Origin of the sequence: Nocardioides daphniae, from assembly GCF_004777465.1 — a bacterium.
GTDB classification, from domain to species: domain Bacteria; phylum Actinomycetota; class Actinomycetes; order Propionibacteriales; family Nocardioidaceae; genus Nocardioides; species Nocardioides daphniae.
The window spans coordinates 220,408-276,694 of the sequence record NZ_CP038462.1; the positions used below are offsets into that span (position 1 = coordinate 220,408).

General features: G+C 71.9%; 52 protein-coding genes and 2 pseudogenes (2 of these 54 running past the window's edge). 33 read left to right on the top strand and 21 right to left on the bottom strand.

Annotation, left to right across the window (positions count from 1 at the left end):
* Positions 1-474 carry the 5' portion of a hypothetical protein gene (locus tag E2C04_RS01145; RefSeq protein WP_135831201.1) on the bottom strand. 195 nt of this gene lie to the left of the window's left edge, so only the first 474 of its 669 coding nucleotides appear in the window; its start codon is at positions 472-474; its stop codon lies off the left edge, out of view.
* A gap of 17 nt (positions 475-491) precedes the next feature.
* Positions 492-896, bottom strand: a complete 405-nt coding sequence (locus E2C04_RS01150) for a hypothetical protein (protein WP_135831202.1) — start codon at positions 894-896, stop codon at positions 492-494.
* A 282-nt stretch (positions 897-1,178) separates the two neighbouring features.
* On the opposite strand from E2C04_RS01150, the gene E2C04_RS01155 reads away from it, so the two are divergent.
* Together E2C04_RS01155 and E2C04_RS18995 are read left to right on the top strand one after the other, a co-directional pair.
* Positions 1,179-1,466, top strand: coding sequence for a hypothetical protein (locus tag E2C04_RS01155; RefSeq protein ID WP_135831203.1), 288 nt, complete (start codon positions 1,179-1,181; stop codon positions 1,464-1,466).
* 716 nt (positions 1,467-2,182) lie between these two features.
* Positions 2,183-2,632, top strand: coding sequence for a sulfatase-like hydrolase/transferase (locus E2C04_RS18995; RefSeq protein WP_229721365.1), 450 nt, complete (start codon positions 2,183-2,185; stop codon positions 2,630-2,632).
* Between the two features lie 90 nt (positions 2,633-2,722).
* On the opposite strand, the gene E2C04_RS01165 is transcribed toward E2C04_RS18995, so the two are convergent.
* Entirely contained in the window at positions 2,723-4,246 is a 1,524-nt protein-coding gene (locus E2C04_RS01165) for an SDR family NAD(P)-dependent oxidoreductase (RefSeq protein WP_170213477.1), read from the bottom strand.
* A gap of 110 nt (positions 4,247-4,356) precedes the next feature.
* On the opposite strand from E2C04_RS01165, the gene E2C04_RS01170 reads away from it, so the two are divergent.
* From E2C04_RS01170 to E2C04_RS19005, 4 genes and pseudogenes are all read left to right on the top strand, one after another.
* Positions 4,357-5,514 carry a sensor histidine kinase gene (locus tag E2C04_RS01170; protein WP_135831204.1) on the top strand — a complete coding sequence of 386 codons (1,158 nt, stop codon included), beginning with the start codon at positions 4,357-4,359 and terminating at the stop codon, positions 5,512-5,514.
* Between the two features lie 5 nt (positions 5,515-5,519).
* Positions 5,520-6,230, top strand: a complete 711-nt coding sequence (locus E2C04_RS01175; RefSeq protein WP_135833599.1) for a response regulator — start codon at positions 5,520-5,522, stop codon at positions 6,228-6,230.
* Between the two features lie 139 nt (positions 6,231-6,369).
* A pseudogene (locus tag E2C04_RS19000) lies at positions 6,370-7,089 on the top strand (ABC transporter ATP-binding protein); the annotation flags it as partial.
* Between the two features lie 315 nt (positions 7,090-7,404).
* Positions 7,405-9,582: an ABC transporter permease gene (locus E2C04_RS19005; protein ID WP_338088852.1), complete on the top strand. Its 2,178-nt coding sequence runs from the start codon at positions 7,405-7,407 to the stop codon at positions 9,580-9,582.
* Here E2C04_RS19005 and E2C04_RS01185 read toward each other — a convergent pair.
* From E2C04_RS01185 to E2C04_RS01195, 3 genes are read right to left on the bottom strand one after another with little or no spacing between them, the layout of a single operon-like run.
* Positions 9,551-11,596 carry an MFS transporter gene (locus E2C04_RS01185; protein ID WP_202977850.1) on the bottom strand — a complete coding sequence of 682 codons (2,046 nt, stop codon included), beginning with the start codon at positions 11,594-11,596 and terminating at the stop codon, positions 9,551-9,553. The genes E2C04_RS19005 and E2C04_RS01185 overlap by 32 nt on opposite strands.
* Before the next feature lie 30 nt (positions 11,597-11,626).
* Entirely contained in the window at positions 11,627-12,838 is a 1,212-nt protein-coding gene (locus E2C04_RS01190) for an aminotransferase class V-fold PLP-dependent enzyme (protein ID WP_135831206.1), read from the bottom strand.
* Positions 12,826-13,389: a hypothetical protein gene (locus E2C04_RS01195; protein WP_135831207.1), complete on the bottom strand. Its 564-nt coding sequence runs from the start codon at positions 13,387-13,389 to the stop codon at positions 12,826-12,828. Before E2C04_RS01195 ends, E2C04_RS01190 begins: the two co-directional genes overlap by 13 nt.
* 257 nt (positions 13,390-13,646) lie before the next feature.
* On the opposite strand from E2C04_RS01195, the gene E2C04_RS01200 reads away from it, so the two are divergent.
* Entirely contained in the window at positions 13,647-14,651 is a 1,005-nt protein-coding gene (locus E2C04_RS01200) for a hypothetical protein (RefSeq protein WP_135831208.1), read from the top strand.
* Positions 14,652-14,746: 95 nt separating this feature from the next.
* Positions 14,747-16,561, top strand: coding sequence for a DEAD/DEAH box helicase (locus E2C04_RS01205; protein ID WP_135831209.1), 1,815 nt, complete (start codon positions 14,747-14,749; stop codon positions 16,559-16,561).
* Between the two features lie 128 nt (positions 16,562-16,689).
* Here E2C04_RS01205 and E2C04_RS01210 read toward each other — a convergent pair whose 3' ends face one another.
* The 3 genes from E2C04_RS01210 to E2C04_RS01215 all read right to left on the bottom strand — a co-directional run bounded on the left by E2C04_RS01210 (position 16,690) and on the right by E2C04_RS01215 (position 18,590).
* A complete protein-coding gene (locus E2C04_RS01210) occupies positions 16,690-17,286 on the bottom strand; it encodes a YceI family protein (protein WP_135831210.1) in 597 nt (198 codons plus the stop codon).
* Between the two features lie 207 nt (positions 17,287-17,493).
* Positions 17,494-17,634, bottom strand: coding sequence for a hypothetical protein (locus E2C04_RS17535; RefSeq protein ID WP_158630549.1), 141 nt, complete (start codon positions 17,632-17,634; stop codon positions 17,494-17,496).
* A gap of 242 nt (positions 17,635-17,876) precedes the next feature.
* The gene (locus E2C04_RS01215; protein WP_135831211.1) at positions 17,877-18,590 is read right to left on the bottom strand and encodes a pirin family protein; all 714 of its coding nucleotides are present in this window, start codon (positions 18,588-18,590) and stop codon (positions 17,877-17,879) included.
* A 17-nt stretch (positions 18,591-18,607) separates the two neighbouring features.
* Between E2C04_RS01215 and E2C04_RS01220 the strand changes: the two genes are divergently transcribed.
* From E2C04_RS01220 to E2C04_RS01235, 4 genes are read left to right on the top strand one after another with little or no spacing between them, the layout of a single operon-like run.
* Complete coding sequence (locus E2C04_RS01220; RefSeq protein ID WP_477529293.1) at positions 18,608-19,972, top strand: family 1 glycosylhydrolase; 1,365 nt, start codon at positions 18,608-18,610, stop codon at positions 19,970-19,972.
* Between the two features lie 49 nt (positions 19,973-20,021).
* Complete coding sequence (locus E2C04_RS01225; RefSeq protein ID WP_135831212.1) at positions 20,022-21,866, top strand: hypothetical protein; 1,845 nt, start codon at positions 20,022-20,024, stop codon at positions 21,864-21,866.
* 17 nt (positions 21,867-21,883) lie between these two features.
* Positions 21,884-22,219: a glycosyltransferase family 2 protein gene (locus E2C04_RS01230; RefSeq protein ID WP_135831213.1), complete on the top strand. Its 336-nt coding sequence runs from the start codon at positions 21,884-21,886 to the stop codon at positions 22,217-22,219.
* Entirely contained in the window at positions 22,203-23,636 is a 1,434-nt protein-coding gene (locus tag E2C04_RS01235; protein WP_135831214.1) for a hypothetical protein, read from the top strand. The genes E2C04_RS01230 and E2C04_RS01235 overlap by 17 nt, the downstream gene beginning before the upstream one ends.
* A gap of 119 nt (positions 23,637-23,755) precedes the next feature.
* On the opposite strand, the gene E2C04_RS01240 is transcribed toward E2C04_RS01235, so the two are convergent.
* Genes E2C04_RS01240 through E2C04_RS01250 form a run of 3 tightly spaced genes read right to left on the bottom strand, consistent with a single transcriptional unit; the run spans position 23,756 to position 27,537 of the window.
* Positions 23,756-24,943, bottom strand: a complete 1,188-nt coding sequence (locus E2C04_RS01240; RefSeq protein ID WP_135831215.1) for a nucleotide sugar dehydrogenase — start codon at positions 24,941-24,943, stop codon at positions 23,756-23,758.
* Positions 24,944-24,979: 36 nt separating this feature from the next.
* Positions 24,980-26,977: an NADPH-dependent 2,4-dienoyl-CoA reductase gene (locus tag E2C04_RS01245; protein WP_135831216.1), complete on the bottom strand. Its 1,998-nt coding sequence runs from the start codon at positions 26,975-26,977 to the stop codon at positions 24,980-24,982.
* Positions 26,974-27,537, bottom strand: a complete 564-nt coding sequence (locus E2C04_RS01250) for a PadR family transcriptional regulator (RefSeq protein ID WP_135831217.1) — start codon at positions 27,535-27,537, stop codon at positions 26,974-26,976. The genes E2C04_RS01245 and E2C04_RS01250 overlap by 4 nt, the downstream gene beginning before the upstream one ends.
* Before the next feature lie 114 nt (positions 27,538-27,651).
* On the opposite strand from E2C04_RS01250, the gene E2C04_RS01255 reads away from it, so the two are divergent.
* From E2C04_RS01255 to E2C04_RS01275, 5 genes are all read left to right on the top strand, one after another.
* Positions 27,652-28,863, top strand: a complete 1,212-nt coding sequence (locus E2C04_RS01255; protein ID WP_135831218.1) for a CaiB/BaiF CoA transferase family protein — start codon at positions 27,652-27,654, stop codon at positions 28,861-28,863.
* 144 nt (positions 28,864-29,007) lie between these two features.
* Positions 29,008-29,454, top strand: a complete 447-nt coding sequence (locus E2C04_RS01260; protein ID WP_135831219.1) for a hypothetical protein — start codon at positions 29,008-29,010, stop codon at positions 29,452-29,454.
* A gap of 225 nt (positions 29,455-29,679) precedes the next feature.
* The gene (locus E2C04_RS01265) at positions 29,680-31,191 is read left to right on the top strand and encodes a DEAD/DEAH box helicase (protein WP_135831220.1); all 1,512 of its coding nucleotides are present in this window, start codon (positions 29,680-29,682) and stop codon (positions 31,189-31,191) included.
* A 137-nt stretch (positions 31,192-31,328) separates the two neighbouring features.
* Positions 31,329-31,985 carry a DUF5701 family protein gene (locus tag E2C04_RS01270; protein WP_135831221.1) on the top strand — a complete coding sequence of 219 codons (657 nt, stop codon included), beginning with the start codon at positions 31,329-31,331 and terminating at the stop codon, positions 31,983-31,985.
* A gap of 9 nt (positions 31,986-31,994) precedes the next feature.
* Positions 31,995-32,696 carry a CPBP family glutamic-type intramembrane protease gene (locus E2C04_RS01275; RefSeq protein ID WP_229721363.1) on the top strand — a complete coding sequence of 234 codons (702 nt, stop codon included), beginning with the start codon at positions 31,995-31,997 and terminating at the stop codon, positions 32,694-32,696.
* A 10-nt stretch (positions 32,697-32,706) separates the two neighbouring features.
* Here the strand turns inward: E2C04_RS01275 and E2C04_RS01280 are convergent, their stop codons facing one another.
* Positions 32,707-33,606 carry an NAD(P)H-binding protein gene (locus E2C04_RS01280; RefSeq protein ID WP_135831222.1) on the bottom strand — a complete coding sequence of 300 codons (900 nt, stop codon included), beginning with the start codon at positions 33,604-33,606 and terminating at the stop codon, positions 32,707-32,709.
* A gap of 176 nt (positions 33,607-33,782) precedes the next feature.
* On the opposite strand from E2C04_RS01280, the gene E2C04_RS01285 reads away from it, so the two are divergent.
* The 4 genes from E2C04_RS01285 to E2C04_RS18175 all read left to right on the top strand — a co-directional run bounded on the left by E2C04_RS01285 (position 33,783) and on the right by E2C04_RS18175 (position 38,423).
* Complete coding sequence (locus E2C04_RS01285) at positions 33,783-34,202, top strand: pyridoxamine 5'-phosphate oxidase family protein (RefSeq protein WP_135831223.1); 420 nt, start codon at positions 33,783-33,785, stop codon at positions 34,200-34,202.
* A 230-nt stretch (positions 34,203-34,432) separates the two neighbouring features.
* Positions 34,433-35,044 carry a PadR family transcriptional regulator gene (locus E2C04_RS01290; RefSeq protein WP_135831224.1) on the top strand — a complete coding sequence of 204 codons (612 nt, stop codon included), beginning with the start codon at positions 34,433-34,435 and terminating at the stop codon, positions 35,042-35,044.
* Positions 35,041-35,754 (top strand): ABC transporter ATP-binding protein, encoded by a 714-nt coding sequence (locus E2C04_RS01295; protein WP_135831225.1) that lies wholly within the window; start codon positions 35,041-35,043, stop codon positions 35,752-35,754. The genes E2C04_RS01290 and E2C04_RS01295 overlap by 4 nt, the downstream gene beginning before the upstream one ends.
* Positions 35,754-38,423 carry an ABC transporter permease gene (locus E2C04_RS18175; protein ID WP_135831226.1) on the top strand — a complete coding sequence of 890 codons (2,670 nt, stop codon included), beginning with the start codon at positions 35,754-35,756 and terminating at the stop codon, positions 38,421-38,423. Before E2C04_RS01295 ends, E2C04_RS18175 begins: the two co-directional genes overlap by 1 nt.
* Before the next feature lie 106 nt (positions 38,424-38,529).
* On the opposite strand, the gene E2C04_RS19010 is transcribed toward E2C04_RS18175, so the two are convergent.
* The gene (locus E2C04_RS19010; RefSeq protein ID WP_238694384.1) at positions 38,530-38,958 is read right to left on the bottom strand and encodes a hypothetical protein; all 429 of its coding nucleotides are present in this window, start codon (positions 38,956-38,958) and stop codon (positions 38,530-38,532) included.
* Positions 38,959-39,081: 123 nt separating this feature from the next.
* Positions 39,082-39,135: pseudogene (locus E2C04_RS19015) on the bottom strand (hypothetical protein); the annotation flags it as partial.
* Between the two features lie 341 nt (positions 39,136-39,476).
* Between E2C04_RS19015 and E2C04_RS01310 the strand changes: the two are divergent.
* Both E2C04_RS01310 and E2C04_RS01315 read left to right on the top strand, forming a co-directional pair.
* Positions 39,477-40,688 (top strand): acetyl-CoA C-acetyltransferase, encoded by a 1,212-nt coding sequence (locus E2C04_RS01310; RefSeq protein WP_135831227.1) that lies wholly within the window; start codon positions 39,477-39,479, stop codon positions 40,686-40,688.
* Between the two features lie 28 nt (positions 40,689-40,716).
* Positions 40,717-42,945 carry a 3-hydroxyacyl-CoA dehydrogenase NAD-binding domain-containing protein gene (locus E2C04_RS01315; protein ID WP_338088796.1) on the top strand — a complete coding sequence of 743 codons (2,229 nt, stop codon included), beginning with the start codon at positions 40,717-40,719 and terminating at the stop codon, positions 42,943-42,945.
* Between the two features lie 135 nt (positions 42,946-43,080).
* Here the strand turns inward: E2C04_RS01315 and E2C04_RS01320 are convergent, their stop codons facing one another.
* The 3 genes from E2C04_RS01320 to E2C04_RS20540 are packed head-to-tail and all read right to left on the bottom strand — an operon-like array spanning position 43,081 to position 45,967.
* On the bottom strand, positions 43,081-44,133 hold the full coding sequence (locus E2C04_RS01320; protein ID WP_135831228.1) for an alpha/beta hydrolase family protein: 1,053 nt from the start codon (positions 44,131-44,133) through the stop codon (positions 43,081-43,083).
* Between the two features lie 17 nt (positions 44,134-44,150).
* Entirely contained in the window at positions 44,151-45,098 is a 948-nt protein-coding gene (locus E2C04_RS20535; protein WP_275106538.1) for a GTP pyrophosphokinase, read from the bottom strand.
* The gene (locus tag E2C04_RS20540) at positions 45,026-45,967 is read right to left on the bottom strand and encodes a DUF429 domain-containing protein (protein ID WP_135831229.1); all 942 of its coding nucleotides are present in this window, start codon (positions 45,965-45,967) and stop codon (positions 45,026-45,028) included. Before E2C04_RS20540 ends, E2C04_RS20535 begins: the two co-directional genes overlap by 73 nt.
* 110 nt (positions 45,968-46,077) lie before the next feature.
* Here E2C04_RS20540 and E2C04_RS01335 point away from each other — a divergent pair, with 110 nt between their 5' ends.
* From E2C04_RS01335 to E2C04_RS01360, 6 genes are read left to right on the top strand one after another with little or no spacing between them, the layout of a single operon-like run.
* Entirely contained in the window at positions 46,078-46,797 is a 720-nt protein-coding gene (locus E2C04_RS01335) for an ABC transporter ATP-binding protein (RefSeq protein WP_170213478.1), read from the top strand.
* Positions 46,772-47,755, top strand: coding sequence for a hypothetical protein (locus E2C04_RS01340; RefSeq protein ID WP_135831230.1), 984 nt, complete (start codon positions 46,772-46,774; stop codon positions 47,753-47,755). Before E2C04_RS01335 ends, E2C04_RS01340 begins: the two co-directional genes overlap by 26 nt.
* Positions 47,668-48,351: a hypothetical protein gene (locus tag E2C04_RS01345; RefSeq protein ID WP_135831231.1), complete on the top strand. Its 684-nt coding sequence runs from the start codon at positions 47,668-47,670 to the stop codon at positions 48,349-48,351. Before E2C04_RS01340 ends, E2C04_RS01345 begins: the two co-directional genes overlap by 88 nt.
* Before the next feature lie 17 nt (positions 48,352-48,368).
* A complete protein-coding gene (locus E2C04_RS01350) occupies positions 48,369-49,238 on the top strand; it encodes an ABC transporter substrate-binding protein (RefSeq protein WP_135831232.1) in 870 nt (289 codons plus the stop codon).
* A gap of 7 nt (positions 49,239-49,245) precedes the next feature.
* Positions 49,246-50,160, top strand: a complete 915-nt coding sequence (locus E2C04_RS01355) for an amino acid ABC transporter permease (protein WP_135831233.1) — start codon at positions 49,246-49,248, stop codon at positions 50,158-50,160.
* Positions 50,157-50,894, top strand: a complete 738-nt coding sequence (locus E2C04_RS01360; protein WP_135831234.1) for an amino acid ABC transporter ATP-binding protein — start codon at positions 50,157-50,159, stop codon at positions 50,892-50,894. The genes E2C04_RS01355 and E2C04_RS01360 overlap by 4 nt, the downstream gene beginning before the upstream one ends.
* Here E2C04_RS01360 and E2C04_RS01365 read toward each other — a convergent pair.
* Positions 50,891-51,583 carry a hypothetical protein gene (locus E2C04_RS01365; RefSeq protein WP_135831235.1) on the bottom strand — a complete coding sequence of 231 codons (693 nt, stop codon included), beginning with the start codon at positions 51,581-51,583 and terminating at the stop codon, positions 50,891-50,893. The two genes, E2C04_RS01360 and E2C04_RS01365, sit on opposite strands and share 4 nt — an antisense overlap.
* A gap of 271 nt (positions 51,584-51,854) precedes the next feature.
* Between E2C04_RS01365 and E2C04_RS01370 the strand changes: the two genes are divergently transcribed.
* Entirely contained in the window at positions 51,855-52,433 is a 579-nt protein-coding gene (locus tag E2C04_RS01370) for a TetR/AcrR family transcriptional regulator (RefSeq protein WP_135831236.1), read from the top strand.
* On the opposite strand, the gene E2C04_RS01375 is transcribed toward E2C04_RS01370, so the two are convergent.
* Positions 52,417-53,184, bottom strand: coding sequence for an SDR family oxidoreductase (locus E2C04_RS01375; RefSeq protein ID WP_135831237.1), 768 nt, complete (start codon positions 53,182-53,184; stop codon positions 52,417-52,419). The two genes, E2C04_RS01370 and E2C04_RS01375, sit on opposite strands and share 17 nt — an antisense overlap.
* Before the next feature lie 116 nt (positions 53,185-53,300).
* Complete coding sequence (locus tag E2C04_RS01380; RefSeq protein WP_135831238.1) at positions 53,301-54,239, bottom strand: DUF2189 domain-containing protein; 939 nt, start codon at positions 54,237-54,239, stop codon at positions 53,301-53,303.
* A 155-nt stretch (positions 54,240-54,394) separates the two neighbouring features.
* Between E2C04_RS01380 and E2C04_RS01385 the strand changes: the two genes are divergently transcribed.
* The 3 genes in view from E2C04_RS01385 to E2C04_RS20545 are tightly spaced (at most 2 nt apart) and all read left to right on the top strand, a layout consistent with a single transcriptional unit that may run on beyond the window.
* On the top strand, positions 54,395-55,027 hold the full coding sequence (locus E2C04_RS01385) for a TetR/AcrR family transcriptional regulator (RefSeq protein ID WP_135831239.1): 633 nt from the start codon (positions 54,395-54,397) through the stop codon (positions 55,025-55,027).
* A gap of 2 nt (positions 55,028-55,029) precedes the next feature.
* Positions 55,030-55,830 carry a TIGR03084 family metal-binding protein gene (locus tag E2C04_RS01390; protein ID WP_135831240.1) on the top strand — a complete coding sequence of 267 codons (801 nt, stop codon included), beginning with the start codon at positions 55,030-55,032 and terminating at the stop codon, positions 55,828-55,830.
* Positions 55,827-56,287 carry the 5' portion of an acyclic terpene utilization AtuA family protein gene (locus E2C04_RS20545; protein ID WP_275106539.1) on the top strand. It continues 4 nt past the right edge of the window, so only the first 461 of its 465 coding nucleotides appear in the window; it begins with the start codon at positions 55,827-55,829; its stop codon lies beyond the right edge, outside the window. The genes E2C04_RS01390 and E2C04_RS20545 overlap by 4 nt, the downstream gene beginning before the upstream one ends.

The following is a 56,287-nucleotide window of genomic DNA, read 5'->3' on the forward strand; positions in this document are numbered from 1 at the left end:
GAGCGTGAGACCGCCGCCCTTCTCATACTTGCGGCAGTACTTCTTCGTGACCTTCATCGCGTAGGCCCGGTTGCTCTCGGCGCCGCCTTCGTGCGAGATCGCGCTCTTGCGGTACCAAACTACGCATGATCCTCGTTCGCTGAGCGTGTTCTTGTAGTGCCCGATCGTGTAGCGGGTCTGCAACATGCGATGCCCGGCCTTCTTGCGCATGCCCCATCGGGTCGCGGTGCGCAGTGACCGGCTGACGCCACCGCTGAAGGTCCAGGCCGTGCCCCACTTGGACGCGCCGCCCATTCGAGTGTCAGCGCCCTTGGAGAGCACGAAACGGGTCTTGTGGCCGTCGGTGGTGGCGTGGATGCTGTTGACGGCCGTGAGCCGGTTCTTGTGCTTCTTGATGAGCGTGGTGGTACTGCCGTCGGGGCAGGTGTAGGGGTCGTCATCCTTCGCGGCCTGCATGGACGGGTTGCGGTTCACGGAGCCGTTCGGGGCCTTCAGAGCCACGAACGGCTCACCACCCGACTTGGTCGCGGTGAGCGTCCCCGTGAGCGAGGCGCGATCGCAACAGCACGGCCGCTGGCCTCGGGCGGCGTTGACGTCGTGTCGACGCCGACGGTTGGGCGCAGCGGTGAGCTCGGGACCTTCGCGGTCACCGCTGCTCGGGTGTCTACCAGCTCGGGCAGGATCCTCACGCCCGTACGGGTGGTCTCCATCGTGGTGATGTACCCCGTGAGGGCTCCTTCTGCGTCGACGACCACGAACGTCGCGTCGAACCGGCCCTTCTTCAACGACGAGGCGACCTTCTCGGTCACCGAGATCCGGAAGGCGCCCTTGCTGTCGGTCACGGCCCGTCCCAGGGCGACCGACTTCTTCACGTCCTTGACCTTCATCTTCGCCATCTCCCGCACCGGCGGTTCGGCGAGAAGTCGCACTGTCCGACCAGGCAGTACCTTTCCGTCGTCCTGGGTGAGGCTGCCGGTGAAGACCGACACGGCGCCGGCGCTATTCGCACCCATTGACGGACTGTTGAGCGCCCCCAGCATTGAAGCCGCCAGGACCGCTGCGCTCCCGATAGCGCGAACTCGCATTGTGTTCCACCGAATCTCGTTGATTCCCTTCGCTCGAGACCCTCCCAGATTTCGCGACGACGTGTCGAGGGCCGTCCACAGGTCGTTCCAGACATGTGCACATCCGTTGAGGAAGCGGAAGCGATCCGGTATTTCTTGGCGTGCCGCGCCGACGACGTCTACAGGCCCATCGGGGTGGTCAACGCCGAGGGCGAGGTCGCCGGGAAGGACTGGTCCGCCGACCCCACCCTCTACCGTCAGGTCAGCGAGCTCAACGCGGCCGAGTACGCGCCGTTCGAGAAGTGGCTCGCCGACGAGGACACCACCGACGAGACCTTGGACAAGCTCGACGTCGACTGGTTCGGCGAGACTTTCCACGTCCTCGACCTCGACGCCAGCTGAGTCGGCGAGCACACCGGCTGTTGCCGGGTGACTTCTGCGACGAGCCGCCCGCCCTGTCCTGACGGGGTGGGCGGCTCGTCGGTGGTTTCTGGCCTCGCGATCGTGCCGAATCCGGTGCCATTCTGTCGGCTTTCGTGACTAAGTGACGAGGCCGCCGAAGGCTCGTGGCAACCCGGAGAATTGCCTCTGACCTGCGCAAACGCGCTCAAGGAGGCGCTGGGCGAGTCCCATTTGGCAGTTTGTCAGCGGGTCGTGGACCTATCTACGAGGGATGTACATATGTGCACCCATATGCATAGGGGGTTCCCATGTATGTATGTAGTTCTTCAAAGAATCTTCCAATATCTATCTATCTAGAGCCCTAAATCAGCCCTGACCTGCGCAAACGCATTTGTCACGGGCGGAAACCGTTCGTGACAACCGTGCCAGAACGGTGACGATCCACGCTCAGGGACGCCAGCCGATTCGGCACGAACTCCCCCAGGTCGTGCCAACCCTGCGCGGCGATCCTTCCGGGCGCATGAGCGCGCCCACACGCACCCGCACACCGCCGGGCATGACCCGTACCCCCGGCCCTTCGACCGCTGCCGTGACCCCGTCGCGGCCCGTGGTGCACGAGATGGGCGCCTGCACACACATCGACGGCATGCACAGGCACACACGCACGTCCCTGCCCGACCAGCTTCCCCCGTCGACCCGAACGCGGGAGGTGCCCGGTGCCTGAAGCGAACCCCGGCCCGCGCAGCTGCGGCGGGCCGCAGAAGAAGGTCCACGACTCCTACGTCGCACGCATCGCCGCCGGCGTCTCCGTCGCCCTGGCCGCCTCCCTCGTCGGCTCCGGCGTCACGCTGACCGCGTCCACACCCGTCACCGCGCCCGGGCCGTCCGCAGCGAAGTCGTCGGTGAAGCTGCCGATCGACCCCGCGCCTCGCGGCACGAAAGGCAACAAGAACGCGCCGCGGCCCAGCATCCTCATGATCACCGCCGACGACGCCACCCAGTCGGACCTGCAGTACATGCCGAGCGTGCGCAAGCTCATCGCCGATGAGGGTGCGACCCTCACCTCGGCCCTGGCGCCGACCCCGATCTGCGTCCCCGCCCGGGCGTCGCTGATCACCGGCCAGTACACCTCCAACCACGGGGGGCGGCGTCCAACGACATCGTGACCACGCACGCGGTCGAGGCCCCCTCCGGGACGTCATCGTGAGGGGCTGCTGGCGCAGCCGCTGATGATGACGTCCGGCGGGGCGACGGACTCACCAGGGGCTGGGCTTGTAGTCCTTCACGAAGCAGCCGTAGATGTCCTCACCCTGCTCGCCCATCACGATCGGGTCGTAGACCCGCGCGGCGCCGTCGACCAGGTCGAGCGGCGCGTGCCACCCTTCGGCGGCGATCCGCAGCTTCTCGTGGTGCGGGCGCTCGTCGGTGATCCAGCCGGTGTCGACGGCGGTCATCAGGATGTGGTCGGTCTCGAACATCTCGCCCGACGACGTGCGCGTCATCATGTTGAGCGCGGCCTTCGCCATGTTGGTGTGCGGGTGGCCCGGGCCCTTGTAGCGACGGGAGAACTGGCCCTCCATCGCCGACACGTTGACGACGTACGACCGCTTCGACGGCGCCCGGCGCGCGGCCTCGGCCAGCGACGGGCGCAGGCGGCTGACCAGCAGGAACGGGGCGATCGAGTTGCACAGCTGCACCTCGAGGAGCTCCAGCGGGTCGACCTCGCCGACGGTCTGGGTCCACGAGTTGTTGGTCTGCACGTCGGGCAGCAGGCCACCGGCGTCCAGGGCGGTGCCGGCGACGTGGGCCTCGAGCGACGCCGAGCCCGCCTTCAGTGCGAGCGCGGTCAGCGACGCGGCGTTGTGGGCGGCCAGCGCCGACTCCGCCGACTCACCCTCGTGGTGGGCGACCGCCACGTCGGCCAGGGCGCCGGCGATCGCGGCCGGGTGCGCCTCGGAGATCCGGTCGAAGGCGACCATCTCCGGCAGCTCGATGTTGTTCGGGAGCGGAGCGAGCTCGCCCTCCTGCAGTGGGGCGTACGAGCCGGGCGTGCGGCGTACGGTCTGGCAGGCGTTGTTGATGAGGATGTCGAGCGGGCCGGCGGCGGCGACGTCGTCGGCCAGCGAGATCACCTGCGTGGGGTCGCGCAGGTCGATGCCGACCACCTTGAGACGGTGGATCCAGTCGCCCGAGTCCTCCATGGCGGAGAAGCGGCGCACCGCGTCCTTGGGGAAGCGCGTGGTGATCGTGGTGTGCGCGCCGTCGCGGAGCAGCCGCAGCGCGATGTACATGCCGATCTTGGCGCGACCGCCGGTGAGCAGCGCACGCCTGCCGGCGAGGTCGGTGCCCTGGTCGCGCTTGGCGTGGCTCATCGCCGCGCACTTCGGGCAGAGCCAGTGGTAGAACGCGTCGACGAGGGTGAAGTCCTCCTTGCAGATGTAGCAGCCACGCGCGGTGATCAGCTCACCTGCGAAGGCGCCCTTCGCCGTCGAGACCAGCGGGATGCCAGCGGTCTCGTCGTCGATCCGCATTGGCGACCCGGTCGCGGTCTTCTCGATGATCTCCTGGTCGTGACGGATCCGCTCCTGGCGGATCTCCGCGCGGCGCGACTTCTTCACGAGCTTGTACATGTACGACGCCTCGCGCTTCATCAGGCGTACGTCGGGGTGGTCGGGCCCCAGCGCCGGAAGGGCGCGGAGCACCTTGATCGCCGTCGCCAGCTCGTCGGGGTCGATCCCCTCGACGGTCGCGGTCGGGTCGGGGTCCAGCTGCTCGTTCACGGTCGGATTCTCCCACCGGTCGGGGTGTGGACCCGATTCCTCGTCCGCACGGGGCGGAGATCGTCCCGCAGGAGGACGCGCCCGCCCGTCGCTCCACCTACGATCAGCGCGTGGAACCCGTCGTGCCCTGGACCCTCGGCCCCCGCGCCCGGCGGTGGTTCGACGCGCTGCTGGTGCTCGGCCTGTGCGCCCTGGCCTCGGCTCACTTCCTCTCCGACGAGCCGCTCCCGGCCGCCGTCTCGCTCAGCCAGTTCATCCCGCTGTGGTGGCGTCGCAGCCACTCAGCCCTCGTCTTCGCCGTGGTCGCCGCGTCGAGCGCGGCGCAGGTCGTGGTGCTGGGCATGACCGACCCGATCGTCGGACAGCTGGCCTTCCCGATCGCCGCCTACTCGGTCGGTCGTTGGGGCGGGCGCTGGTCGCGGCCGTTCAGCCTGGTGGTCACCCTCTGCGCCTGCGTCGTCGCGGCCTGGGCGTGGACGAGCTGGACCGCCAGCGCCGACAACCGGCTCGACAACATGGTCGCCCCCGCGCTCTCCTGCGCGGGCGTGGCGGTCTCCTCGTGGGCGCTAGGCGTCGCCGGTGGCCAGCGCGACCGCTTCGTCCGCAGCCTCGTCGAGAGCGCCGAGCAGACCCGTCGGATGGCCGAGCGCGACGTCGCCCTGGCCGCCCAGGACGAGCGCGCCCGGATCGCCCGCGAGATGCACGACGTGGTCGCCCACGGCCTCTCCGTCATGGTGGTCCAGGCCGACGGCGCCCGCTACGCCGCGGCGCAGGACCCGGGCGTCGCCGTGCCTACCCTCGAGGCGATCGCCGACACCGGCCGCGCCTCGCTCGCCGAGATGCGCCGACTGCTCGGGCTGCTGCGGACCGAGGAGTCCGGCGTACGTCCGCAGCCGCGCCTCGACGACGTCGCGCACCTCGTCGAGGAGGCCAAGGCGGCCGGCATGCAGGTCGAGGCCACCCTGCCGGAGGAGTGGCCGAGCGTGCCCGACGGCGTCGGGCTGGCCGCCTACCGCGTGGTGCAGGAGGCACTCACCAACGTCCGCAAGCACGCCGGGCCGCAGGCCGCCGCCACACTGCGGGTCACCGTCGACGACGCCGTCCGGATCCAGGTCACCGACGACGGGCGCGGCGCAGCGAGCGGCCCCGGCAGCGGCGGTCACGGACTGGTCGGGATGCGCGAGCGCGTCGCCGTGCACGACGGTGCGATGAGCGCCGGGCCGGCGGTCGGCGGCGGCTGGACCGTCAGTGCGAGGATCCCCCTGTGAGTCAGATGGGGAGTCAGGCGGTGGGCCAGACGGCCGAGGGCGAGGCGATCCGGGTCTTCCTGGTCGACGACCAGCAGATGGTGCGCGCGGGCTTCAGGATGCTCGTCGACTCCCAGCCCGACATGGTCGTCGTCGGTGAGGCCGGCGACGGCGGCGAGGCGCTCGCCCAGCTCGCGGTGACCGCCACCGACGTCGTGCTGATGGACGTCCGGATGCCGCGGATGGACGGCGTCGAGGCCACCCGCCGACTCCTCGCCACGCCCGACGCTCCGCGCGTCATCGTGCTCACCACCTTCGACCTCGACGAGTACGCCTTCGCCGCGATCCGTGCCGGGGCGTCGGCCTTCCTGCTCAAGGACGCGACCCCGCCGGAGCTGCTCGGCGCGATCCGCTCGGTGCAGGCCGGCGACGCCGTCGTCGCCCCCAGCACCACGCGCCGCCTGCTCGACCACTTCGCGACGGCTCCCGAGCCCGGCGCGGTCGACGAGCCCGGCGACCGCACCGACGACGGCCGGCTCTCCGACCTCACCGAGCGCGAGGTCGAGGTGCTCGGGCTGATCGCCTGCGGCCTCTCCAACAACGAGATCGCCAGCCACCTCGTGGTCGCCGAGACCACGGTCAAGACCCACGTCGGGCGCCTGCTCGCCAAGACGGCGTCGCGCGACCGCGTACAGCTGGTCGTCCTCGCCTACGAGACCGGGCTCGTCACCCCCTGACCCGCTGAAGCAGTCGAGCGCCCGTCCTCCACGGGAGGACGCACGTCCACCCGTACGCCGCTGCGTACGACCGCAGGAGGACCTGCGGATCGGCCCGCGGTCCGACGCCCTCGCGGCCCGCGGCGACGAGGCTGGAGCCATGAGCACAGCCACCACCTCTTCCCCGTCCCCCACCCCCTCGGGTGCCGCGAACGACGGCGCCCTGGCCGCCCGCGTCACCGGCCTGACCAAGACCTACGGCCGCGGCGACAACGTCGTGCACGCCCTGCGCGGCGTCGACCTGCAGGTGCCGCGGGGGCGCTTCACCGCCATCATGGGCCCCTCGGGCTCCGGCAAGTCGACGCTGATGCACTGCATCGCCGGGCTCGACGCCGCCACCGCCGGCGAGGTGGAGGTCGCGGGTCGTCGGCTCACCGGCCTCGACGACACCGCGCTCACGCTCTTCCGCCGCGAGCACATCGGCTTCGTCTTCCAGGCCTTCAACCTGCTGCCGATGCTGACCGCCGGCCAGAACATCCTGCTCCCGCTCGAGCTGTCGGGCCGCGCGGTCGACCGCGAGCGCTACGACTCCGTCGTCGACCTGCTCGGCCTCGGTGACCGGATCGGCCACCGCCCCAGCGAGCTCTCCGGGGGCCAGCAGCAGCGCGTCGCCATCGCCCGCGCCCTGGTCGCCGACCCCGCGATCGTCTTCGCCGACGAGCCCACCGGCAACCTCGACTCCGACGCCAGCGCCGAGATCCTCGGCCACCTGCGCCGCAGCGTCCACGAGGGCGGGATGACCGTCGTCATGGTCACCCACGAGCTCGAGGCCGCGGCCTACGCCGACGACGTCGTCGTGCTGCACGACGGCGCCATCACCGCGCACCTCGTCGAGCCCGACGTCGACCAGCTCACCGCTGCGCTGCGCCGGGGTGGCGTGATGCGCACCGTCCTGCTCGCCTCGTTGAGGCACAACACCCGGCGCTACGTCGCCAGCGCGCTCGCCGTCATCATCGGCGTCGCCTTCATCGTCACCACCGAGGGACTGGCCGGCGCCCTGCGCAGCGGGATGACCGCCGACCTCGGCCAGCCCTACGCGGGCGTCGGCCACGTCGTCCAGGTCAGCAACACCGAGCAGGCCGACGCGCTGCTCGCCGCTGCCGAGAAGGGCGGCTTCGCCGCGCGGCCCGACGCCATGACGTGGACCGAGGTCACCTACGGTGACTCGCGCCGCGACGCCAGCGTCGGCACCGTCTCCACCGACCCGCAGCTGCAGTGGCAGACGCTGGTCGACGGCACCTTCCCGACGCGTGCCGGTGAGGCGCTGGTCGACGAGCGCGCGGCTGCGGCCGCCGACGTCGCCGTGGGCGACGAGGTCACGGTCGGGGGCGGCGGGAGCAGCAGCACCACCGTCACGGTCGTCGGCCTCGCCGCGCCCGCCGTCGGGGTGAGCAGCAACCTCTACCTCACCTGGCCCGACCTGCGCGGCTTCGAGCCGTACGTCGACGCGGTGCTCTGGGACGGACCCGTCGCGCAGGCCGAGCGCCTGAGCGAGGGCGGCGCGGTCCTGACCGCAGCCCAGCACGTCGCCGACCTCCAGGCCCAGGTCACCCTCGGTGTCGACGTCATCGCACTGCTCGTCTCCTTCTTCGCCGCCATCGCCATGGGCGTGGCCGTGCTCGTCATCGCCAACACCTTCGCGATCCTCTTCGCCCAGCGCGCCCGCGACTTCGCGCTGCTCCGCTGCGTCGGCGTCACCCGCGCCCAGCTGCGCCGCTCGATCCGGGCCGAGGCACTGGCGCTCGGCGTGGTCTCCTCCGTGCTCGGCCTCGCGATCGGCGTGGGCCTCTCCGTGGTCATCGCCGCCGTCGTCGGCGCCCGGTGGGACGAGTTCGGTGCGCCCGGCTTCCGCTGGTGGTGGGTCACCGGCGCCTTCGTCTTCGGCGTCCTGGTGAGCGTCGTCGCCGCTTGGCTGCCGACCCGTGCCGCCACCCGCGTCGCACCGCTGGCGGCGCTGCGCCCCAGCGAGATGTGGGACGCCAGCAGCAACGCCGGTCGCCTGCGCCTGGGCTCCGGCCTGGTCCTGCTGGCCGTCGGCAGCGTCCTGCTCGGTCGCGCCGTCCAGCTCAGCAGCGACGACGTCCAGCTGGTCCGGATGGTCGCCGGCGGCATGACCTTCTTCGTCGGCCTCCTGCTCCTCGGGCCCGTCGTCGTGCCGGCCCTGGTCCGCCTGGTCGGTCGCCTCGCCGCCCGCGGCCAGGGCGCCCTGGTGACCGCGCTCGCCGCCTCCAACGCGGTGCGCAACCCGCGGCGTACGGCCACCACCACCGCCTCCCTGATGGTGGGCGTCACCCTGACCGTGGCGATGGTGACCGGGCTCGGCGTCATCTCCGCCGCGCTGGACGCCGACAACGACCGCTCCTACCCGATCGACGCGATCGCGGTCGTCGAGGCCGGCAGCGCGCTGGACGACGCCGCCGTCGAGGCGGTGCGTGACCTCGACGAGGTCCGGGCTGCCCGGCCGATGGCCGGCGTGGTCGGCGTCCTGGCCGGCGCCGAGGTGCCGGTGGTGGAGTGGAGCGACGACCGCTCGGTCGTCCGGAGCACCGAGAACGACCCGTTCGGCTCGTCGGAGGCCGTCGTCGCCTGGTCGTTCGTGGAGACGCTGCCGGCTGCTGCCGCCGAGCGGCTCGACAGCGAGGGGCTGCTCGACGTACGCGTCGACGGCCGCCTGCGCCAGGTCACCGCCTCGATCAGCAGCGACTACGGCGACGTCATCACCGTCAAGCCCGAGACCTTCCGGGAGTGGGGCGTCGAGGACCAGCTGCAGACCCGTGCCGTCTGGGTGCGGGCGGCCGACGGCGCCGACCCCGGTGACCTCGAGACGGGTCTCTCGCGGGCCACGTCGGAGGTGCCGACGACGCTGGTCGTCGACTACGCCGAGCGGATCTGGATCGAGAAGCAGCTGACGGTGATCACCGCCGCGGTGATCGGCCTGCTGTCGATCGGGATCGTCATCGCCCTGATCGGCATCGTCAACACGCTCGGCCTCTCGGTGCTGGAGCGCACCCGGGAGAACGCCCTGCTCCGGGCGATGGGCCTGACCCGGCCGCAGCTGCGCCGGGTGCTCGCCGTCGAGGGAGCGCTCCTGGCCGGGGTGGCGTCGCTGCTCGGCGTCGCCGTCGGGATCCTCTTCGCGTGGGTGGGCGTGCACGTGGTCGTCGTCGGGATGGTCGAGCACACGTTCGCGGTGCCGGTCTGGCAGGTGCTCGGCATCCTGGTCGCGGCGCTCGCCTTCGGGGCCCTGGCCAGCGTGCTGCCGGCGCGTCGGGCCGCCCGGATCACTCCGGCCGAGGGCCTGACCCTCCAGTGACGGTGGTGCCGGCCTCGGTCAGGGGCTCGGGCAGGGGCTCGAGCTCGAGGTCGGCCACCACCGACTCGGCCATCACCTGGATCTTCTCGGCGTGCGCTGCCCCGGTGTCGGGCAGCGCCGCGGCGACCAGGTAGAGCGCCGGGGCGGGCAGCGGGAACTCGTAGCGGCCCGCCTCGTCGGTGGTGGTGTGGCCGGTGTGCTCGCCCGACCCGAGGAACATCGTCACCGTCGCGCCGGCCACCGGGGAGCCGGCGCAGGTGACGACGCCGCTGACGGTCAACCGGTCGTCGAGCGTGACCCGCAGCGGGGCGCAGCCGGCGGTGAGGTCGGTGACCGAGACCCGCGGCGCCCACCCGCGGGCGGTCGCCACCAGCAGGTAGCGGCCGTCGCGCGGGAAGGCCAGCGAGAAGTGGCCGTCGAAGTCGGGGCGGGCCCAGTCGACCTGCTGGCCGTCGGGGCAGGTGAGCACGACGGTGCCGAGCACGTGCTCGGGCTGGGCTCCGGCGGCCGGGGCGGCGAGCAGGATGCGACCGCGTACGACCTTCTCGGCGCCGCTGCCGGGCTGCGGCACCGCGCCACTGCGGGTCGGGATGAAGGCGGCGACGACCGCGGCCACCGCCGCGAAGACGCCGCAGAGCAGGAAGCCGACCGTGAAGGCGGTCGAGGTGGGGGCCAGCACCGCTTCGCCGTCGACGGTCGTCGCGGTGGAGAGCGAGGAGAAGATGGCGGCCGTGCCGGCGCTGGCCGCCGCCATGCCGACGGCCCGCATCAGCGAGTTGATGCCGTTGGCCGAGGCGGTCTCGGTGATCGGCACGGCCGACATGATCAGCGCCGGCATCGCGGCGAAGGCGATCGCGGCACCCAGCCCGCAGAGCGTCGAGACCACGACGACCGCGGTCAGCGAACCGTCGGCGATCGGGCGCAGGAAGTAGGACGCCGCCACGACGACCGCACCCAGGATCAGCGTCTGCCGGCCGCCGACCCGGTTGAGCATCCAGCCGGAGCCCGGCGCGAAGGCCACCATCGCCAGGCCCGAGGGCGCCATCAGCAGGCCGGCCGTCATCACCGAGACGCCGAAGCCGTGGCCCGACGAGGCGGGCGCCTCGACCATCGGGATGGTCAGCAGGCCGTTGGCCATCATCCCGACGGTGACCAGCACCGACGCCACGTTGGTGAGCAGCACCGGACGGCTGGCCGCGGTGCGCAGGTCGACCATCGGCTCGCTGCGCCGCAGCTGCATCGGCACCCAGGCGGTGAAGACCAGGACGCTGACGACCAGCAGCCCCAGCGTGGTGCTCGAGCCCCAGCCCCACGACGCGCCCTTGGAGATGACCAGCATCAGTGCGGTGAGGGCCGCCGAGAGCACGACCGCCCCGACCAGGTCGAAGTTGCCGGGGTTGCGCACCGGCGACTCGGGCACGACCAGCACGACGGCGGCCAGGATGGTGGCGGTGACGGCCGCCGAGACCCAGAAGAGTGAGGCCCAGCCGGCCTGCTCGTAGAGGAAGCCCGACAGCGGCAGCCCCAGGGCGCCGCCGATGCCGAGGGTGGCGCTCATCAGCGCGATGCCGAAGCCCACCCGCTCGGGCGGCAGCTCGTCGCGCAGCACCGAGATGCCGATCGGGATCACCGCCGCGGCCAGCCCCTGCAGGGCCCGGCCGACCATGGCCGCGACCAGGCTGGTGGTCAGCGCGAGCAGCAACGAGCCGACCACCATCACCGAGAGCGCCAGCACGATCATCCGGCGCTTGCCGTGCATGTCGGCCAGCTTGGTGACGATCGGGGTGGCCACCGCTCCGGTCAGCAGGGTGATGGTCAGCAGCCACGACGCGGTGTCGGCGGAGGTGTCGAAGATCTGCGGCATGTCGGGCACCAGCGGCACCACGAGCGTCTGCTGCAGCGCGACCGCCATGCCGGCCGCCGCGAGCACCCCGATGACCAGGCCGGCCGAGGGCTGGCGCTCCTCGGTCGGCCGGGCGGCAGGCGGGGAGGTCGGGGAGGGGGTCTGGCTCACCTCAGCGTTGTACCAGACCCGGGCGACAGGTCAGCGGGTCAGCGCCCGGTCGAGCCCGGTGAGCAGCACGTCGACCTCGTCCCAGTCCATCGCCCACGGCGAGAGCCGCAGGATGTCGCCGCGCACGATCACGTGGAAGTGCTCCTCGCGCAGCCCCGCCAGGATCGTGGCGAGCCGCTCGGGGCCCGGGCGCAGCGCGATGATCGGGCTGACCGGGTCGACCACCGTCGGCACCGGGTGCAGGTCGTGGCTGTCGAGCAGCGACACGATCTCGGCGCGCACGTCCAGGGCCGCGCGCTGCACCCGCTCCACGCCGACCGCCGTCATCGCCCGGGCGGCCGCGCCGGTGGTGACGGCCCCGAGCAGCGGCGGGGTGCCGGCCTCCAGCAGCCCCACGTCGGTGCGCAGCGGCACCGCCGGGTCGAACCAGATCGCGGCCTCCGCCGCGGCGGCGATGTCGATGCTGGCCGCGCCGTACGCCGGCGGCGTGAGCTGGCGGACCAGCTCGGGCGTGAAGGTGGCCACCGCGACGCCGACCGGGCCGAGCAGCCACTTGTGCGCCGAGGCGTACGCCGCGTCGGCGAGCGCCACCGCCTGGGTGACGTCGGCGATGCCCAGGTGCTGGCTGAGGTCGACGAGGAGCAGGGCACCGACGGCGTCGCAGGCCTCGCGCAGGGCGTACAGGTCGGTCGCGGAGCCGTCGAAGCTCTGGATCGACGAGACGGTGACGACCTTGGTGCGATCGTCGACCTGCTCCAGCAGCAGCGCGGTGTCCCACGGGCTGTCGAGCGGGGGTTGCACCCGCACCAGTTCGGCGCCGGTCTCCATCGCGCGCACCTGCCAGGCGCGGACGTTGGAGCCGTACTCGACGTCCCAGGTCAGCACCTGGTCGCCGGCCTCGAGGTCGATCGAGCGCGACAGGGTGGTGACGACGCTGCTCACGCTGGGCTGGAAGGAGAGCAGCGAGGGGAAGGTGCCCATCAGCTCCGCGACCTGGGCGCGGGCACCGGCGTACAGCTCGAGGAGCGTGTCGCGGCCCGAGTAGCCACCGCGGTGGTGCGCGTCGAGCAGGTACGACATGGTCTCGTACGCCGCGACGCCCAGCGGCCCGGCGCCGGCGACGTTGAGCTGGCGCGGCAGGTTGGTTGCGCCGACCATGGCGCGCACGGCCTGCAGGTCGCCGGTCGCCCCGAGCGCCGGGTCCGGTGCCACGTCGTCGGCGGCCCGGTTCAGTCGCTCCACGTGCCTGCAGCCTCCAGGGTCGCCCGCACTTGGCGCAGGGCCTGCGGGTCGGGGGTGAGGTCGACGTACGAGGTGGTGCGGCCGACGACGTCGCCGTCACCGATCGCGGCCTCGTAGTCCACGCGTACGAGGCCGGGATGGCGGTGGGCGAGGCGGGCGGCGACCAGCGTCATCGTCAGGTCGACGGCGTGCGGGTCGCGCACCGGACGCTGGTGGCGCATGGAGTGGTCGCGCACCCACACCTCGAAGCTCTTCTGCTCGAGCCCGGCGAGCCAGTGGGTGTGGATGACGACGAGCTGGCCGGCCATCCGGAAGCAGGTCGGGGCGGTGAGGTGGAAGCCGCCCACGTCCTCGGGCGAGACGCCGAAGGAGTCGAGGCGCAGCATGCCGCGCACGGCGGTGGGCGTGAGGGAGATCGAGGTGAGGGAGAAGCGGTCCTGGTGGACGCCGTCGGTCAGGTAGTCCGACATGAGTGGCGCGACGGCGGTGAGGTCGGTCTCGGGGGTCGACGAGCGCGGCTTGGGCACGGTGATGGGGGCGAAGATCGTCACGTGGGTCCTCGGCTGACGGGGGCGACGGCTGGCGGCGGGAACGCTAGTGAACGGGCGGATCGTCGGGCATCACCGCTTTCGGTGACCTGACGCCCTGCGGAGTGACCCCGGCCACACAAAATCGGGTATGAACGGCCTCGCTTTCCGGGCTCGGCTCCCCCTATTGTGATGAGGAACGCAGTCCGGGACGTCGGGGCGGCGTACTCGGGGAGCTGCTTCGGTCCTTCTCGCGTGGCGGGAGATAGACGGACGGGGGAATGGTGGATCACGAGACCAGTGGCGCGCCTGCGCCGGAGGCGGTGCCGGTCGTGCCGGCCGCTCCGTCGGTCGCGCCCGCCCGTCGCGGCGCCGACGTGGCTCGTGGGGAGGTCTCCGACTTCGCCCACGAGTTCCGCCACGCGCTGGCGGCCCGCCGGTCCTCACTGCGCGGTCTCTCCCTCTCGCTGCAGCACCGCGACCTCCACGTCAGCACGCCGCGGCTGGCCGCCTGGCGCTCGGGCACGATCGTGCCGGCGGGTCCCGAGGACCTCCGTGCCGCCCGCGCCCTCGAGGACGTGCTCGAGCTGCCGGCGGGCCACCTGACGCGCTGGATCGACCCGACGGGGACCCCGCAGCGGTCGGCACGGCATACGGGCGCCCTCGCGGCTGCCCCTGCGACTCCCTTGGCCGGTGAGCTGGCGATGCTCTCGTCGTCGGAGCAGCGGGCCCGCACGGCGCTGGGCTTCGAGCGCAGCGGCCTGCTCACCGAGCGCGCGGTCGAGGTCGAGCTGGTCATCGACGAGCACGGCACCGAGCGTCACATCACCCAGTGCACCGAGTGGGTGGCCCAGGAGGACGGCGTCGACACCTTCCCCTCCGTGCTGGCGGTGCCCACGCCCGTGCGCGGTCGCAGCCGCATCGAGCCGTTGGGCGGCTGCCGCCTCGGGCCCTCGTACGTCGACCTCGCCGAGGGCGTCTTCGCCACGGCCCTGGTGCTCCCCGCGCCGCTGATGGCGGGCGAGACGGCCACCACCGTGCACCGCACCCACCTGCCCGAGGACATCACCCCCGACGTGGTCTACGAGCACCGGGTGCTGCACCGGGTCGAGCGGGTCGAGGTGCGCGTGCGCTTCGAGCCGACCTGTGCGCCGACGTCGTGGCGCGGCCACAGTCGTACGGAGGAGCAGGAGCGGGGCAGCGACGTCGTGCCCGTCGACGGGGTGGCCCGGGTGGCCCGCGACGACTTCGGACCGGGCACCGTGGGGCTGCGCTGGTCCTGGTGAGTGCGGCACCGTGATTGTGCGCGCGGTTGCGTGGTGACGGATGTCGCGCGCCCGACAAATCTTGCCGTGGCCGGGCAGAGGACTACCGTGGAGGCATGAGTGACTCTGCGCCGGACCCTGCCCTCGACGACAAGGGAGGCGAGAAGGGCCTCACCTTCTCCGAGCTCGGGTTGGACCCGAAGGTCCTGAAGGCCATCACCGAGGTGGGCTACGAGACCCCGTCGCCGATCCAGGCCGCGACCATCCCGTCGCTGCTCGAGGGTCGCGACGTCGTCGGCCTGGCGCAGACCGGAACCGGCAAGACCGCCGCCTTCGCGCTGCCGATCCTCTCCAACCTCGACCTGTCGCAGAAGACGCCGCAGGCCCTCGTGCTCGCCCCGACCCGTGAGCTCGCGCTCCAGGTCTCGGAGGCGTTCGAGCGCTACTCCTCGAAGCAGCCCGGCGTCCGCGTCCTCCCCGTCTACGGCGGCCAGGGCTACGGCGTCCAGCTCTCCGCGCTGCGTCGCGGCGTGCACGTCGTCGTCGGCACCCCCGGTCGCATCATGGACCACCTCGAGAAGGGCACGCTCGACCTGAGCGAGCTCCGCTTCCTGGTGCTCGACGAGGCCGACGAGATGCTGAAGATGGGCTTCGCCGAGGACGTCGAGACGATCCTCGCCGACACCCCGGACACCAAGCAGGTCGCGCTCTTCTCCGCGACCATGCCGGCGCAGATCCGCCGCATCTCCAAGCAGCACCTCGACAACCCCGTCGAGGTCACGATGAAGACCAAGACGACCACGTCGGCCAACATCACCCAGCGCTACCTGATGGTCAGCTACCCGCAGAAGGTCGACGCGCTGACCCGCATCCTCGAGGTCGAGAACTTCGAGGGGATGATCATCTTCGTCCGCACCAAGCAGATCACCGAGGTGCTGGCCGAGAAGCTGCGCGCCCGGGGCTACAACGCCGCCGCCATCAACGGCGACGTCGCGCAGAACCAGCGCGAGCGCACGATCAACCAGCTGCGTGACGCCAAGCTCGACATCCTGGTCGCCACCGACGTCGCCGCCCGCGGCCTCGACGTCGAGCGGATCAGCCACGTCGTCAACTTCGACATCCCCACCGACACCGAGTCGTACGTCCACCGCATCGGCCGCACCGGTCGCGCGGGCCGTACCGGCGACTCGATCGCCTTCGTCACCCCGCGTGAGCGCCACCTGCTGCGCGCCATCGAGAAGGCGACGCGCCAGCCGCTCACCCAGATGCAGCTGCCGAGCGTCGACGACGTCAACCAGACGCGCCTGTCGCGCTTCGACGACGCCATCACCGAGGCGCTGACCGAGACCGAGAAGATCGAGTTCTTCCGCGACGTGGTCAAGCACTACGTCAACGAGTACGACGTCCCGGAGGTCGACGTGGCTGCCGCGCTCGTCTCGGTGATGCAGAAGGACCAGCCGCTGCTGCTCGACCCGAAGCAGGAGATCCTCCACACGCCGCGCGAGCGTGACGACCGTGGTGACCGCCCCGACCGCGGTGGTCGCCACGACCGCGGCGCCCGCCCGGACCGCGCGCCCCGCCAGCAGCGCGGCGACCTGGTGACCTACCGGATCTCCGTCGGCAAGCGCCACAAGGTCGAGCCCCGCCAGATCGTCGGCGCGCTCGCCAACGAGGGTGGCCTGGGTCGCAGCGACTTCGGCCGCATCGAGATCCGCATGGACCACTCGCTCGTCGACCTGCCTGCCGACCTCCCGGCCGGCGCGTGGGACGCCCTGAAGGAGACCCGCATCTCCGGCAAGCTCATCGAGCTGGCCAAGGACACCGGCCCGAAGCGCGACGGTGGCTACAAGAAGCGCGAGGGCGGCTACGAGCCCCGGAGCAAGTCGTACACCGACAAGCCCTACAGCAAGAAGCCGCGCCACAAGGACTGAGTCCTGACGGTCACCTGAGCCCGGTCCGCCTCGTGCGGGCCGGGCTCAGGTGCATTCCGGTGGGGCCACCCGAAATGACTGCGACCCCCCGGACGAACCGGCGAGGTCGAGGTCTTCAGCAGACGGGATCAGGCGTTCTTGATCGCCGAGATGTCGAAGTCGAGCTTGATCTTCTCGGAGACGAGGACGCCGCCGGTCTCGAGCGCGGCGTTCCAGGTGAGGTCCCAGTCCTTGCGGTTGATCGAGGTGGAGCCCTCGAAGCCGATGCGGGTGTTGCCGAAGGGGTCCTGCGCGGAGCCGGTCTCCTCGAAGACGATGGTGACGGGCTTGGTGACGTCCTTGATGGTCAGGTCGCCGGTGATCTCCCAGTCGGTGCCGTCGCGCTGCACGTCGGTCGACTTGAAGGTGATCGTGGGGTACTTCTCGGCATCGAAGAAGTCGGCCGACTTGAGGTGGCCGTCGCGGTCCTCGGTGCCGGTGTCGATGCTCGCGGTCTGGATGGTGACGGTGACCGAGGAGTTCGACGGGGTGGCGGTGTCGACGACGGCGTTGCCCTCGAAGGCGCCGAACTGGCCGCGGACGGTGGTGACCATCGCGTGGCGGGCCGAGAAGCCGAGGCGCGAGTGCGTCGGGTCGATCGTGTAGGTGCCGGAGAGGTCCCCGACGGAGTGGGTGGGGGCGTCGAAGGTGGGCTCGTCGGACTTGCTGCGCTTGAAGAAGTTCATGGTGGTCTCCCTGAGTCGTGGTGCTTCGAGTCGGTGATCTTTGTTCAAAGTTCAACTAGGTAACAGCATGGCAGCCACGCTTCATTCCATCAAGTTATGTGACCTGCGTCACGCCACGCCAGACGACTGCTCGTGCTCGCGGCGCACGAAAGAGCCCCGCACCCAGGTGGGTGCGGGGCTCGGGGCCTGGCGTCAGGGCCTGACGCGTCAGGCGGTGAGCTTCGTGTCGGCGTGTGCGGAGTGCGGGGTGAGCCAGCGCGCCTCCATGTGGACGCGGCCGTCGTGGTCCCGGACCGGCACCCACAGCATCTCGACCCGACGGGCGCGGTTCTTCTTCGCGTCGACCATGGGACACCTCCTGTTCACTTTCTGTTCACCTAAGGTACCAGTCACCACTGGGGCCCACAAGAAGGAGCGCAGAAGTGGTGCTTCCTCCACGCGACGGAGGGAGAAGTGGCTCCGTCCACCACTGGCGCACCACCACCGGGGTCTGGACACGCAGCAGGCCCTTGCTGCATGGGGTCAGCAAGGGCCTGCGACGCGAACTCTACTGAGCGGGCGCCGACCCGCGCGGCGGGTCTGCGAACCCTTTACCCCGACTTCCCAGCCCTAAACGTCCAGAGCAGGACCTCGGTCTCCGGTGCCACGCGCAGCGTCATCTCGACCTCGTCGGCGTCGGTGATCCGTGCGGCGTCACCGGCGCCGAGCTCGACCTCGCCGTCGGGCGTACGCAGCGTCGCCGCACCGGAAGCGACGAAGAGGTGGTGCATGCCGCAGACCGGCACGTCGTGGGTCTCCTCAGGGTCCGGCGAGCCGGCCCACAGGGTCGCCCCCGCGGTGCCGATCGGCACCTGGGCGCCCTCGCCGGCGACCGGCACCAACCGGTCGGAGCGCATCCCCGAGGCCACGAAGCGGGCCGGTGGCCCGTCGGGCTCGTCGGGCACGAGCCAGGTCTGCACGAAGCGCGTCGGCTCGGGGGAGGTGTCGGCGAGCTCGGAGTGCCGGATCCCGCTGCCCGCCGACTGCACCTGCAGGGTCCCGGCCGCCAGCATCGAGCGGTGGCCGAGCGAGTCGGTGTGCACCAGCTGGCCGTGCAGCACCCACGTCACCAGCTCGATGCAGGAGTGGGAGTGCTCCTCGAAACCAGCGCCCCAGGAGAGCCGGTGGTCGTCGTGCGCGCGCATCGGGCCGAAGGCCAGGTTGGCGGGATCGTAGTGGTCGCCGAACGAGAACGAGTGGTGGGTCACCCGTTCTGCCGACGATGTCGTGTTCCTTTCGGATCCCCGGTACACGCTGATGTGCATGGGGCTATCGTCGCCGCGTGGCGGAGGCAGGATCAACCCGGGGTGCCGGTGAGTTTCCCTTGTTCCCGGCGGGTTTCCGTCTGGGTACGGGGTTGTCGGCCTACCCGTCCGAGGGTTCGGTGACTGCTGACGGCCGTGGCCCGAGCGTCTGGGACACCTTCGTCCGCACCCCCGGGGCCACCGCCGACGGCGCCACCGGCGACGTCGCCGCCGACGCCTACCGCCGCATCGAGTGCGACGTCGAGCTGCTGCGTACGTTGGGCGTGCGCGCCCACCGCTTCTCGCTGTCGTGGTCGCGCGTCCTGCCGCAGGGCCGTGGCCAGGTCAACGCCGCCGGACTCGACCACTACGACCGTCTGGTCGACCTGCTCCTCTCCGCCGGCATCGAGCCGATGGTGACGCTGCACCACTTCGACCTGCCGCAGTCGCTCTCCGACGACGGCGGTTGGCTCAACCGCGCCACCGCCGACGCCTTCGGGGAGTACGCCGGTGTGGTCGCCGAGCGCCTGGCCGACCGGGTGGCGCACTGGGTGCCGATCAACGACCCCAACGTGGCCACCGTGCTCGGCTACGGGCTCGGGGCCCACGCGCCCGGCCTGCGCCTCGGCCTGGACTGCATCTTTGCCGCGCACCACATGCTGCTCGCCCACGGGCTCGGCGCGATGGCCCTGCGCCAGGCCGGCGCGCAGAGCGTCGGGTGCGCCACCAACCACGCCCCGATCTGGCCGGCCAGCGACGAGCCGGAGGACACCGGCAGCTCCAAGCTCTTCGACATGCTGTGGAACGCCTGCTTCACCGAGCCGATGCTGCTGGGCCGCTACCCGACCGGGATCGACCAGGTGCTCGGCGACGTGCTCCACCCGGGCGACCTCTCCACGATCCGCCAGCCGCTGGACTTCTACGGCGTCAACTTCTACAACCCGATCCGGATCGGGATCTCGCCCGACGACCACGACATGCCGTTCACGGCCCGCGAGGTCGTCGGCTACCCGCAGACCGACGTCGGCTGGCCGATCGTGCCGGACTCGCTGCGGGAGTGGCTGATCACCTTCCGAGCGGCTACGCGCCGCGCTCCCGCCGCTGGTGGTCACCGAGTCGGGCATGGCCGACAACACCGGCCCCGACGAGCACGGCGTCATCGACGACAGCCGTCGGGTCGACTACCTCGCCACCTACCTGCAGGCGCTCTCCGAGGCGGTCAACCGCGGCGTCGACGTGCAGGCGTACTACCACCAGTCCTTCCTCGACAGTTCAACTGGGCCGACGGCTTCACGCAGCACTACGGACTGGTCCACGTCGACCCGGAGACCCAGGAGCGCACCCCGAAGCGCTCGTTCGACTGGTACAGGGCGTTGATCGCCTCCCAGCCCGCCGACCGCTGACCGTCCACCGGCTCGCGGAGACCCTCCGGCGGATATCGTTCCCCATGGCTTGGACTCTGCGCGGTGGCCGCGCCGGCAACGGGACTCGGCGGCCCCACCGGCGCAGGAGGCAGCCGCCCCCCGGCGCCCGGTCAACGACCTCTTCCGCGGCCTCGCCGGCACCACGCTGGTGCTCGTCACCGACCCCGAGGCCGTGCCGCTGCTGCCCAAGGACCCGACGGCCCTCGACGCCCGCGTCGTCCACCTCTGGGAGCACGACCTGCCCGACGAGTGGGAGGTGGGCGTCGAGCCCGGGTGGAGCTCCGTCCTGCTCGTCACGATGGACCGCTCCACCCTGCGCCGTGCCGCGGCCGAGCTGCCCGACACCGGACCGGTCACCGAGGTCGGTGTCTGGCTGGTCGGTGCCCGCGACGTCGCCGTCGTGGTGCCCCGTCCCGAGTGGACGCCCGTACGACGCCTCGAGGTGCAGCAGCTCGAGCGCCCGGGCCGCGGCGTCTCCATGGTCTTCGGCTTCGTCCGCACCGTCCGCTCCCGCCGGGTGCTGCAGGAGGTCGCGGTCCAGGCCGTGCAGAGCTCGCGTCGCGAGCGCTCCGGGCTGGTGACCGCGTACGCCGGTCGTCGCCCCGCGCCGGGCCTGGACCTGCGCGCGGCGATCCTCACCGACCCGACCGCCGCCGTCGACCCCGAGCGGGTGGTGCCGCCGGACGTCGTCGTCGCAGGTCCGTCGCTCGCCGGCACCGAGCTCACCGAGCACCACGTCCTGGGCCGCGCGCCCGTCGTGGTCACCGACCCAGGGCTCGACCCGGTCGACGAGCTCGTCTTCACCCCGCGCGGGTGGCGTCGCGAGCCGCCGCACCCGGTCGTCGACCTCGCCGAGCTGACCGGCCCGGCCGGCGTCACCGAGCAGACGGTGAAGCGGGCGCGGGGCCACCGCGCCGTCCGCCTCGACCTCGGCACCACCCCGACCGCCGACCTGCTCAAGCTCACGATGGCCGGCATCCCGACCCTGGTCACCGGCAGCGACCCGCGGCTCGCCCCCGAGCTGTCGGAGCTGCTGGCCGCCGCCCCCGAGCTCGACGACACGCTGGTCCGCGACGCCTGGTCGGTCAAGCTGCGACGCGCCACCTTCGACCACCACTCCACGCTCGCCTGGCGCGACGGCCTGGCCGGTCGCGCCGGGGCCGCGCGGCTGCGTACGGGACCTGCCGGCCTGCCGGGACTCAGCGTCCTGCTCGCCACCAAGCGCGAGCACGAGCTCGAGGGTGCGGTCGCCCGGGTCGCCGCCCAGGTCGGCGCGGAGATCGAGCTGGTCGTGGCCACCCACGGCTTCACCGCCGACAAGGCGCGACTGACCGAGATCCTCGGCCGCGAGCCGGTGCTGCTCGCCTTCGACGACGACGTGCTCTTCGGCGACGTGCTCACGGGCGCGGCGCAGGCGGCGTCGTACGACGTGGTCATGAAGATGGACGACGACGACTGGTACTCGCCGCACGCCGCCCACGACCTGCTGATGGCGCGCCGCTTCTCCGGCGCCGACGTGGTCGGCTTCCCGGCGGAGTTCGTGCACCTGGCCGAGCACGACGAGACGATCCGGCGCAACCACGCCTCGGAGTGCTGGACGACTTTCGTCGCCGGCGGCAGCCTCACCCTGTCGCGCGACCTGCTGCGCGAGGTGGGGTGGTTTCCGCCCGGTGCGCCGCTGGGTCGACGGCCAGCTGCTGTCGATGGTGATCGCGTCCGGCGCGGCACCGTCTACCGCACGCACGGCCTCGACTACGTGCTGATGCGCCACACCCACGGACACACCTGGGACGGTGACCCCGACGGCTTCCGCGCCGACGGCACCGTCGACCGCACGTGGCAGGGCTTCCGCCCGCCGGAGGAGGGCCTGTGACGCCGCACGACTCGCCCGTGGACCGACCGATCACCCCGGTCAACGACTGGCGCCCGGTCGTCCCGCCGACTCTGGGCGGGTGGACGCCGACGCGCTCGCTCTGCGTCGTCATGCCCGCGCACAACCCGAAGCACCTGGCGACCGTGCTGGCCTCCCTGGCTGCGCAGACCTACCCGACCGAGCTGACCGAGGTCGTCGTGGTCGACGACGGCAGCGAGCCTGCGGTCGTGCTCCCCGACGTACGCCCGGAGCGCACCCGCGTCGTGCGCGTCACCGAGGGGGGGGCGCGCCAACGCGCTCGCCACCGGCGCCGCGGCCAGCGACTCCGAGATCCTGATGTGGCTCGACGATGACATGCTCGTCTTCCGCGACCACCTCGAGGCGCACGCCCGCTGGCACCACGTCGTCGACCACTTCGTGGTGCTCGGCGACAAGCGCTTCGTGGAGCCCTCCGAGGTCGGGATCCACCCCCTCGGTGCCGCGCCGGACGGCTCGGCGGCCCTCACGCCCGAGCAGGTCCGCGCGGCGGTCGCCAACGGCGCGATCGCCGACCTGTGGGACTGGGAGACCTCCGACCCGCACACCTGGGTCGAGGAGATCTGGGCGCAGACCGACGACCTGGCCACCGCCGGCACCGGCGCCTTCGTGTCGCTGGTGGGGGCGACCGTCTCGATGACCCGCGCCCTGCACGACGCGGCCGGGGGCCCGATGCGCCACCTGCGCCTGGGTGAGGACACCGTCTTCGGGCACCAGGTCGCCGAGGCCGGCGCCGTGCTGCTGCCCGACCACGCCGCGCGGTCGTGGCACCTCGGCCTCTCCCACGCGATGCGTCACGCCGACCAGGTGAAGGCGCACAACCAGCCGCTCTTCGCCCACCTCGTGCCGAGCCTGCGGCCGCGCCGCGTGCAGCACGGTCGCTCGTGGGCGGTGCCGTTCGTCGAGGTCGTCGTGCCCTCGGACGCGCCGCACCTGCAGGTCCAGGCGTGCGTCGACTCGTTGCTCGACCAGGACATGGACGACCACGTCGTCGTGCTGGTCGGCGAGTGGTCGCTGCTGGACGAGGGCCGCGTACGCCCGTTGGCCGACGAGCACTTCGACCTGCGCTGGCTGCAGCGGATGTACCGCGACGAGGCCCGCGTCGAGCTCCGCGAGCCGACCGACCCGGTGGTGACCGGCTTCAGCCGCTCTCCGTTGCGCCTGCGGCTGACCGGCACCGAGCTGGCGCCCGCGCGGGCGACGCTGCGGCTGCTGGTCACCGACCTCGACCGTACGCAGCAGGGCCTGCGCGTGCTCACCGGCGACGACGGCGAGGTGGTCGCCCGCCTCGAGCGGACCGCCGCCTTCGCCCGCACGCAGTGGTACGACGTGCCGACCGGCCCCGAGGGAGCCGGCCAGCGTGACGAGATGGTCGCCGCCTCCCACGGCAGCTCCACGCGGCCCGCCACCGACGCGGGGTTCGTGCCTGCTGAGCGTCGGCTGCGCCCCCGCTTCGGGGTGTGGCGCGAGGCCGCGATGGACCCGGACGCCTCCTGGCGTCGTCTGCAGCGGCAGATGGCGCGCAACGCGCCGGTGCTGACGCCGGAGCCGGGTGCTGAGCCGGGTGCTGAGCCGGGTGCTGAGCCGGGTGCTGAGCCGGGTGCTGACGAGGTCAGCACGACGCCCGCCCGCCCGGCCGCCCGACCGGAGCCTGCCTCGCCGACGACTCCCGTGGCCCGGGAGTCCCGCATGGGCCGACGACTCGGACGGGTCGTGCGTCGCCTGCGCGACTGACCCCTGGGGACCGGCGCCGTGGGGGACCTCCTCAGGACCCTTCTGAGAAATGAACGGCCGTTCGATCATTTCTGCGACTGCTCCGGCGCCGGGCTGACGGTCAGTCAGCGTGGGCCGCGTCAGTCGTTGCCGGAGAGGTCGCGGGTGTAGACCTTGTCGGCCACGTCGGCGAGCTCGGGGGTGCGGCGGTTGGCGACGATGACGTCGGCGCGGGCCTTGAAGGTGGCGAGGTCGTTGACGACCTCGGAGTGGAAGAAGGTGGGTTCGTCGAGCTCGGGCTCGTGGACGATGACCTCGATGCCGCGGGCCTTGATGCGTTTCATGATTCCTTGCACCGATGACTCGCGGAAGTTGTCGGAGCCGGCCTTCATGATGAGGCGGTGGATGCCGACGACCTTGGGGCCGTGGCTGAGGATGTCGTCGGCGATGTAGTCCTTGCGGGTGCGGTTGGCCTCGACGATGGCGCGGATGAGGGTCTGGGGGACGTCGTCGTAGTTGGCGAGGAGCTGCTTGGAGTCCTTGGGCAGGCAGTAGCCGCCGTAGCCGAAGGAGGGGTTGTTGTAGTGGGTGCCGATGCGGGGGTCGAGGCCGACGCCCTCGATGATCTGGGCGCTGTCGAGGCCGCGGGCCAGGGCGAAGGAGTCGAGCTCGTTGAAGTAGGCCACGCGCATGGCGAGGTAGGTGTTGGCGAAGAGCTTGATGGCCTCGGCCTCGGTGGGGGCGGTGAGCAGGACCGGGACGTCGGTGCCGTCGGGGCGGGGCTCGGCGCCTTCGAGGAGGAGGTCGGCGAAGCGTTGGGCGCGCGTCGACTGCTCGCCCACGACGATGCGTGAGGGGTGGAGGTTGTCGGCCAGGGCCTTGCCCTCGCGGAGGAACTCGGGGGAGAAGATGACGTTGTCGGTGCCCAGGCGGGCGCGGACGTCGTCGATGAACCCGACCGGGACGGTGGACTTGACGACCATGGTGGCCTGGGGGGCCAGGGTCATGACCGAGGCGATGACGGCCTCGACGCTGGTGGTGTCGAAGTAGTTGGTCTCGGGGTCGTAGTTGGTGGGGGTGGCGATCACCACGAACTCGGCGTCGGCGTGCGCGGTCGCGGGGTCGGTGGTGAAGGTGAGGTCGAGCTCCTCGTGGGCGAGGAAGTGGGAGATCTCGGGGTCGTGGATGGGGCTGGTGCCCTGGGTGAGCAGGGCGACCCGGTCGGCGTCGAGGTCCAGGCCGGTGACCCGGTGGTGGCGCGCGAGCAGCACGGCCACCGAGAGTCCGACGTACCCGAGGCCGGCGACCGAGATCTTCGTCTTCGTCACGAGGGGGAGTCTAGGTGCCCGTGGCAGCGTGCGCGCTCAGAGCGCGGCCGCCACCTCCGTGCCCTGCTTGATCGCGCGCTTCGCGTCGAGCTCGGCGGCCACGTCCGCGCCACCGACCAGGTGCACCGAGGGGTGCGAGGCGGCGAGCGCGTCGTACAGGTCGCGCACCGACTCCTGCCCGGCGCAGACCACGACGTGGTCGACCTCGACCAAGCGATGCTCGCCGCCCACGGTGAGGTGAAGGCCGGCGTCGTCGATGCGGTCGTACGACGCCCCCGAGACCTGGGTGACGCCCGACTGCTTCAGCACGGCGCGGTGGGCCCAGCCCGACGTCTTGCCGAGCCCGATGCCGATCGGGGTCTCCTTGCGCTGGACCAGCGTCACCTGACGCGCCACCGGACGCGGCTTGGGCTCGGTCAGTCCGCCGCGGTGCAGCGACGGGTCACCGACGCCCCACTGCGCCTTCCAGCCGTCGAGGTCGGTCTCGACGTGGGTGAGGAAGTGCGAGACGTCGACACCGATGCCGCCGGCGCCGATCACCGCGACGCGCTCGCCGACGGTCGCCGAGCCGTTGAGGAGGTTGGCGTACGAGACCACCGTGGGGTGGTCGATGCCCTCGATCGCGGGGACGCGCGGCGTCACGCCGGTCGCGACGACCACGTGGTCGAAGCCGCCCAGCGCGGCGACGTCGGCGCGGGTGCCCAGGCGTACGTCGACGCCCAGGACCTCCATCCGCCGCGTGTAGTAGCGCAGGGTGTCGGCGAAGTCCTCCTTGCCCGGCACCGCCATGGCCAGGCGGAACTGGCCGCCCACCTCGCTGCCGGCCTCGAAGAGCGTGACGCGCAGGCCGCGCTCGGCGGCGCTGACCGCGGTGGCGAGCCCGGCCGGTCCGGCGCCGACGACGGCGACCGAGGCGGCCGTACGCACGGGGCCCAGCACCAGCTCGGTCTCGCGGCAGGCGCGCGGGTTGACCAGGCAGGAGGCGGTCTTGTTGACGAAGATGTGGTCGAGGCAGGCCTGGTTGCAGGCGATGCAGGTGTTGATCTCGTCGGCCCGGCCCTCCGCGGTCTTCCTCGCGAACTCCGGGTCGGCGAGCAGCGGCCGGGCCATCGAGACCATGTCGGCCTGGCCGGCGGCCAGGATCTCCTCGGCCAGGTCGGGGGTGTTGATCCGGTTGGAGGCGCAGACCGGCACCGACACCGCGGCCTTGAGCCGGGCGGTGACGTCGCGCCAGGCGCCGCGCGGGACCTGCGTGATGATCGTCGGGATGCGGGCCTCGTGCCACCCGATGCCGGTGTTGAAGACCGTCACGCCGGCCTCCTCCAGGTGGTGGGCCAGCTCGACGGTCTCCTCCCAGGTCTGGCCCTCCTCGACCAGGTCGAGGAGCGAGATCCGGTACATCACCGGGAAGTCGCCGACCAGCTCGCGGGTGCGGCGGACGACCTCGATCGGGAAGCGCATCCGCTTGGTGGCGGTGCCGCCCCAGGCGTCGGTGCGGTCGTTGGTGCGCGCGGCGAGGAACTGGTTGATCAGGTAGCCCTCCGACCCCATGACCTCGACCGCGTCGTAGCCGGCGCGCTGGGCCAGGGCGACCGACTTCGCGAAGGCGGTCGCAGTGCGGTCGACACCCTTCGACGACAGCGCCGACGGCTTGAAGGGGGTGATCGGCGACTTCCGGGTCGAGGCGCCGACCTGGAAGGGGTGGTAGCCGTAGCGGCCCGCGTGCAGCACCTGCATCGCGATCGCTCCGCCCTCGGCGTGCACGGCGTCGGTGACCCGGCGGTGGCGCGCAGCCTGGACGCGGTTGGTCATCTCGGAGCCGAAGGGCTTCAGCCAGCCCCGCTTGGTGGGCGCGTAGCCACCGGTGACGATCAGCCCGGTGCCGCCGCGCGCCCGCTCGGCCAGGTAGGCGGTGAACCGGTCGAGGTGCCAGGGGGCGTCCTCGAGGCCGGTGTGCATGGAGCCCATGACGATGCGGTTGCGCAACGTGAGCGGCCCCAGCGTGATCGGGCTGAGCAGCAGGTCGTGGGTCATCGCGGGTCTCCTTGCCCGTGTGCGGCGAGGTAGTCGCCGATCCATCCGATCCAGAACTCCTCGAGCCGGATGCCGCCGCGCAGCACCAGGTACTGGTCGCGGACCGGGTCGGGGAGCGGGCCGCCGGTGGCCCGCTCGGCGTCGTCGAGGTCGTACTCCTTGGCCAGCTGGAGGTAGTGCTCCAGTCGTACGCGGTGGTCGACCAGGTTGGCGCGCAGCGCGGCGAGCACCTCCTCGCGGTCGCCGTAGGAGGCGCCGCGCATCTTCACCGCGAGGTCGCTGCGCAGTGGCTCCATCGGCGTCGGCGTCGCGAGCCAGGCAGCGAGCTTGCCCCGGCCGGCCTCGGTCACCCGGTAGACCTTCTTGTCCGGGCGGCCGCTCTGCGCGACCACCTCCACGTCGAGGTCGCCGTCGTCGACCATGCGCGCCAGCACGCGGTAGATCTGCTGGTGGGTCGCGTGCCAGAAGTAGCCGAAGGAGCGTTCGAAGCGCCGGGTCAGCTCGAGGCCGGAGCCGGGCTTCTCGCTCAGGGCGACCAGGAGTGCGTGTTCGAGGGCCACGCGCCGAGGATGGCACGGCTATGCAACGAGTTGCAAGAGCCTCGGAGAAATTAGTGACACCAAAAGTGTCACGGTCGTTGCCGTCGGCTCGTGGCCGCTGTCAGGATGACCGGCATGACGCAGACCCACACGCAGGCGCAGGACGACGCGACCACGCCGGAGACCTCGAGCGCCGGGGACGGCTCGTACGCCCTGGGCCGCGGCACAGGTCCGCTGCGCGGGGTCAAGGTCGTCGAGATCGCCGGGATCGGGCCCGGCCCGCACGCCTGCATGATCCTGGCCGACCTCGGCGCCGACGTGATCCGGGTCGAGCGCGCCGGCGGCGGCACCTTCAACTTCGGCCAGGCCGACCTCGTCAACCGCGGCCGCCCCAGCGTCGCGCTCGACCTCAAGAATCCCGACGCCGCCGAGACCGTGCTGCGGCTGGTCGAGCAGGCCGACGTGCTCGTCGAGGGGATGCGTCCCGGTGTCACCGAGCGCCTCGGGCTCGGCCCCGACGACTGCCTGGCCCGCAACCCCCGCCTGGTCTACGGCCGGATGACCGGCTGGGGCCAGGAGGGCCCCTGGGCGCAGGCGGCCGGCCACGACATGAACTACATCGCCCTCGCGGGTGTGCTCCACGGCCTCGGCCAGGACCCGTCGCGCCCGCACTTCCCGGCCAACCTGGTCGGCGACTTCGGCGGCGGCTCCACCTACCTGGTGATCGGTGTGCTGGCGGCGCTGCTCGAGGCGCGACTGTCGGGGCAGGGCCAGGTCGTCGACGCCGCGATCGTCGACGGCGCCGCCCACCTGCAGACCATGACCGTCTCCTTCGCCGCCATGGGGATGGCCGGGGGTCGCGGCAGCGGGATGCTCGACGGGGGCGCGCCCTACTACGACGTCTACGCGACCTCCGACGGCGGCCACATGACGCTCGGCGCGCTGGAGCCGCAGTTCTGGGAGGAGTTCGTCCGGCTCTTCGGGATCGAGCTGCCCGACCGCGACGACCCCCGCAACTTCCCGGCCATCCGCCAGGCGCTGACGGCGCGGTTCGCCGAGCGTACGAGGGACGAGTGGGCGGCCGTCTTCGACGGCTCCGACGCCTGCGTCGCGCCTGTGCTCACCGTGGCCGAGGCGGCCGCGCACCCGCACGTCGCGGCGCGCGGGACGTACGTCGAGCACGGCGGCGTCCTGCAGCCGGCGCCCGCGCCGCGCTTCTCGCGGACGGAGCCGTCGTTGACCTCGACCCCGGCCGAGCTCGGCGCCGACACCCGCGGCGCGCTGGCCGCCTGGGGGATCGACGACGTCGACGCCCTCATCGCCGGTGGGGCGGCGGTCCAGCGTTGAGCGGGCTGGACGGGACTGGTGGGGCGGGCGCGGCGACCGGTCCAATCCGGTGACCGGACGCCCATGACACCTGCGGCCGTCGCGGGCTAACTTGCCCTCATCGCAGCCGCGGGGAGGGTGGCTGGTGGTGCGAGGGAGAAGTGCGTGCGCTGGAGGTCAGGCGCGGCTGCGGCCGTGATGGTGATGACGTGGGGCGCCCTGACGGGGTGCGGCGGCGACGGCGAGACGGCAGGTCGCAGCCCCGAGGTGGTCACCGGGCAGGTGGTCGACGGACCCGGCGGCGCGCCCGTGCCCGGCGCGGAGGTGGAGCTGGTGCTGCACCCGGCGGTGGGTGTCGGCGGTGAGCAGGCCGCGGAGGAGACCGCCGCGAGCGACGTCGCGGACTCGAAGGGCAGGTTCGCGCTGGCGGCCCCGGTGGAGGAGCTGACGCTCAACGCCGCCCCCGACGGGAGGGTGCAGGTCGAGCTGCGGGTGAAGGGGAGCGAGGCGGCCGGCACCATGGCGACCGTCCTGCTGCGCAAGGACGCCGAGACGGGTCGGACCGAGGTCACCACGACCTCCGACGTGGTCGTGGTGAGCCCCGCTTCCTGAGACTTCTGGGACCTGTGTGACGGAGTCGTCGCCGTGCTCGATGCCACCCGGACGTGAACGGACGCGTAGGGTGGCCACCAGACGAGTCGTCAAGTCTTGCCTCGACCGTCCCGCAGCCCCTCGTCGAGAGGCTCGGCCTCGCATCGCGAGGTACGCGGCAGCTCGCTGCCAACTCCGCCACCGGCGGAGGCGCGTTGGTGAGACACCAACCAGAGAAGATCACACATGAACTTCGCCGAACTCGGCGTTCCCTCCGTCCTGTCCGCGATCCTCGCCGAGCAGGGCATCACCGCCCCCACCCCGATCCAGGCAGCGACGCTGCCCGACTCGCTGGCCGGACGCGACGTCCTCGGCCGCGGTCGCACCGGCTCGGGCAAGACGTACGCCTTCCTCCTCCCGCTCGTGGCGCGCCTCGACGCCGCCAAGCTGCCGGCCATGCCGAACAAGCCGCGCGCGATTATCCTCGCGCCGACCCGCGAGCTCGTCACCCAGATCAAGGACTCCCTCGAGCCGATGGCTGCCGCCACCGGCCTGCGCGTCCAGACCGTCTTCGGTGGCGTCGGCCAGAACCCGCAGGTCAACGCCCTGCGCAAGGGTGTCGACGTCGTCGTCGCCGCCCCGGGTCGCCTCGAGGACCTCATGGGTCAGGGTCACTGCGACCTCTCCGCCGTCGAGGTCACCATCCTCGACGAGGCCGACCACATGGCTGACCTGGGCTTCCTGCCCGGCGTGAAGCGCATCCTCGACAAGACCCCGCAGTCGGGCCAGCGCCTGCTCTTCTCGGCCACGCTCGACGGCGCGATCAACGTGCTGGTCAAGCGCTACCTGAGCAACCCGGTCACCCACGAGGCCGACTCGGCGCAGTCGCCGGTCGCCAAGATGAGCCACCACGTGCTGCACATCTCCCGTGAGTCGCGCGTGCCGGTGCTCGTCGACCTGACGAGCGCCCCCGGGCGTACGGTCGTCTTCACCCGCACGAAGTACGGCGCGAAGGCTCTGGCCCGCCAGCTCAACAAGAGCGGCGTGCCCGCGGTCGACCTGCACGGCAACCTGTCGCAGAACGCCCGCACCCGCAACATGGAGGCCTTCCACTCGGGCCAGGCCATGACGCTGGTCGCCACCGACGTCGCCGCCCGCGGCATCCACGTCGACGACGTCAACCTCGTCATCCACGCCGACCCGCCGGCCGAGCACAAGGCCTACCTGCACCGCTCGGGCCGCACCGCCCGCGCCGGCGCCGAGGGCACCGTCGTGACGCTGATGACCGACGAGCAGGTGCGCGACGTGCGCGACCTGACCCGTCAGGCTGGCATCAAGCCGACCACCACCAAGGTTGCCGGCGCCGGTGACCCCATCCTGTCCAAGCTCGCCCCCGGCGAGCGCGTCCTGGTGAAGGGCGGCTACGAGGCTCCGGCCCCGACCCAGTCGCGCCCCTCCGGCGACGCGCCCAAGACCGGCGGCCGCAACCGCCAGCGCCGCAAGGCCGGCAACAGCCCCAACACCCGCTCCGGCCAGCCGAAGCAGGGCGCGGGCCAGGCTCCCTCGGGCCACGCCAACGGCAAGCCCACCAACGGCAAGGTCGCGGGCGGCAAGCCGTCCAACGGCAAGACCGGCGGCGGCCAGCGCTCGGGTGGCCGTTCCGGCGGCCAGGGCGGTCAGGGGCGTGCACGTCGTACGTCCGGTGGCGGCGGTGGTGGCAACCACAGCGCTGCCTCCTTCTCCAGCGGACGCCGCTGACCAGCACTCCAGCACCGGCGACGGGGCGCAACGACCACGTGTCGTTGCGCCCCGTCGCCGGTGGGGCGGGAACTCGTCGCCGTCCGGGTCCGTTGAACTCTCTCCGACGATCTCCGAGGATCTGCACGAGGAGCCGCATGACCGCTGACCTGCGTACGACCGTCCACACCCAGGCCGAGCGCCTGGTCGCGCTCGGGGTCCCCGCGCTCGCAGGGCTGAGCGAGGAGCAGCTCCGCGCCCTCCTCGCGCCGCTCGCCGAGCTCGACGTCGACCTCACGGCGTACGACGACGGGCCCGGCGCCGTGCCGTGCCTGGTCGTCCTGCCCGCCGCGGTGGTGCGTCCCGACGACACTGTGCCGCTGCTGCGCCTGGGCGACCGGCCGGGCTTCGTCGACCGTCACCACGGCGACGAGGGCCTGGCGCCCTACCGTCCGGTGCCGGGGCTCGACGTCCCCGCGGCGCCCTACCTGCTGCTCGGCTTCGACCGCGGGGAGGAGTTCCGCGACGTCGCGCCCGAGGACGCGCTGCCGGTGATCACCGCGCGAAACCGGACGCCGGTGACCGTCGAGGAGGGGGTCGCCGCGGTGCTCCAGGTGCCGACCGTGCTGGAGAAGAACCGCTGCTTCATGCTGTCGGGCTCGCGCAGGGTCGAGCGGGCCGGCGACCGCCGCGTGCCGGCCCTGTGGATCAGCGAGCGCGCCCCGAAGCTGGGGTGGTGCTGGGACGGCAACCCGCACAGCTGGCTCGGTGTCGCCTCGGCGGCTCGGCGGGTGGAGGCACCGCCCGCTCCGTAGGGTGGACTCGTGCAGATCGAGCGATGGCTACGGCGGGCCCTGTGGGACGTCGTGCCGCGCAACCAGCGCGAGACCGACGAGCGGTTGCGGCGGCGTCAGGCGATCACCGTGCTCGTCGTCCTGGTCGGGGCGGCGGTGCTGGGGTGGTCGGTCCGGCTCGAGCCCGGCGACAACCTCTTCTACGTCGGCACGCTGACGTTGGCGGTGGTCTGGGCGGTCGGCGCCTTCACCGCCGGCCCGCTGCACCTGGGGCGGATCGCCTTCCGCGACACCCTCGTACGCCCGGTGCTGACCCCGCTCGCCGTCGGCTTCTCGCTCGCGGCGCTCTTCGTGGTCGGGGCGCTGCTGGTGCGCGAGGTGCCGCTGCTCGCCCCGCTCGAGGGGCAGGTCGCCAGCGTGCTCGACTTCGCCGACCAGGGGTCGGTCCCGTTGCTGCTGGTGATCACCTGCGTGACCGGGCTGGCGGAGGAGCTCTTCTTCCGCGGCGCGCTCTACGCGGCCGTCCCGCGGCACCCGGTGCTGTGGAGCACGGTGGCCTACGTCGTCGCGACCGCCGCCACCGGCAACGTGATGCTCTCCTTCGCCGCCGGACTGCTCGGCCTGCTGTGCGGGCTGGAGCGGCGGGCCTCCGGCGGGATCCTCGGCCCGATGCTGACCCACGTCAGCTGGTCGCTGACGATGCTGCTCGTGCTCCCGCTGCTGATCGGCTGACCCTCCGCGGTCAGTCCTTGCGGTCGGCGAGCGCGCGGCGCACGGCCTCGCGGTAGTCCAGCGGCTCGATCGGCACGATCTCGAAGATCGAGTCGTCGGTGACGACCACCTCGGTGTCCATCGAGTCGATGAGGTTGCGGCCCGTCGTGACGTCGACGTCGGTGACCAGCGAGAGCCAGTACGACGACAGCCGCGGGGTCATCACCGGCACCGGCACGACGGGCAGCGAGACCCCGGACATCTCCTGGCTGGCGATCCGCAGCATGTCGCGGTAGGTCATCACCTCGGGGCCGCCGATCTCGAAGACCCGGCCGAAGGCGCGCTCGTCGTCGACCACGCCCACCAGGTAGCTCACCACGTCGTCGAGGGCGACCGGCTGGGTGCGGGTCGAGGTCCACTTCGGGACGACCATCGCGGGGAGGTTCTTGACCAGCTGGCGGGTCAGCTCCCACGAGATCCCGCCGTCGCCGACCACGATCGCGGCGCGCAGCACGGTGACCGGGACGCCGCCCTCGCCGAGCTTGCCCTCCACCTCGCGGCGGCTGCGCAGGTGCGCCGACATGCTGCCGTCGTGTCCGAGGCCGCCGAGGTAGACGATCTGGCGCACGCCGGCCTCCGCGGCCGCCCTGCCGAAGGCGACGGCTGCCTCGCGGTCGCGGGACTCGAAGTCCTCGTGGTCGAGGGAGTGGACCAGGTAGACCGCGACGTCGACCCCCTCCAGCGCCGGAGGCAGGCTGTCGGGGTCGCCGACGTCCGCGCCGACCGGGGTGCCGGGGCCGTCGTACGCCTCGGGGCGGCGCGTCATCGCCCGCACCTCGTGGCCCCGCTCCATCAGGGCAGGCACCAGGCGGCGGCCGATGAAGCCGGTGGCGCCGGCGACGAGGACGCGGGCGGGTGGGTCAGCGCTCATGCTTCGAGCGTAGGGGCCGGGTGGGAGTGGCGCGAGGGTCGTCGGGCGGGATGACCGACGAAAAGGCGCTTCCAGTGCGCCCACGAGCGCGAAAAAGAGGGTCAAGGGCCATTTGGCACCGTCTTTCCGCTCGGTCGGACGCTCCCGGGCGCCTCGCGCGGGAGTACGGTGGCCCCATGGACGAGGCGACCCAGGCCCTGAGCCCCGACGAGTGCTGGGAGTTCCTCCGCAGCGAGGAGTTCGGCAGGCTCGCGTTCCACCTCGGCGACGAGGTGCACATCGCGCCGATCAACTACGCGGTCGACCACCGGACGCTGCTCTTCCGTACGGCCCCGGGCAGCAAGCTGCTCGCCGTCGTGATGAACCCGGACGTGGCCTTCGAGATCGACGCGTACGACGAGCGCACCGCCCGCAGCGTCATCCTCCGCGGCAAGGCCCGCCTGCTGGAGGAGGACGAGGCGCACCGCGCGGAGAACGTCCCCCTGCGGCCGTGGGTCGACGCCGACGTGAAGTACAACGTCGTCGAGATCGCCCCGGACACCCTGTCGGGCCGACGGTTCGACCTGACGAAGCCCTGGACGCACCTCAAGCCGTAGGGCTGTTGCGTCGCTGACCCGCCTGCTGGTTGATCCGGCCGGCGGGTTTCTCTCGTGCCGTGGTGGGCGCCCAGTGGTCACTTGATGGCCGGCTCGTCGGCGTGCCTCGCCATTAAGTGACCACTGGACGAGCACCCAGCGCGCCTATACATACTCGGTATGCATACCTGCTATACATACTCAGTATCCACCGCGGCACGCTGCCGCACCCGTGAGGAGAGGGGGCTCGGATGTCGATCAAGCAGTCGATGCTGGCGTTGCTGCAGCAGGGTCCGATGTACGGCTACCAGCTGCGCAGCGAGTTCGAGGAACGCACCGGTTCGACCTGGCCGCTCAACATCGGGCAGGTCTACACGACACTCACCCGGCTCGAGCGTGACGGACTCATCGAGGTCGTCGACACGGGCCACGGCGAGGCGCGCGGTGAGGCGGAGGGCGCGACCGACGGCGCGGGGGAGCGTCAGGTCAGCTACCGCCTCACCGAGGCCGGTGCGAAGGAGGCCGACAGCTGGTTCACCAGCCCGGTGCCGCGCACCCAGCCACCGCGCGACGAGCTCGCCATCAAGCTGGCCCTGGCGGTGACGCTCCCGGGCGTCGACATCGGTCAGCTCATCCAGCGGCAACGCGCAGCCACCATGGCCGCCCTGCAGGAGCACACCCGCGCCAAGCGCAGCCAGACCGCCGACCCTGCCAGCGTCGAGGGCCTCGCGCTCGGGCTGGTCCTCGACTCGCTCGTCTTCGACACGGAGGCCGAGATCCGGTGGCTCGACCACTGCGAGTCCCGACTCCGCCGCGCCGCGGCCGCCCGCACCGCCACCCCGACCCAGGAGGAAGACCGATGAACCAGCCCGTGCTCCACCTCGCCGACGTCACCCGCGTGCACGGCGAGGGCGCCGTCGAGGTCCACGCGCTGCGCGGCGTCACCTTCGCGGTGGCCCCCGGCGAGCTCGTCGCCGTCATGGGCCCGTCGGGCTCCGGCAAGTCAACCCTGCTCACCCTGGCCGGCGGCCTCGACACCCCGACCAGCGGCAGCGTCGTCATCGAGGGCGTCGACCTCACGGCCGCGACGCTGGCCGAGCGGGCGCGCGTGCGGCGTACGTCGGTGGGCTACGTCTTCCAGGACTACAACCTGATCCCCGCCCTCTCCGCCGTCGAGAACGTCGCCCTTCCGCTGGAGCTCGACGGCGTCTCCCGCAGCACCGCTCGCGAGCAGGCGGTGGCCGCGCTCGAGAAGGTCGGGATCGCCGAGCTCGCCGACCGCTTCCCCGACGAGATGTCGGGTGGCCAGCAGCAGCGCATCGCCATTGCCCGCGCCGTCGTCGGGGAGCGTCGCCTGATCCTGGCCGACGAGCCCACCGGAGCCCTCGACACCGAGACCGGTGAGGAGGTGCTCCGTGTGCTCCGTGACTTCTGCGACGCAGGAGCCGCCTGCGTGATCGTCACCCACGAGGCGCGCCACGCCGCTTGGGCCGACCGCGTGGTCTTCCTGCGCGACGGCCTGGTCGTCGACGAGTCCGGCGCGCACGTCGGCCTCGGCGCCGGGGTGCTGTGATGGGGGGCTGGCGGTTCGCGCTGCGCATCGCGGCGCGTGACGTACGCCGGCACAAGCTGCGCAGTGCGCTGGTGCTGACCCTGGTGGCGCTGCCGGTGCTCCTCGTCTGCGTCGGGCTGATCCTGGTGAGGACCAGCGCCTACTCCACCGCCGAGAACGTCGACCGACACCTCGGCGCGGCCGACGCCCTCGTCCACGACTTCGGTCCGGAGGTCGGCGGAGTCACCCAGCTCCCCGACCCGCTCGACGGTGGCTGGACGACGCTGGGCGACGCGATGCCGGCGCCGCGCAACCAGACCGCGATCCAGGCGCTGCTGGGCCAGGACGCGCGTCTCGTCTCGCTCGTGCAGTCCAACGTCTCCGTACGCCTGGGGGATCGGGTCCTCCACTTCCCGGTGACCGAGACCAACCTCGCGGACCCGTTGACCGACGGTCTCTTCGAGGTCCTCGAGGGGCGTGCGCCGACCGGTCCCCACGAGGTCGTCGTCAACGAGGCGCTGGCCGAGCGTGGGCTCGGCATGGGAGCCGAGTTCGAGGTGCCCGGGATCGACGAGCCGGCCACCGTGGTCGGCGTCGGACGTGACCCGTTCAGCCGGCTGCAGGAGGTGGCCTACGGCAGTGCCGGCTCCCTCGTCGCCCCGGCGACCACCATGGAGGAGCGTTACGAGACTCCGCAGCAGTGGCTCGTCGAGCGCAGCGAGATCTCCTGGTCGGAGGTCAAGAAGCTCAACGCGCAGGGGCTGGTGGTCGCGTCGCGTGCGGTGCTGCTCGACCCTCCGCCGACCTCGGAGGTCGACCACCCGGCGCCGGAGTCCTTCGAGAACCAGGAGCGGGCCGCCATCCTCGCGATGATCGCGGTCATGGTCCTGCTGGAGGTCGCGCTGCTGGCTGGCCCCGCCTTCGCGGTCACGGCGCGCAACCACACGCGTACGCTCGCCCTCGTCGCCGCCTCCGGTGGCACGCCGCGGCAGGCGCGACGGGTGATCCTGGCCGGTGGTCTCGTGCTCGGCGGGCTTGCCGCCGTGGGTGGCATGTTGCTGAGCGTGCCCCTGGCCGCGGCGCTGGTGCCGCTGGCGCAGCGGGCGAGCTGGTCGTGGTTCGGCCCCTTCGACGTCCCGTGGCTGCTGATGCTGGCGGTCGCCGGATGTGGCCTGCTGGCAGCCGTCACCGCCGCGGCCGTGCCGGCCTGGCTCGCCTCACGGCAGGACGTCGTCGCGGCGCTGGCGGGTCGTCGCGCCGACCCGCCGCCCAGTCGGCGTTCGCCCCTCGTGGGGCTCGTGGTCCTGGGGGTCGGCGTCGTCGGCGCGGCCGTGGGTGCGGCGCGCTACGCGAACTACGGTCCGCTGCTGATGACGGCGTCGGTGGTGGTGGTCATGATCGGCATGGTCATGGTGGTGCCGGTCTTCGTGGCGGCGAGCGCGCGCCTGGCCGGGCGCCTGCCGCTGGCCGGCCGCTTCGCTGCCCGCGACGCCGCGCGACACCGTACGCGCACGGTGCCGGCGGTGGCCGCCGTCGCCGCCACGGTCGCCGGGGTGGTCGCGCTCGGGATCAGCGTGAGCAGCGACGAGGCGGAGAGTCGGGCCACCTACTCGCTCCAGCTCCCCGAGGGACAGGCGAAGGTCGACTGGTACCCGGAGTCGCTGCCCGGCGAGGAGGTGCGGGATCGCGACGAGGTCCTCGACGAGGTCAGGTCCGCCATCGAGGACACCGTCCCGGAGGTCGACGTCCACGAGGTCCGCGCGTTCGGTGCTCCGGGCCGCGGAGCCGACAACAACTGGTGGGAGGTCCGGCCCTCGAGCGGTGAGGAGGTGCTCCTCAACAACTCGAGCTCGGTCTTCGGAAGCGGCCTGGTGGTGGCCGACGACATGCGCGGGGTCACGGGGCTCGACGACGGGCAGCTGGCCCGCGCCGACGAGGCGTTGGCCGAGGGGCGGGCCGTGGTCCTGACCGACCGGGGCGTCCTGCCCGGCGAGGTCGACGTCGTCGAGACGGTCTGGAACGACGGGGAGGACGAGCGTCCGGGTGACTCGATCAAGGGTCTCGAGGCGCTCGCCCTGGAGGTCGACGGTTCGAGCAACGTGGAAGCCGTCGTCCCGCCTGTCGCGGTGGCTGCCGCCGGGTTGGCCGATCGTGTGGAGGTGGTGGGACTGCGTCTCGAGGGCGACCTCGACCGCGACACCGAGAAGCTGCTCGGTGAGACGGTCCGTGGTGTCGACCAGGCAGCCGAGGTCTACGTCGAGCGTGGCTACGAGCGCTCCGACGAGGTGGTCGTGATCCTGTGGGTCCTGGCCGTGGCCGCCGCGCTGCTCATGCTCGCCGGCACCCTGACCGCGACCTTCCTGTCGCTGGCCGACGCCCGCCCCGACCTGGCCACCCTGGCGGCCGTCGGCGGACCACTGCGTACGCGGCGGCACGTCGCCGCGGCGTACGCGCTGGTCATCTCCGGGCTCGGGGCCGTCCTGGGAGCCGCGGTCGGCTTCGTGCCGGGCATCGCGGTCAGTCGGCCGGTCACCACGAACACGTGGGCCGCACCCGAGCTGCAGGGGCCCTACCTGGACGTGCCGTGGCTGATGGTGCTCGGGGTCGTGGTGGCGCTGCCGCTGCTGGCGACGAGCGTGATGTGGCTCTGCACCCGCTCGCGGCTGCCGATGGTGGCGCGGATCGACTGAGGCATGCTTCATTCACAGCTGCTTCCTGCACAGTGGTCACTTGGTGGGTGCGCGACGGCGTGTCGCACCCACTGGGTGACCACTGGCGTTCAGCAACCGCTGACGCTCAGCGGCCGCGCTTCACCACGTCGGCGCGGGTCGCCTCGTCCATCGCCGCCTCGTAGGCAGCGACCAGCGAGATGATCGAGAGCGGCTTGATCCGCTCGACGACCTCGGTGAGGCGCTCGCGGGTCATGCCCGCCTCCTTGTACGTCGGCCACACCTGGGTGCGGAAGACGGCGAGGAGCTCCTCGGCGAGCTGCTCCCCGTGCCGCTTGTAGAGCTCCTTGCCCGCCTTCGCCGCCTCGACCGGGTAGCCGATCTCGAGCAGGCCGAGGCCGACGGAGAACTGGGTGAGGGCGACCTCGTAGCGACCGTCACCGGTCGGGTCGATGATCTCCATCTCGGCGAGCGTGGTCACCTCGTCGTCGCTCAGCTCGCGGCCCGCGCGGGCGTCGAGCTCGGCGCGGGTGAGCTGCACGGGACGGTCCGACATCCACGGCGCGCTCATCGTGCGCTGCAGCGCGATCTGCTCGGCGGAGGCGTCGTCGGGGATCGTCGCGACGTACTTCTCGATCGCGGCGAGCGTGAAGCCGTGCGCCTGCAGCTCCTGGACCAGCTCGAGCCGGGCGACGTGCTCGGGGGTGTAGTAGCCGGAGCGGCCGCGTCGCAGCGGGGGGGGACCAGGCCCTTGGTCGTGTAGAAGCGGACGTTGCGCACGCTCATGCCCACCCGGGCCGTCAGCTCGTCGAGCGTCAGCAGGTCGCGCAGCGCCTCGCGCGCCTCAGGGGTCGGGTCGATGTCCTGGTCGGTCACCGCACCTCCTCGTGGCGTCAGCCGAACCTGTCGGCGGGTCATGGTCTGGTGGTCAGTCTGGTGGGCAACCGGGGCGGAGGACGCACGGAGTGCGATGGATCACATCGCTCTCGTGATGATTGTGCGCCGGGTACCTTGACGACTGTGACAGCGATAGTGTCACAATCGGCTGACAATCACGATCCAACAAGGACGGTCATGGCAGAAGCATTCGTGTACGACCACATCCGGACGCCGCGTGGACGGGGCAAGGCCAACGGCACCCTCCACGAGGTGAAGCCGATCGACCTCGCGGTCACCCTCATGGACGCGGTCAAGGACCGCAACCCCGGCTTCGACCCCGGTCGCGTCGACGACGTCGTCCTCGGTGTCGTCTCGCCCGTGGGCGAGCAGGGTGCCGACATCGCCAAGACCGCCGCCCTCGCGGCCGGCTACCCGGACACCGTCGCGGGCGTCCAGCTCAACCGCTTCTGCGCCTCCGGCCTCGAGGCCGTCAACCAGGCCGCGCAGCGCGTCCGCTCCGGCTTCGAGGACCTGATCCTCGCCGGCGGTGTCGAGTCGATGAGCCGCGTGCCGATGGGCTCCGACGGTGGCCCGTGGGCCCAGGACCCGGCCACCTCCTTCAAGTCCGCCTTCGTGCCCCAGGGCATCGGCGCCGACCTGATCGCGACCGTCGAGGGCTTGACCCGCGACGACGTCGACGCGTACGCCGCGCAGTCGCACGCCCGTGCCGCGCACGCCTGGGAGAACGGCTACTTCGGCAAGGCCATCGTCCCGGTGACCGACGTCAACGGCATGGTCGTGCTCGACCGTGACGAGACCATCCGCCCCGGCACGACCGCCGAGAGCCTCGCCAAGCTCAAGCCCTCCTTCGCCCAGATGGGCCGCGACGCCGGCTTCGACGACGTCGCTCTGGAGAAGTACCACTGGCTGGAGAAGATCAACCACGTCCACCACGCCGGCAACTCGTCGGGCATCGTCGATGGTGCGGCCCTGGTCGCCATCGGCACCGAGCAGGTCGGCAAGGACCTCGGCCTGACCCCGCGCGCCCGCATCATCTCGACCGCCGTCTCCGGCGCCGACCCGGTCATCATGCTGACCGGCCCCGCCCCGGCTGCCCGCAAGGCGCTCGACCGGGCCGGGCTGACCGTCGACGACATCGACCTCTTCGAGATCAACGAGGCGTTCGCCGCCGTCGCCATGCGCTTCATGCGCGACATGGGCATCGACGACTCCATCACCAACGTCAACGGTGGCGCCATCGCCATGGGCCACCCGCTGGGCGCCACCGGCGCCATGATCCTGGGCACCCTGATCGACGAGCTCGAGCGCCAGGGCAAGCGCCGCGGCCTCGCCACGCTCTGCGTCGGCGGCGGCATGGGCATCGCGACCATCGTCGAGCTGGTCTGAGACCGGGACCAGAGAGGAACTGCACAAGATGAGCACCCAGACCGACTCCGCCGTCCGTTACGACAAGGACGCCGACGGCATCGTCACCCTGACGATGGATGACCCCAGCTCCAGCGCCAACACCATGAACGAGGCCTACACGCGGGCCATGACGGCCGTCGTCGACCGCCTCGCCGAGGAGGTCGCGGCCGAGGGCAGCGACGTCAAGGGCGTCGTGATCGCCAGCGCGAAGAAGACCTTCTTCGCCGGTGGTGACCTCAAGGGCATGATGCAGGTGACCAAGGCCGACGCCGAGCGCATGTTCGAGGAGGTCGAGGGCATCAAGGCGACGCTGCGCAAGCTCGAGACCCTCCCGGTCCCGGTCGTCGCCGCCATCAACGGCGCCGCGCTGGGCGGTGGCCTCGAGATCGCGCTGGCCGCCAACCACCGCATCGCCGTCGACGCCTCGAACGTCCAGATCGGCCTCCCCGAGGCCAGCCTCGGCCTGCTGCCCGGCGGCGGCGGTGTCACCCGCACCGTCCGCATGTTCGGCCTGCAGACCGCGCTCATGGACATCCTGCTCCAGGGCCCGCGCTTCAAGGCCTCGGTCGCCAAGGCGAAGGGCCTCGTCGACGAGCTGGTCGCCACTCAGGACGAGCTGATCCCGGCCGCCAAGGCGTGGATCCTCGCCAACGCCGACAACGAGGACGCCGCCAAGCAGCCGTGGGACCGCCCCGGCTACAAGATGCCCGGCGGCAAGCCGTCGTCGCCCGCCCTGGCCGCCTTCCTGCCGGCCTTCCCGGCGCTGCTGCGCAAGCAGCTCAAGGGTGCCGACTACCCGGCGCAGAAGGCGATCCTGAAGGCCGCCGTCGAGGGCGCCTCGACCGACTTCGACACCGCCTCGCGCGTCGAGTCGCGCTACTTCGTCTCGCTGGTCACCGGCCAGAACGCCAAGAACATGATCCAGGCGTTCTTCCTCGACCTCTCCGCGATCAACTCCGGCTCGCTGCGTCCGCAGGGTGTCGAGAAGTACGTCGCCAAGAAGGTCGTCGTGCTCGGCGCCGGCATGATGGGCGCGGGCATCGCCTACGTCTGCGCCCGCGCCGGCATGGAGGTCGTGCTCAAGGACGTCTCGATCGAGAACGCCGAGAAGGGCAAGGCCTACTCCGCCAAGATCAACGAGAAGGCCGTCTCGCGCGGCAAGCTCACGAGTGAGAAGTCCGACGAGCTGCTCGGGCGGATCACCCCGACCGCCGACCCGGCCGACGCCGCCGGCGCCGACCTGGTGATCGAGGCCGTCTTCGAGGACCCGGCCCTCAAGGCCAAGGTCTTCGCCGAGGTCATGCCGCACCTCTCGCCCGACGCCCTGCTCTGCTCCAACACCTCGACCCTGCCGATCTCCGGCCTGGCCGAGGGCCTGGAGGACGCCGCCTCGCGTGACCGCTTCATCGGTCTGCACTTCTTCTCGCCGGTCGACAAGATGCCGCTGGTCGAGATCATCCGCGGCAAGGAGACCTCCGACGAGGCGCTCGCCAAGGCGTACGACGTGGTGCTCGCGATCAAGAAGACCCCGATCGTCGTCAACGACAGCCGTGGCTTCTACACCTCGCGCGTCATCGGCGTGCAGATCAACGAGGGCCTGGCGATGCTGGGCGAGGGTGTGCACCCGGTCTCGCTGGAGCGTGCCGCGACCCAGGCCGGTTTCCCGGTCGGACCGCTGCAGATCTCCGACGAGCTCAACCTCGAGCTGATGGTGAAGATCCGCAAGCAGACCTTGGCTGCCTACGAGGCCGCCGGCGTCGAGGCTCCGAAGGACGGCGCCTACCCGGTCGTCGACAAGATGATCGAGCTGGGCCGTTCGTCGCGCCTGGTCGGCAAGGGCTTCTACGACTACGACGAGTCCGGCAAGCGCGCCGGCCTGTGGGGGCCTGGGCGAAGTCTTCCCGCCCGCCGAGGAGCAGATCCCGTTCGTCGACATCCAGGAGCGGATGCTCTTCATCGAGGCCCTCGAGACCGCCAAGTGCTTCGAGGAGGGCGTCCTGACGTCCGCCGCCGCAGCCAACATCGGCTCGATCTTCGGCATCGGCTTCCCGGCCCGCCTGGGTGGTGCGGCGCAGTTCATCACCGGCTACGAGGCTGCCGACGGCTCGATCGGCATCGACGCCTTCATCAAGCGCGCGAAGGAGCTGGCCGCCGCCTACGGCGACCGCTTCACCCCGAGCGCCTACCTGGAGGAGATGGCGGCCAAGGGCGAGGGCTTCCCCGCCTGATCGGCTGACACGTCACTGATCCGTCTCGAACGGGGAGGGAGCCGCGAGGTTCCCTCCCCGTTCGTCGTTCCTCCGCGGGACCGCCACCGGACGACGCCGCGCTGATGTCACGGGAGGCCGGGAAACGAACGGCTGAGGCCGGGTCACGCCGCCCGGAGGAACTTCACGGTGCGGTCCATCGCGGCCACGAAGGCCGGTCCGAAGGCGTGGCCGTCGTCGTACCAGACGAGGCGCGAGTCGACACCCGCCCTGCGCATCGCCCGCTGGGTCTCGCGGGCCCAGCGCGGCGGACAGGTGTCGTCGAAGCGGCCGTGCACGGCGAGCACCGGCGCGGTGATCCGGTCGAAGTACGGCCGCGACGAGACGCCGCGCCAGAAGTCCGGCGCCTGCTCCGGCCGGCGCCGTCGCTCGATGGCCGCGGCGCGGGCGTCGCCGTCACCGCGGATGAAGTGGTTGAAGTTCTCGCCCTCCAGTGACGAGACCGAGGCCCACGCCACCACCGCGTGGACGGCGTCGGGGGCGATCTCGGCGACCTTCTGCACCACCCCGCCGCCCATCGAGCGACCGAAGACCGAGACCCGGTCGTCGTCGACGGGCAGGTCGGCCCGCCGCAGCGCGTCGACCGCGGCGAGCACGTCGACGGCGTACCCCAGTCGCACGTCGGTGCCGCCCGAGGGGTCCGGGTCGGAGCCGGCGTGGCCGCGGTAGTCGACGTGCAGCGCGACGAAGCCCCGCTCGGCGAGGAAGCCGCGCTCGCGCGTCATGCCCTGCCCGCTCTCGTAGACCGCCGGGTCGATGTAGCCGTGGGCGAGCACCACCGCGGGGAACGGCCCCTCGCCCGTGGGCACGTTGAGCACCCCGGAGAGTCGCACCGGCCTCTCGTCGGCGCCGCGGCCGCTGCTGCGGGCGCGCCAGGTCACGTCGTACGAGGTGAAGCTCGCCGTGCGCTCCCGCACCGCCCCGAGGCGCAGGCGGTCGCCGACGTGGGTCTGCGCCGCGAAGCCGGGCACCGAGACGGGGTCGGCGACCGGGGTGGCGGACGGGCTCTGCGAGGGCGACAGGGACGGTGACGCGCTGACCGTGCCCGACTCGGAGGCCGACGGCGACGGGGTGGGCCCCGCCTCGGTCTCGGCGGTGTCGGTGCAGCCCGAGGCCAGGACCAGGAGCAGGGCGGCCGCGGCGAGTCGTCGGGTCATGCTCCAGTGTGCGCCCCTCAGGACTCCTGGCGCATCTTCGCCAGCCGCGCCAGCCGCGCCTGCAGCGCGGGGACGCGGTGGGCGTTGTCGCGCAGGCCGACGTAGGTGTCGCCGTGCACCCACAGCAGCGCGTCGTCGAGGCGGCGTACGGCGGTCGGCGGGTGCTGGTAGCCCATCCGCTCCGCGATGCTGGCGGAGTCGACCGAGCGCAGCACCTCGCCGAGCTCGACCAGTGAGGTGATCCCGAGCTCGAGCAGGAGCCCGCCGATCCACTCGTAGTGGTCGGTGCGCGACCAACCCGCGTCGGCGTACTGCCCGGCCAGGAAGGCGGCCAGCTCACGCGCGGTGATCCGCGGGTCGGCGCTCGGCTCCTGCGACGGCTCGGGCTCGGCCATCGACTCGGTCAGCCGCTCGCGGATGGTCGAGAACTCCCGGTCGGCCAGCTCCAGCAGGCCGGCCGCGAGCGTGAAGCGGCGGTCGAAGTCGGGCACGTGCTCGTCAGGGATGGTGCCCTTGTAGCGGATGTCGTGCTCGAACTCCGCCCACGCGTGCTGGAGCACGGTGCGCACCTGGACCTGCGCCATCCGGCCGGCCAGGTGCGGGTGCGCCTGCTCGTCCTCGTCCTCGAGCTCCACCTGGAGGTGGCGGCTGGAGTAGCCGAAGCGGCCCTCGCTCGCCGTCTCCTCGCCCATGTCGCGGTCGTCGTGGACGACCAGCTGCTCGTTGAGCACGTCGACCACCGCCTGGACGTCGCTGTGCACGTAGGTGATGACGCGCAGGCCGATCTGGTCGAGGATCTGGCGCAGCGGGTCGGTGAAGACCGGCCGCCCGTCGACCGTGCGCGCCGCCTTCGCGGCGAACGAGGTCATCGTCTTCGCCCGACCGGTCACGGTCAGGTAGTTGATGCCGGCGTCGTCGAGCATCGACCGCACGATCTGCACGAAGTCCTCGGTCGCGCGCCGCACCTCGGGCAGCTGCTCGGCGTAGCGGCGTACGGCAGTGCCGGGGTCCGCTGCATGGGCATCTGCGTCGCCGTCGGACTCCGCGCCCGGCGCGGCGTCGGCGGCCGCCCCGCGCCGCGTGGGCACCAGGTCGGCCGCGTCAGCGTCGGCGTGACGACGTACCCCTGCTCGAAGGTGCCGTAGGTCGTGGTGCGCTCGGGGTGCGTGGTGGCGAAGAGCGCGACGTAGGCGCAGAGCACCGCGTCGACCTGGTCCTCGGCGACGCGCAGCTCGCTCTTGCGCTGGGCCCGCTCCACGGTCGTACGCAGCCCGCGCCACGCCTCGCCGCCCGCCTCGCCGTCGAGCACGAGGCGGGGGTCGGCGCCGGAGAGCGACTCCATCAGGCCCATCAGGACGAGCAGCTCGGCGCGCAGCTGCTCGAGGCTGCGGCCCGACTTGGACTTGTACTTGAGCGTGCGGCCGAGCCGGAAGAGCGCGACCGTCGCCGGGTGCGGGTAGACCTCGATGGCGCGGCGGGCCCGGCCGGAGCGCGGGTTCATGTCGAGGCCGAGCCGGCTGGCGATCCGGGCGGCGCGCGGCCGCCCGGCGAACTCGGCGCGACCGGTGTTGGTGGGGTGGGCGCCGGCGTCGAACGGCGCGAAGTCCTTGTTGAGTGCTGCCTCGGCGGCGCGGTTGCCGGTCGGGTTGGTGACGATCAGCGGGGCGTCGACGGCGACCAGGCAGGGGCCTTCGGTGAAGGGCGCGAGCGCGGCCACGACCTCGTCGTCGGTGACGACCGTGGAGACGTGGACCAGCCGGCCCTCCGCGTCGAGCACGGCGAGGCCCGTGGGGTTGCGCTCACCCCAGGCGAGGTCGATTCCGACGAAGTGCATGGGGGCAGCCTTCCCTACCCGTGGTGATCACGGAACCTCGTGGCGGCAGGCAGCCGGGCGAGTCCGCCGAAACCGCTCCCGGCCCCGCCGAATCCGACGACAATCGAACGGTGACACCCACCGTCCCCGCTCCTGCCGTGCTCGTCGAGGACCTCCACGTCCGATTCGGTGAGGTCGAGGCCGTCACCGGCGTCGGCTTCGAGGCCCCGCCCGGCCGCGCCACCGCGCTGCTGGGCCGCAACGGCGCCGGCAAGTCCACGACCATGCGCGTCCTGGCGGGCGTCGTCCCGCCGACCAGCGGTCGCGTCGTCGTCGCCGGCATCGACGTCAGCCAGGACCCGCTCGGCGTGAAGCGCGCGGTCGGCTACTGCCCCGACGTCGGCGGCCTGGTGCCGCGCGCGACGCCGTGGGAGCACCTCCAGCTCTCCGCCAGCCTGCGTCGGATGACCGGCTGGGAGCCGCGGGCCCGCGACCTGCTCGAGCGCTTCGAGCTCGGCGACGTCGCGCACCGCGTCACCACCGGCTTCTCCCACGGCATGGGCCGCCGGCTCTCCGTGATCCTCGCTGCCTTCCACGAGCCCGACGTCCTGCTGCTCGACGAGCCCTTCGACGGCGTCGACCCGATCGGTGTGGAGGCGACCTTCGAGGTGGTCGCCGACGCCCGTGCCCGCGGCGCCTCGATCCTGCTCTCCACCCACCTGCGCGAGCTCGCCATCGAGACCTGCTCGACGGCGCTCGTGCTGCGTGGCGGCGCCCGCGTCGCCGACATGGACGCGATCGACCTGCGAGGGGAGGAAGGCGCCGATGCCTACCGCGCCCTCCTCGACTGAGCAGGCGGCGGTGGGGCGGACGTACGCCGTCTCCGCCTCCCCGTGGAGCCTCGCGGAGATCCGTCGCGCGGTCGCCGACACCGGCCACCTGCTGCGCTTCCGCTCCGGCACGGTGCGGCGCCCGGCGGTCATCCGCACCATCTGGATGGTCGTCGTCGCGCTGACCGCCGCCGCGGTCCTCGGCCCGCTCCTCGCGCCCGGGGCGGGCGCCGACGAGGGGCTGGCGCTCAACACGCTGATCATCCTGCCGACCTTCATGATCGGCTTCCTCGGCCTGACCGTCTCGGCCGCCGTCGCGTCGGGCGGTGGCCGTGAGCTGCTCTCGGGCGAGGACGCCGTCGCCTTCCCGGTGAGCCCCACGACCGACCACCTCGGTGCGCTGCTGATGGCCCCGCTCAACATCGGCTGGATCCTGCAGGCGTGGTTCCTGCTGGGTGCCACCACCTTCGCCCACGGCCTCGACGCCCTGCCGTGGCTGCTCACCATCGTGGTGCTGTGGCTGGTCCTCGCGACCGCGCTCGGGCAGGTGATCGCCTGGTCGGTCGAGTCGGTCCGGCGCCGGCGCCACGGCGTCGCCATCGTGCGTACGGCCGGGGTCGCGGTCGCCGTCCTGCTCGCCTGGTTGCAGCTGTCGGGCCACCTCAACGACGTGCTCGACCAGGTCCCGACGCTCGAGCTGGTCGTCGCCGGCCTCCAGGGCTTCAGCGTGGCCTGGGTCGTCGCCGTCACCTCCCTGCTCGCCCTCACCGCGGTCGCCCTGGTCCTCGGCGGGGTGGCCTGCCACTCGGCGGCGCGGCGCCAGACCCGTGACGCGCTGAAGGTGGAGACCCAGCACTTCGCGGCCCAGCCCACCCGCGCACGCTGTGGGGGATGCTCGTGCGGATCGACCGCGCCTCGGTCTGGCGGGCGGTGCCGATGCGGCGCGGCATGCTGGTGCTGGCGGTCGGCCCGGGCCTGATCGCCTTCGCCGGTGGCCTGACCTGGGAGAACGTGATCATCCTCCCCGGGCTGGTGGCCAGCGGTGGGGCGCTGCTGTACGGCGTCAACGCCTTCGCGCTCGACGGTCGCGGTGGCCTGTGGCGCGAGACCTTGCCGGTCGACCCCCAGCGGGTGTGGACCGCGCGCAGCTGGGTGATGGCCGAGTGGCTGCTGGCCGCCTCGGTGATCACCGTCGTGCTCGCGGCGCTGCGGGCCGGGGTGCCGACGGCCTCCGAGGTCGCGGCGGTGCTCTGCCTGCTCCTGGTCGTCACCGTCCAGGTGGTCTCGACCTCGATGCGGTGGTCGGTGACGCGTCCCTTCGCGGTCAACCTGCGCTCCGCGCGGGCCACGCCGGCACCGCCGACGGTGATGGTCGGCTACTCGGCCAAGCTGGCGCTGAGCACCACGCTGACCGCGATGGTCTTCTCCACGGCGTCGTGGGCCGCACCGTGGCACGTCGTCGTGCTGCTGGCGGTGCCGTTCCTGGCGTGGTCGGCCTTCCGGTGGTGGCGCGCCGGGCTGGTCTGGACCGATGCGTCCAGCCGCGCTGCGGTCGTCACCACCGTCGCTGCCTGACGTCTTACGATTCACCCATGCGCATCCCCCGTACCGCTGCTGCCGCCACGATCCCGCTCCTCCTCGCCCTCGCCGCCTGTGCGCCGGCCGAGGAGAAGAGCGCTGACCCCGCCCCCACCTCCGAGGCGGGTGACCCGGCGGAGTGCGCCGCCGACAAGGTGCTCACCGACGGCAAGCTGACCGTCGCCACCGACTCCCCGGCGTACGAGCCGTGGTTCGCCGGCAACGACCCCTCCAACGGCAAGGGCTTCGAGTCCGCCGTGGCCTACGCGGTCGCCGACAAGCTGGGCTTCGCCGAGGGCGACGTCACCTGGGTCAAGGTGCCGTTCAACAACTCCTACGCACCGGGCAAGAAGAAGTTCGACTTCGACATCAACCAGATCTCGATCACCGCCGAGCGCCTCGAGGTCGTCGACTTCTCCGAGGGCTACTACGCGCCCACGCAGGCGATCATCGCCCTCAACGGCTCGAAGGCCAGCAAGGTCGCCGACTTCGACGGGCTGGAGACCTTCAAGCTCGGCGCCCAGACCGGCACCACCTCGCTGACCGCGATCCGCGAGGAGATCGAGCCGACCGCCAAGCCGCTGGTCTTCGAGGACACCAACGCCGCCAAGCAGGCGCTGCTCAACGGCCAGGTCGACGCGATCGTCGCCGACCTGCCGACCGCGCTCTACATCACCGCCGTCGAGATCGAGGACTCCACCATCGTGGGCCAGTTCGCCTACGACGACGACGCGGTCGAGGAGTTCGGCATGCTCTTCGAGAAGGGCAACGCCCTGGTCGGCTGCGTCGACGCCGCGCTGGCCGAGCTGAAGGAGGACGGCACCCTGGCCGCCCTCGAGCAGGAGTGGCTCTCCGACACGGCCGACGTGCCGGTCCTCGACTGACCCTGACGTGAGCGACACGGGTACGCCGGCCCCCGCCGGCAGCGCTGCCTCCGGGCAGCCCACCGCCGGGCAACCCAGCGCCTGGCAACCCAGCGAGCGCGAGCTCGCCCGGCGCGTGGTCCGGCGTACCCTCCACCGTCGCCAGCTGCTCACCGCCTCCGCGGTGACGCTGGCCGTCTTCGGCTCGCTGGCCTTCGGGGTCACCCAGCTGCCCGGGTGGGAGCGGGTCCGCGAGACCTTCTTCTCCCTCGAGCACGCGCAGGAGTCGTTCCCCGCGATCCTGTCGGGCTTCTGGGTCAACGTGAAGATGTTCCTGATCGCCGAGCCGATCATCCTGGTGCTCGGCCTGCTGGTGGCGCTGGCGCGGCAGAGCCGCTCGGCCTGGCTCACGCCGCTGCGGCTCGTCGCCGTCGGCTACACCGACCTCTTCCGGGGCGTCCCGACGATCCTGCTGGTGCTGCTCTGCGGCTTCGGCATCCCGGCGCTCGGGCTGACCGGCGTCACCAACGACCTCTTCTTCTGGGCGCTGGTCGCGCTCGTGCTGTCGTACGGCGCCTACGTCGCGGAGGTCTTCCGCGCCGGCATCGAGTCGATCCACCCGTCGCAGTGGGCGAGCGCGCAGACGCTGGGCCTGAGCCGGGTGCAGGCGATGCGCCACGTGATCGTTCCCCAGGCCGTACGCCGCGTCGTCCCGCCGCTGCTCAACGACTTCGTGTCGTTGCAGAAGGACACCGCGCTGGTCTCGGTGATCGGCATCTTCGACGCGGTCTTCTCGGCCCGCGACTACGGCAACTACCACTTCAACTACACCGCGATGGTCGTCGTGGCCGCCTTCTTCGTGGCCCTCACGATCCCGCTGGCCCGCTTCACCGACCGGCTGCAGCGGCGCTACGCGGAGCGCGAGCGGGCGGGGGCACGATGAGCGATCCGTTGCTGCGGGTGCAGGGCGTACGCAAGGCGTACGGCTCGAAGGTCGTCCTTGACGACGTCTCCCTCGAGGTGGCGGCCGGCGACGTGGTCTGCCTGATCGGCGCCTCGGGGTCGGGCAAGTCGACGCTGATGCGTTGCCTCAACCTGCTGGAGGACGTCGACGACGGCACGATCGAGTTCGAGGGTCGCGAGATCTCCGACCCGCTGGTCGACCGGCGGGCCGTGCACGCCCGGATGGGGATGGTCTTCCAGGCCTACAACCTCTTCCCGCACCTGACCGTGCTCGACAACGTCACCCTCGCGCCGCGCCGGGTGCACAAGGTCCCGCGCCGCGAGGCGGAGGCCAGGGCCCGGGGGCTGCTGGAGCAGTTCGGCCTGGCCGACAAGGCCGACGTGCACCCCGACCGGCTCTCCGGCGGCCAGCAGCAGCGGGTGGCACTCGTACGCGCGCTGGCGACCGGCCCGGCGCTGCTGCTGCTCGACGAGATCACCGCGGCGCTCGACCCAGAGCTGGTCGGCGACGTGCTGCGGGCGGTGCGGGCGCTGGCCGCGGAGGGGACCACGATGGTGCTCGCCACCCATGAGATGGACTTCGCCCGCGAGGTCGCGACGCAGGTCTGCTTCCTCGACGGTGGTCGGATCCTCGAGCAGGGGCCGCCGGCGCAGATCTTCAGCGCGCCCCGTGAGGAGCGGACGCGTCAGTTCCTGGCCCGCGTGCTGGGCTAGTTCGCGCTGGCCGGCTCCGTCGGCGTGGTCGTGCCCGTCGGCGTGGTCGTGCCCGTCGGCGTGGTCGTGCCCGTCGGGCGGGATTGGACCTGGATGGTGATGGTCGACGCGGCCTCGGCAACCGCGAGCTGGGCGCGGGTCGAGCCGTCTCCGCCGAAGCGGAGCAGGTAGAGCGAGTCGGCCTCGACCGTCACGAAGAAGTTGGCGCGCCCCTCGGCGTAGTCGTGGCTGATGTGGAGCACCTCGCGCTCGCCGGGGGCGACGAGCGGGTCGTTGAGGGTCAGTCCCTCACCCTCGTTCACCAGGTCGGTCTCCCCGGCGACGATCTCGTCGGCCCACTCCTGGGCGGTCTTGCCCTCGGCGTCGACGGTGGTCAGCTGAGCCGCGCCCTGGACCTCCGAACCCTCGCCTGCTGCGGCCACGGGCTGCCCCTCGAAGGTGGTCCATCCGACCGGGAGGTGGAGCGTCACGTCTCCGATCACGGACGGCTCGGTCGAGAGGTAGGGGGAGAGCGTCGGCGCGGCCGTGGGGGAGACCGAGCCCGCGACCGAGCCGGTGTTGCTCGTCCGCGCCTCGCCGACCTCGACCACGACGTCGTCCGCGCCGCAGCCGGCCAGGAGGACAGCCAGGGCCAGGGCGACGCCCGCCGTCCCGGTACGGCTGACGGCGGTGCGGAACGGGCTGCGCATGGGGGTGCCTCCTGAGCGGCGGGACGTGACGGGGACAAGTCTCGCCGTTGCTGTGGACGCGCGGTGGCGTTTTGGGGCGTAAGCGTCTGACTGTTCGGTGGATCGGCGTGCGACCAGACCGGATCGGGGCTGGCGGGGGCAATTCTTGAAATGAACGGCCGTTCGATCATTTCAAGAACTACCCCCGGGAGGCTCAGCTCGGGGGCTAGGAACCCGACGCTCCTGTGGAGAGAGCCCGCGTCCGTCGCGTGATCGGTGGTCGGATGGCGCCATGCCCTCACGACCCGATCCGACCCGCGGCGAGGCCGTCCGCGTCGTCATGACCGACCTGGTGCTGGGCCACGGCATCCTCGGCCTCTCGATCCGGAGGGTGGCGTCGGGTGTGGGGATCGCCCCCTCGACGCTGGTCGCACAGTTCACCCACCGCAAGCGGCTCGTCACCTGGTTCTCGGCCACCGCCAGCCGGCGCCGGCAGCGGCAGATGGAGTGGCGCGCGGCCCGCGACGGCTGGGTCGGTCTGCTGCCTCGCGACCCCGAGAGCCTGGAGGCGGAGTCGATCTGGTCAGCGGTGAGCGAGCTCGGCCGCACCGACGACGAGGTGGGTGACGTCGTCCAGGGTCGGCACGAGGAGCTGTGCGACCTGGTCCGGGCGTTGGGGAGGGGCGAGGGCAGGAGCCTGGACTCCGACGACGTCGAGCTCGTGGTCGCGGGGCTCGACGGTCTCCGCCGCGCCATGGTGCGGCAGCTCGAGCCGATGCCCCTGGACCGGGCGTCCCGGCTCCTCGACCGGCTCGTGGAGGGAGTCGTCGAGCAGGACCGGCAGGAGGGGTACGTCAGACCATCTTCCTGATCACGCCCAGCGGGGCGACCTTCAGCACCGCGGCCAGCGGGGTCCACGGCCAGCCGGGGACCGCCGCAGACTTCTTCTCCTTCTCCACCGCGTCGACGATCGCGCGGACCCCCTTCTCGGTCGGGGCCATCAGCAGCCCCGGCTTGCGGGTGCGGTCGCTCATCTCCGAGACGATGAAGCCGGGGTAGATCACCGACACCTTGTACTGCGGCTTGCCGTGCATCTCCGTGCGCACGCCCTCGGCGAGGTGCGCGACACCGGCCTTCGTGGCTGCGTACGCGGTCATCGCCTTGGGCATGCCGCGCTTCGCGGAGACGCTCGAGACCATCACGAGGTGGCCGCCGTCCTGCGCACGGAAGAGCTCCATCGCCGCCTCGGCCTGGGCGAGCCCGGCGACGAAGTTGGTCATCGCCGTCTCCTTGTTGGCGTGGAACTTGCCGGTGCCCAACGGGGCGCCCTTGCCGATGCCGGCGTTGACGATGACCCGGTCGATGCGGCGACCCTCGGCGGCCGCCTCGGCGCGGAACGCCCGGAAGACCTCGAAGACCGCGTCGTGGTCGTTGACGTCGAGGGCCCGCACCGAGATGCGGCACCCGGGGATCGCGGCGTTGATCTCGGCGCGCAGCTCCTCCAACCGTTCCGTACGCCGCGCGCACAGCGCGAGGTGGTGGCCGCGGGCCGCGAACTGCCGGGCCATCTCGGCGCCGAGTCCGCTGGAGGCGCCGGTGATGAGGATCGTCTGCTGCGTCATGCGGGCGAGTGTGGCAAACCTCGACGCCCGGCGGTAGGTGGCGACCCCGGACGCGCCGGAAATGGACGAACCCGCCCGGTGGGCCGGGCGGGTTCGACGCGGGTGCGGGGTGCGGGTCAGGCAGCGACCGGCTCGCCCTGCACGGTGCGGTAGGCGTACGCCTGGGCCACCGCGGCCAGCGGGATGGCCACCAGCAGACCCACGCAGCAGGCGATGAAGCCGAGCAGGTAGACGCCGACGCAGGCCAGGGCGAAGACGAAGAGCGGGCCGGCGTTCTTCGAGGCCAGGCTGGCGCTGGCGCCGATCGCCTCGAACGCGTTCTGGTTGCGGTCGATGATGAAGAAGAGCGTGAACCACGTGAAGAACATGATCGCCAGGCCCGGCAGGATGCAGAGGACCAGGCCGATCGAGGTCGCCACCGACAGCAGGACGCTGGCGATGATCACCTGGAGCCAGTTGATGCCGCCGAAGAGGTCGGTGACCGTGCCGGTGCGGGTGATCGACAGGCCGGCCTTGACCAGCAACGCCTGCATGACCATCGAGGCGATCGACGAGAGCACCGAGAAGATCATGCCGAAGCCGGAGAAGCCTGCGGCGGCCGCGAAGTCTCCCGCGTCGTCGACCGTCACCGGGGTCGACTGCACCGAGTTGCCGATGGCGCTCAGGATGCCGGCGACCACGAGGCCGACGACGGTGATGCCGATCAGCACGCCCGCGTTGGCCTTGAACTTCTGCCACGCGTAGGAGAAGGCCGCGCCGACGCTGAACCCGCCGCCACTCGCGCCGCTGCCGTAGCCGTAGCCACCGCCGGGCGGCACCTGGCCGTAGGCCGGCTCGCCGTAGGGAGAGCCGTAGGGCTGCTCGCCGTACTGGGGCTGGTCGCCGTACTGCGGCTGACCGTACTGGGGCTGCCCGTACTGGGGCTGGTCGCCGTAGGGCGGCTGCCCGTACGGGGGCTCTCCGTCCGAAGGCTGCTGCGGCTGGTCACCGTAGGGCGGCTGCCCCTCCGGCGGGTTGCCGTGGGGGTCGTTGGGCTCGTTGCCGTGGGTCGACACGGTTCCTCCTCGCTAGTCCGGGCCCCGTACCCGGCTCTGCGCACACCCTAAAGCAAGGCGACCCCGTCCCATCGGCGTCAAACAGCAGGAAAGACGGCGAGAAAAGATACAGACAGGCTTGACTGTTTGTATGTTCCCGAGGCACAGTTCTCGGCATGAGCACGAATCCGACCCGCGTCCCGCAGGAGGAGCGCACCCGCGCCATGCGGGCGCGCCTCATGGAGGCCACCGTCGAGTGCCTGGTCGAGTGCGGCTTCTCGGGCACCTCCACCACGCTGGTCAGCCAGCGCGCCGGCGTCTCCCGCGGGGCGCAGCTCCACCACTTCCCGACCAAGAACGACCTCGTCGTGGCTGCCGTCGAGCACATCTCCACCACCCGCGGCGCCGAGATGGCCGCCGCGCTGGCGCACGCCCCCACGGGGGAGGGGCGTACGCGTGCGGTGCTGGAGCTGCTCGCCGAGCACTTCACCTCGCCGATCTTCGCCGCGGCGCTCGAGCTGTGGGTCGCCGCGCGCACCGACCCGACGCTCGCCGAGGCGGTCGGACCGCTCGAGCAGCGCGTCGGTCGCGAGACCCACCAGCTGACCGCCGCCGCCCTCGGCGTCGACGGCAACGCCCGCGGCGCCCGCGAGCTGGTGCAGGCCACGCTCGACCTCGTACGCGGCCTCGGCCTCGCCAACACGATCTCCGACGACGCCCGTCGTCGCGCCCGCATCCTCGACGCGTGGGCGACCACGCTCGACGCGCAACTCCTGAGCCCCGACCACAGCACCACCGAAGGAGCCTGAGCATGTCTGATCCCGTCCTCGACGGAATCCTGGCCGACCTGGCGGCCGAGGGCGACGCCCTCGAGTCGCTCGTCGCGCCCCTCGACGACGCCGGGTGGCGCACCCCCACCCCGGCCGAGGGCTGGGACGTCGCCACCACCATCGCCCACCTCGCCTGGACCGACGAGGTCGCCGTCAAGGCGGCCACCGACAAGGAGGCGTGGGACGCCGAGGTGATGGTCGCGATCATGAACCCCACCGGCTACGTCGACGAGATGGCGGCCAAGGGCGCCGAGGCGGCCCCGGCCGACCTGCTCGCCCGCTGGCAGGTGGCCCGCCCGGCGCTCGCCACGACGCTGGCGGAGTTTCCTTCCGGGGAGAAGCTGATGTGGTTCGGTCCGCCGATGTCGCCGGCCTCGATGGCCAGCGCGCGCTTCATGGAGACCTGGGCCCACGGCCTCGACGTCGCCGACGCGCTCGGTGTCACCGTCGAACCGACCGACCGGATCCGCCACGTCGCCCACATCGGCGTGCGCACCCGCAACTACTCCTTCAACAACAACGAGCTCGAGGCCCCGGCCGACGAGTTCCGCGTCGAGCTCACCGCCCCGTCGGGCGAGGTGTGGACGTACGGCCCCGAGGACGCCGCGCAGAAGGTCACCGGCTCCGCCCTCGACTTCTGCCGCCTCGTCACCCAGCGCGTGCACCGCGACGACACCGACCTGGTGGCCGTCGGCGACGACGCCGAGAAGTGGCTGACCATCGCGCAGGCCTTCGCCGGCCCGGCCGGCGGCGGCCGCGCAGCCCAGGGAGCCGTCGCATGAGTGACCGGCGCACGACCGACCCCGTCCTGATCGGCAACTGCTCCGGTTTCTACGGCGACCGTCTCTCGGCCTTCCGGGAGATGCTCGAGGGTGGCCCCCTCGACTACCTGACCGGTGACTACCTGGCCGAGCTGACCATGCTCATCCTGGGGCGCGACACCTTCAAGGACCCCAACCTCGGCTACGCCCGCACCTTCGTACGCCAGTGCGAGGACGCCCTGGGCACCGCGCTGGAGAAGGGCGTCAAGGTCGTCACCAACGCCGGCGGCCTCAACCCCGCCGGCCTGGCCGAGAAGCTGCGCGAGGTCTCGACCGGCCTCGGCCTGGACGTGAAGATCGCCCACGTCGAGGGTGACGACCTGCGCGCCCAGGCGGCCGACCTCGGCTTCACCGGTGCGCTGACCGCCAACGCCTACCTCGGTGGCTTCGGCATCGCGGCCGCCCTGAACGCGGCGCG

Coding starts and splice junctions, on each gene's coding strand:
- E2C04_RS01150 (WP_135831202.1), bottom strand. CDS start 896: ATGGCGAAGATGAAGGTCAAGGACGTGAAGAAGTCGGTCGCCCTGGGA.
- E2C04_RS01155 (WP_135831203.1), top strand. CDS start 1,179: ATGTGCACATCCGTTGAGGAAGCGGAAGCGATCCGGTATTTCTTGGCG.
- E2C04_RS01175 (WP_135833599.1), top strand. CDS start 5,520: ATGGGGAGTCAGGCGGTGGGCCAGACGGCCGAGGGCGAGGCGATCCGG.
- E2C04_RS19005 (WP_338088852.1), top strand. CDS start 7,405: ATGACGTGGACCGAGGTCACCTACGGTGACTCGCGCCGCGACGCCAGC.
- E2C04_RS01200 (WP_135831208.1), top strand. CDS start 13,647: ATGGTGGATCACGAGACCAGTGGCGCGCCTGCGCCGGAGGCGGTGCCG.
- E2C04_RS01205 (WP_135831209.1), top strand. CDS start 14,747: ATGAGTGACTCTGCGCCGGACCCTGCCCTCGACGACAAGGGAGGCGAG.
- E2C04_RS01210 (WP_135831210.1), bottom strand. CDS start 17,286: ATGAACTTCTTCAAGCGCAGCAAGTCCGACGAGCCCACCTTCGACGCC.
- E2C04_RS17535 (WP_158630549.1), bottom strand. CDS start 17,634: ATGGTCGACGCGAAGAAGAACCGCGCCCGTCGGGTCGAGATGCTGTGG.
- E2C04_RS01215 (WP_135831211.1), bottom strand. CDS start 18,590: ATGCACATCAGCGTGTACCGGGGATCCGAAAGGAACACGACATCGTCG.
- E2C04_RS01235 (WP_135831214.1), top strand. CDS start 22,203: ATGTGGCTCGACGATGACATGCTCGTCTTCCGCGACCACCTCGAGGCG.
- E2C04_RS01245 (WP_135831216.1), bottom strand. CDS start 26,977: ATGACCCACGACCTGCTGCTCAGCCCGATCACGCTGGGGCCGCTCACG.
- E2C04_RS01255 (WP_135831218.1), top strand. CDS start 27,652: ATGACGCAGACCCACACGCAGGCGCAGGACGACGCGACCACGCCGGAG.
- E2C04_RS01265 (WP_135831220.1), top strand. CDS start 29,680: ATGAACTTCGCCGAACTCGGCGTTCCCTCCGTCCTGTCCGCGATCCTC.
- E2C04_RS01270 (WP_135831221.1), top strand. CDS start 31,329: ATGACCGCTGACCTGCGTACGACCGTCCACACCCAGGCCGAGCGCCTG.
- E2C04_RS01280 (WP_135831222.1), bottom strand. CDS start 33,606: ATGAGCGCTGACCCACCCGCCCGCGTCCTCGTCGCCGGCGCCACCGGC.
- E2C04_RS01285 (WP_135831223.1), top strand. CDS start 33,783: ATGGACGAGGCGACCCAGGCCCTGAGCCCCGACGAGTGCTGGGAGTTC.
- E2C04_RS01290 (WP_135831224.1), top strand. CDS start 34,433: ATGTCGATCAAGCAGTCGATGCTGGCGTTGCTGCAGCAGGGTCCGATG.
- E2C04_RS01295 (WP_135831225.1), top strand. CDS start 35,041: ATGAACCAGCCCGTGCTCCACCTCGCCGACGTCACCCGCGTGCACGGC.
- E2C04_RS18175 (WP_135831226.1), top strand. CDS start 35,754: ATGGGGGGCTGGCGGTTCGCGCTGCGCATCGCGGCGCGTGACGTACGC.
- E2C04_RS19010 (WP_238694384.1), bottom strand. CDS start 38,958: ATGTCGGACCGTCCCGTGCAGCTCACCCGCGCCGAGCTCGACGCCCGC.
- E2C04_RS01310 (WP_135831227.1), top strand. CDS start 39,477: ATGGCAGAAGCATTCGTGTACGACCACATCCGGACGCCGCGTGGACGG.
- E2C04_RS01315 (WP_338088796.1), top strand. CDS start 40,717: ATGAGCACCCAGACCGACTCCGCCGTCCGTTACGACAAGGACGCCGAC.
- E2C04_RS01320 (WP_135831228.1), bottom strand. CDS start 44,133: ATGACCCGACGACTCGCCGCGGCCGCCCTGCTCCTGGTCCTGGCCTCG.
- E2C04_RS20540 (WP_135831229.1), bottom strand. CDS start 45,967: ATGCACTTCGTCGGAATCGACCTCGCCTGGGGTGAGCGCAACCCCACG.
- E2C04_RS01340 (WP_135831230.1), top strand. CDS start 46,772: ATGCCTACCGCGCCCTCCTCGACTGAGCAGGCGGCGGTGGGGCGGACG.
- E2C04_RS01345 (WP_135831231.1), top strand. CDS start 47,668: ATGCTCGTGCGGATCGACCGCGCCTCGGTCTGGCGGGCGGTGCCGATG.
- E2C04_RS01350 (WP_135831232.1), top strand. CDS start 48,369: ATGCGCATCCCCCGTACCGCTGCTGCCGCCACGATCCCGCTCCTCCTC.
- E2C04_RS01360 (WP_135831234.1), top strand. CDS start 50,157: ATGAGCGATCCGTTGCTGCGGGTGCAGGGCGTACGCAAGGCGTACGGC.
- E2C04_RS01365 (WP_135831235.1), bottom strand. CDS start 51,583: ATGCGCAGCCCGTTCCGCACCGCCGTCAGCCGTACCGGGACGGCGGGC.
- E2C04_RS01370 (WP_135831236.1), top strand. CDS start 51,855: ATGCCCTCACGACCCGATCCGACCCGCGGCGAGGCCGTCCGCGTCGTC.
- E2C04_RS01375 (WP_135831237.1), bottom strand. CDS start 53,184: ATGACGCAGCAGACGATCCTCATCACCGGCGCCTCCAGCGGACTCGGC.
- E2C04_RS01385 (WP_135831239.1), top strand. CDS start 54,395: ATGAGCACGAATCCGACCCGCGTCCCGCAGGAGGAGCGCACCCGCGCC.
- E2C04_RS01390 (WP_135831240.1), top strand. CDS start 55,030: ATGTCTGATCCCGTCCTCGACGGAATCCTGGCCGACCTGGCGGCCGAG.